Annotated in this window: 69 protein-coding genes (1 of these 69 only partly in view); 30 read left to right on the forward strand and 39 right to left on the reverse strand. The window is 57.9% G+C overall.

The features are described 5' to 3' along the window. On the reverse strand, positions 1–111 hold a 111-nt coding region (locus AC53L6_RS00005), incomplete at its 3' end, for a GTP-binding protein (protein WP_170744588.1). A gap of 189 nt (positions 112–300) precedes the next feature. Then, positions 301–909 carry a hypothetical protein gene (locus AC53L6_RS00010; protein ID WP_496906360.1) on the reverse strand — a complete coding sequence of 203 codons (609 nt, stop codon included), beginning with the start codon at positions 907–909 and terminating at the stop codon, positions 301–303. Positions 910–1019: 110 nt separating this feature from the next. On the opposite strand from AC53L6_RS00010, the gene AC53L6_RS00015 reads away from it, so the two are divergent. After that, a complete protein-coding gene (locus AC53L6_RS00015; RefSeq protein ID WP_496906361.1) occupies positions 1020–2384 on the forward strand; it encodes a cytochrome P450 in 1365 nt (454 codons plus the stop codon). On the opposite strand, the gene AC53L6_RS00020 is transcribed toward AC53L6_RS00015, so the two are convergent. From AC53L6_RS00020 to AC53L6_RS00030, 3 genes are read right to left on the reverse strand one after another with little or no spacing between them, the layout of a single operon-like run. After that, positions 2381–3463, reverse strand: coding sequence for a M48 family metallopeptidase (locus tag AC53L6_RS00020; RefSeq protein WP_496906362.1), 1083 nt, complete (start codon positions 3461–3463; stop codon positions 2381–2383). The two genes, AC53L6_RS00015 and AC53L6_RS00020, sit on opposite strands and share 4 nt — an antisense overlap. Continuing rightward, entirely contained in the window at positions 3460–4815 is a 1356-nt protein-coding gene (locus AC53L6_RS00025) for a YjgN family protein (protein WP_496906363.1), read from the reverse strand. The genes AC53L6_RS00020 and AC53L6_RS00025 overlap by 4 nt, the downstream gene beginning before the upstream one ends. Next, complete coding sequence (locus AC53L6_RS00030) at positions 4736–7030, reverse strand: DNA topoisomerase IV subunit A (RefSeq protein ID WP_496906364.1); 2295 nt, start codon at positions 7028–7030, stop codon at positions 4736–4738. Before AC53L6_RS00030 ends, AC53L6_RS00025 begins: the two co-directional genes overlap by 80 nt. A 228-nt stretch (positions 7031–7258) precedes the next feature. Between AC53L6_RS00030 and AC53L6_RS00035 the strand changes: the two genes are divergently transcribed. The 4 genes from AC53L6_RS00035 to AC53L6_RS00050 all read left to right on the forward strand — a co-directional run bounded on the left by AC53L6_RS00035 (position 7259) and on the right by AC53L6_RS00050 (position 9607). Then, positions 7259–7864, forward strand: a complete 606-nt coding sequence (locus AC53L6_RS00035; protein ID WP_299599720.1) for an SH3 domain-containing protein — start codon at positions 7259–7261, stop codon at positions 7862–7864. A 55-nt stretch (positions 7865–7919) separates the two neighbouring features. Next, the gene (locus AC53L6_RS00040) at positions 7920–8750 is read left to right on the forward strand and encodes an SDR family oxidoreductase (protein WP_496906365.1); all 831 of its coding nucleotides are present in this window, start codon (positions 7920–7922) and stop codon (positions 8748–8750) included. Positions 8751–8822: 72 nt separating this feature from the next. Beyond that, positions 8823–9029, forward strand: a complete 207-nt coding sequence (locus AC53L6_RS00045) for a twin transmembrane helix small protein (RefSeq protein WP_299749994.1) — start codon at positions 8823–8825, stop codon at positions 9027–9029. Positions 9030–9031: 2 nt separating this feature from the next. After that, entirely contained in the window at positions 9032–9607 is a 576-nt protein-coding gene (locus tag AC53L6_RS00050) for a cob(I)yrinic acid a,c-diamide adenosyltransferase (RefSeq protein WP_299749997.1), read from the forward strand. 65 nt (positions 9608–9672) lie between these two features. On the opposite strand, the gene AC53L6_RS00055 is transcribed toward AC53L6_RS00050, so the two are convergent. Further along, entirely contained in the window at positions 9673–10038 is a 366-nt protein-coding gene (locus AC53L6_RS00055) for a VOC family protein (protein WP_299208282.1), read from the reverse strand. A 186-nt stretch (positions 10039–10224) separates the two neighbouring features. On the opposite strand from AC53L6_RS00055, the gene AC53L6_RS00060 reads away from it, so the two are divergent. Further along, entirely contained in the window at positions 10225–10983 is a 759-nt protein-coding gene (locus tag AC53L6_RS00060) for an electron transfer flavoprotein subunit beta/FixA family protein (protein WP_299599726.1), read from the forward strand. Next, on the forward strand, positions 10983–11909 hold the full coding sequence (locus AC53L6_RS00065; protein WP_472728906.1) for an electron transfer flavoprotein subunit alpha/FixB family protein: 927 nt from the start codon (positions 10983–10985) through the stop codon (positions 11907–11909). The genes AC53L6_RS00060 and AC53L6_RS00065 overlap by 1 nt, the downstream gene beginning before the upstream one ends. Positions 11910–11967: 58 nt before the next feature. Here AC53L6_RS00065 and AC53L6_RS00070 read toward each other — a convergent pair whose 3' ends face one another. After that, a complete protein-coding gene (locus AC53L6_RS00070; RefSeq protein ID WP_496906366.1) occupies positions 11968–12780 on the reverse strand; it encodes a DUF6473 family protein in 813 nt (270 codons plus the stop codon). 150 nt (positions 12781–12930) lie between these two features. Here AC53L6_RS00070 and AC53L6_RS00075 point away from each other — a divergent pair, with 150 nt between their 5' ends. Then, positions 12931–13806 carry a 3-hydroxybutyryl-CoA dehydrogenase gene (locus AC53L6_RS00075; RefSeq protein WP_299702320.1) on the forward strand — a complete coding sequence of 292 codons (876 nt, stop codon included), beginning with the start codon at positions 12931–12933 and terminating at the stop codon, positions 13804–13806. A gap of 50 nt (positions 13807–13856) precedes the next feature. On the opposite strand, the gene AC53L6_RS00080 is transcribed toward AC53L6_RS00075, so the two are convergent. The 7 genes from AC53L6_RS00080 to AC53L6_RS00110 form a co-directional block, all read right to left on the reverse strand. Beyond that, on the reverse strand, positions 13857–14720 hold the full coding sequence (locus AC53L6_RS00080) for a lysophospholipid acyltransferase family protein (protein WP_299702228.1): 864 nt from the start codon (positions 14718–14720) through the stop codon (positions 13857–13859). Between the two features lie 70 nt (positions 14721–14790). Continuing rightward, positions 14791–15060 (reverse strand): HPr family phosphocarrier protein, encoded by a 270-nt coding sequence (locus tag AC53L6_RS00085; protein WP_299208270.1) that lies wholly within the window; start codon positions 15058–15060, stop codon positions 14791–14793. Positions 15061–15062: 2 nt separating this feature from the next. Beyond that, a complete protein-coding gene (locus tag AC53L6_RS00090; protein WP_299208269.1) occupies positions 15063–15458 on the reverse strand; it encodes a PTS sugar transporter subunit IIA in 396 nt (131 codons plus the stop codon). Continuing rightward, on the reverse strand, positions 15455–16348 hold the full coding sequence (gene rapZ, locus AC53L6_RS00095) for an RNase adapter RapZ (protein WP_496906367.1): 894 nt from the start codon (positions 16346–16348) through the stop codon (positions 15455–15457). Before rapZ ends, AC53L6_RS00090 begins: the two co-directional genes overlap by 4 nt. Beyond that, on the reverse strand, positions 16345–16770 hold the full coding sequence (locus AC53L6_RS00100; protein WP_496906368.1) for an HPr kinase/phosphorylase: 426 nt from the start codon (positions 16768–16770) through the stop codon (positions 16345–16347). Before AC53L6_RS00100 ends, rapZ begins: the two co-directional genes overlap by 4 nt. 6 nt (positions 16771–16776) lie before the next feature. Further along, a complete protein-coding gene (locus AC53L6_RS00105) occupies positions 16777–18468 on the reverse strand; it encodes a sensor N-terminal transmembrane domain-containing protein (protein ID WP_496906369.1) in 1692 nt (563 codons plus the stop codon). Positions 18469–18515: 47 nt separating this feature from the next. Continuing rightward, entirely contained in the window at positions 18516–19217 is a 702-nt protein-coding gene (locus AC53L6_RS00110; RefSeq protein ID WP_299208263.1) for a response regulator transcription factor, read from the reverse strand. 347 nt (positions 19218–19564) lie between these two features. Here AC53L6_RS00110 and AC53L6_RS00115 point away from each other — a divergent pair, with 347 nt between their 5' ends. After that, positions 19565–21163, forward strand: coding sequence for a phosphoenolpyruvate carboxykinase (locus AC53L6_RS00115; RefSeq protein WP_496906370.1), 1599 nt, complete (start codon positions 19565–19567; stop codon positions 21161–21163). Between the two features lie 15 nt (positions 21164–21178). On the opposite strand, the gene AC53L6_RS00120 is transcribed toward AC53L6_RS00115, so the two are convergent. Further along, complete coding sequence (locus AC53L6_RS00120; RefSeq protein ID WP_299599733.1) at positions 21179–21895, reverse strand: hypothetical protein; 717 nt, start codon at positions 21893–21895, stop codon at positions 21179–21181. Between the two features lie 89 nt (positions 21896–21984). Beyond that, positions 21985–22887, reverse strand: a complete 903-nt coding sequence (locus AC53L6_RS00125) for a LysR family transcriptional regulator (RefSeq protein WP_299208257.1) — start codon at positions 22885–22887, stop codon at positions 21985–21987. A 175-nt stretch (positions 22888–23062) separates the two neighbouring features. Here AC53L6_RS00125 and AC53L6_RS00130 point away from each other — a divergent pair, with 175 nt between their 5' ends. The 5 genes from AC53L6_RS00130 (at position 23063) to AC53L6_RS00150 (ending at position 27230) form a co-directional block, all read left to right on the forward strand. Then, the gene (locus AC53L6_RS00130; protein WP_299208256.1) at positions 23063–23428 is read left to right on the forward strand and encodes a helix-turn-helix domain-containing protein; all 366 of its coding nucleotides are present in this window, start codon (positions 23063–23065) and stop codon (positions 23426–23428) included. A 388-nt stretch (positions 23429–23816) separates the two neighbouring features. Then, positions 23817–25505, forward strand: a complete 1689-nt coding sequence (locus AC53L6_RS00135; protein ID WP_496906371.1) for an acyl-CoA dehydrogenase family protein — start codon at positions 23817–23819, stop codon at positions 25503–25505. A gap of 89 nt (positions 25506–25594) precedes the next feature. After that, complete coding sequence (locus AC53L6_RS00140; protein WP_496906372.1) at positions 25595–26185, forward strand: LysE family translocator; 591 nt, start codon at positions 25595–25597, stop codon at positions 26183–26185. Between the two features lie 131 nt (positions 26186–26316). Further along, entirely contained in the window at positions 26317–26841 is a 525-nt protein-coding gene (locus AC53L6_RS00145) for a TetR/AcrR family transcriptional regulator (RefSeq protein WP_496906373.1), read from the forward strand. Beyond that, entirely contained in the window at positions 26838–27230 is a 393-nt protein-coding gene (locus AC53L6_RS00150) for an META domain-containing protein (RefSeq protein ID WP_496906374.1), read from the forward strand. The genes AC53L6_RS00145 and AC53L6_RS00150 overlap by 4 nt, the downstream gene beginning before the upstream one ends. On the opposite strand, the gene recO is transcribed toward AC53L6_RS00150, so the two are convergent. From recO to folK, 14 genes are all read right to left on the reverse strand, one after another. Beyond that, entirely contained in the window at positions 27214–27939 is a 726-nt protein-coding gene (recO, locus tag AC53L6_RS00155; RefSeq protein ID WP_496906375.1) for a DNA repair protein RecO, read from the reverse strand. The genes AC53L6_RS00150 and recO overlap by 17 nt on opposite strands. Before the next feature lies 1 nt (position 27940). Beyond that, entirely contained in the window at positions 27941–28273 is a 333-nt protein-coding gene (locus tag AC53L6_RS00160) for a DUF1491 family protein (protein WP_299208244.1), read from the reverse strand. A gap of 57 nt (positions 28274–28330) precedes the next feature. Then, positions 28331–29239 (reverse strand): GTPase Era, encoded by a 909-nt coding sequence (era, locus tag AC53L6_RS00165; RefSeq protein ID WP_299599739.1) that lies wholly within the window; start codon positions 29237–29239, stop codon positions 28331–28333. Further along, positions 29236–29922 carry a ribonuclease III gene (gene rnc / locus AC53L6_RS00170; protein WP_496906376.1) on the reverse strand — a complete coding sequence of 229 codons (687 nt, stop codon included), beginning with the start codon at positions 29920–29922 and terminating at the stop codon, positions 29236–29238. The genes era and rnc overlap by 4 nt, the downstream gene beginning before the upstream one ends. Continuing rightward, positions 29919–30737 carry a signal peptidase I gene (gene lepB, locus AC53L6_RS00175; RefSeq protein ID WP_299208237.1) on the reverse strand — a complete coding sequence of 273 codons (819 nt, stop codon included), beginning with the start codon at positions 30735–30737 and terminating at the stop codon, positions 29919–29921. Before lepB ends, rnc begins: the two co-directional genes overlap by 4 nt. A 56-nt stretch (positions 30738–30793) precedes the next feature. Next, the gene (gene acpS / locus AC53L6_RS00180; protein WP_299208235.1) at positions 30794–31210 is read right to left on the reverse strand and encodes a holo-ACP synthase; all 417 of its coding nucleotides are present in this window, start codon (positions 31208–31210) and stop codon (positions 30794–30796) included. Continuing rightward, on the reverse strand, positions 31207–31827 hold the full coding sequence (locus AC53L6_RS00185; protein ID WP_496906377.1) for a LysE family translocator: 621 nt from the start codon (positions 31825–31827) through the stop codon (positions 31207–31209). Before AC53L6_RS00185 ends, acpS begins: the two co-directional genes overlap by 4 nt. A 57-nt stretch (positions 31828–31884) precedes the next feature. Further along, positions 31885–32199 (reverse strand): Dabb family protein, encoded by a 315-nt coding sequence (locus tag AC53L6_RS00190; protein WP_299208231.1) that lies wholly within the window; start codon positions 32197–32199, stop codon positions 31885–31887. A 33-nt stretch (positions 32200–32232) separates the two neighbouring features. Next, a complete protein-coding gene (locus AC53L6_RS00195) occupies positions 32233–32685 on the reverse strand; it encodes a hypothetical protein (protein ID WP_299750056.1) in 453 nt (150 codons plus the stop codon). Next, positions 32682–33443: a pyridoxine 5'-phosphate synthase gene (locus AC53L6_RS00200; protein ID WP_496906378.1), complete on the reverse strand. Its 762-nt coding sequence runs from the start codon at positions 33441–33443 to the stop codon at positions 32682–32684. Before AC53L6_RS00200 ends, AC53L6_RS00195 begins: the two co-directional genes overlap by 4 nt. A 91-nt stretch (positions 33444–33534) precedes the next feature. Then, positions 33535–34194 carry a DUF2062 domain-containing protein gene (locus AC53L6_RS00205; RefSeq protein ID WP_299208225.1) on the reverse strand — a complete coding sequence of 220 codons (660 nt, stop codon included), beginning with the start codon at positions 34192–34194 and terminating at the stop codon, positions 33535–33537. 24 nt (positions 34195–34218) lie between these two features. Continuing rightward, positions 34219–36360, reverse strand: a complete 2142-nt coding sequence (locus tag AC53L6_RS00210; protein WP_299208223.1) for a RelA/SpoT family protein — start codon at positions 36358–36360, stop codon at positions 34219–34221. 21 nt (positions 36361–36381) lie between these two features. Then, complete coding sequence (gene rpoZ / locus AC53L6_RS00215) at positions 36382–36735, reverse strand: DNA-directed RNA polymerase subunit omega (protein ID WP_039682236.1); 354 nt, start codon at positions 36733–36735, stop codon at positions 36382–36384. A gap of 73 nt (positions 36736–36808) precedes the next feature. Next, positions 36809–37432, reverse strand: coding sequence for a 2-amino-4-hydroxy-6-hydroxymethyldihydropteridine diphosphokinase (gene folK / locus AC53L6_RS00220; protein ID WP_496906379.1), 624 nt, complete (start codon positions 37430–37432; stop codon positions 36809–36811). 86 nt (positions 37433–37518) lie between these two features. Between folK and AC53L6_RS00225 the strand changes: the two genes are divergently transcribed. From AC53L6_RS00225 to AC53L6_RS00270, 10 genes are all read left to right on the forward strand, one after another. Next, positions 37519–38091: a LabA-like NYN domain-containing protein gene (locus AC53L6_RS00225; protein WP_189368237.1), complete on the forward strand. Its 573-nt coding sequence runs from the start codon at positions 37519–37521 to the stop codon at positions 38089–38091. Positions 38092–38253: 162 nt separating this feature from the next. Further along, entirely contained in the window at positions 38254–38994 is a 741-nt protein-coding gene (locus tag AC53L6_RS00230; protein ID WP_496906380.1) for a helix-turn-helix transcriptional regulator, read from the forward strand. Positions 38995–39054: 60 nt separating this feature from the next. After that, positions 39055–40005: a 4-hydroxy-3-methylbut-2-enyl diphosphate reductase gene (gene ispH, locus AC53L6_RS00235; RefSeq protein WP_496906381.1), complete on the forward strand. Its 951-nt coding sequence runs from the start codon at positions 39055–39057 to the stop codon at positions 40003–40005. Between the two features lie 108 nt (positions 40006–40113). Beyond that, the gene (locus tag AC53L6_RS00240; RefSeq protein WP_496906382.1) at positions 40114–40632 is read left to right on the forward strand and encodes a hypothetical protein; all 519 of its coding nucleotides are present in this window, start codon (positions 40114–40116) and stop codon (positions 40630–40632) included. A 328-nt stretch (positions 40633–40960) separates the two neighbouring features. Further along, positions 40961–41575: a LysE family translocator gene (locus AC53L6_RS00245; RefSeq protein ID WP_496906383.1), complete on the forward strand. Its 615-nt coding sequence runs from the start codon at positions 40961–40963 to the stop codon at positions 41573–41575. Then, on the forward strand, positions 41572–42024 hold the full coding sequence (locus AC53L6_RS00250) for a YdeI/OmpD-associated family protein (protein ID WP_496906384.1): 453 nt from the start codon (positions 41572–41574) through the stop codon (positions 42022–42024). Before AC53L6_RS00245 ends, AC53L6_RS00250 begins: the two co-directional genes overlap by 4 nt. Next, complete coding sequence (locus AC53L6_RS00255) at positions 42021–42470, forward strand: DUF3429 domain-containing protein (RefSeq protein WP_496906385.1); 450 nt, start codon at positions 42021–42023, stop codon at positions 42468–42470. The genes AC53L6_RS00250 and AC53L6_RS00255 overlap by 4 nt, the downstream gene beginning before the upstream one ends. Beyond that, entirely contained in the window at positions 42470–43063 is a 594-nt protein-coding gene (locus AC53L6_RS00260) for a class I SAM-dependent methyltransferase (protein ID WP_496906386.1), read from the forward strand. Before AC53L6_RS00255 ends, AC53L6_RS00260 begins: the two co-directional genes overlap by 1 nt. Beyond that, on the forward strand, positions 43056–43511 hold the full coding sequence (rnhA, locus tag AC53L6_RS00265) for a ribonuclease HI (RefSeq protein WP_299773512.1): 456 nt from the start codon (positions 43056–43058) through the stop codon (positions 43509–43511). The genes AC53L6_RS00260 and rnhA overlap by 8 nt, the downstream gene beginning before the upstream one ends. A gap of 257 nt (positions 43512–43768) precedes the next feature. Next, entirely contained in the window at positions 43769–44080 is a 312-nt protein-coding gene (locus tag AC53L6_RS00270) for a hypothetical protein (protein ID WP_496906387.1), read from the forward strand. Between the two features lie 198 nt (positions 44081–44278). Here AC53L6_RS00270 and AC53L6_RS00275 read toward each other — a convergent pair whose 3' ends face one another. From AC53L6_RS00275 to def (AC53L6_RS00300), 6 genes are all read right to left on the reverse strand, one after another. Continuing rightward, entirely contained in the window at positions 44279–44407 is a 129-nt protein-coding gene (locus tag AC53L6_RS00275; protein WP_496906388.1) for a hypothetical protein, read from the reverse strand. Positions 44408–44561: 154 nt separating this feature from the next. Then, a complete protein-coding gene (locus AC53L6_RS00280) occupies positions 44562–44798 on the reverse strand; it encodes a hypothetical protein (RefSeq protein ID WP_189368226.1) in 237 nt (78 codons plus the stop codon). 11 nt (positions 44799–44809) lie between these two features. Continuing rightward, positions 44810–45715, reverse strand: a complete 906-nt coding sequence (gene fmt, locus AC53L6_RS00285) for a methionyl-tRNA formyltransferase (RefSeq protein ID WP_496906389.1) — start codon at positions 45713–45715, stop codon at positions 44810–44812. A gap of 1 nt (position 45716) precedes the next feature. Then, positions 45717–46211, reverse strand: coding sequence for a peptide deformylase (def, locus tag AC53L6_RS00290; RefSeq protein ID WP_496906390.1), 495 nt, complete (start codon positions 46209–46211; stop codon positions 45717–45719). Further along, positions 46208–46708 carry a peptide deformylase gene (gene def, locus AC53L6_RS00295; RefSeq protein ID WP_299599754.1) on the reverse strand — a complete coding sequence of 167 codons (501 nt, stop codon included), beginning with the start codon at positions 46706–46708 and terminating at the stop codon, positions 46208–46210. Before def (AC53L6_RS00295) ends, def (AC53L6_RS00290) begins: the two co-directional genes overlap by 4 nt. Beyond that, the gene (gene def, locus AC53L6_RS00300) at positions 46705–47223 is read right to left on the reverse strand and encodes a peptide deformylase (protein WP_299208188.1); all 519 of its coding nucleotides are present in this window, start codon (positions 47221–47223) and stop codon (positions 46705–46707) included. The genes def (AC53L6_RS00295) and def (AC53L6_RS00300) overlap by 4 nt, the downstream gene beginning before the upstream one ends. Positions 47224–47322: 99 nt before the next feature. Between def (AC53L6_RS00300) and AC53L6_RS00305 the strand changes: the two genes are divergently transcribed. Then, entirely contained in the window at positions 47323–48492 is a 1170-nt protein-coding gene (locus AC53L6_RS00305; RefSeq protein WP_496906391.1) for a MalY/PatB family protein, read from the forward strand. A 259-nt stretch (positions 48493–48751) separates the two neighbouring features. Further along, a complete protein-coding gene (locus AC53L6_RS00310; RefSeq protein ID WP_496906392.1) occupies positions 48752–49639 on the forward strand; it encodes a sulfotransferase domain-containing protein in 888 nt (295 codons plus the stop codon). A gap of 74 nt (positions 49640–49713) precedes the next feature. Here the strand turns inward: AC53L6_RS00310 and AC53L6_RS00315 are convergent, their stop codons facing one another. After that, positions 49714–50070: a hypothetical protein gene (locus tag AC53L6_RS00315; RefSeq protein WP_299208182.1), complete on the reverse strand. Its 357-nt coding sequence runs from the start codon at positions 50068–50070 to the stop codon at positions 49714–49716. Between the two features lie 225 nt (positions 50071–50295). Here AC53L6_RS00315 and AC53L6_RS00320 point away from each other — a divergent pair, with 225 nt between their 5' ends. After that, a complete protein-coding gene (locus AC53L6_RS00320; RefSeq protein ID WP_496906393.1) occupies positions 50296–51279 on the forward strand; it encodes a glutathione S-transferase family protein in 984 nt (327 codons plus the stop codon). Here AC53L6_RS00320 and AC53L6_RS00325 read toward each other — a convergent pair. Then, positions 51272–51631, reverse strand: coding sequence for a response regulator transcription factor (locus AC53L6_RS00325; RefSeq protein ID WP_299208178.1), 360 nt, complete (start codon positions 51629–51631; stop codon positions 51272–51274). The genes AC53L6_RS00320 and AC53L6_RS00325 overlap by 8 nt on opposite strands. A gap of 186 nt (positions 51632–51817) precedes the next feature. Between AC53L6_RS00325 and AC53L6_RS00330 the strand changes: the two genes are divergently transcribed. The 3 genes from AC53L6_RS00330 to AC53L6_RS00340 are packed head-to-tail and all read left to right on the forward strand — an operon-like array spanning position 51818 to position 54833. Further along, positions 51818–52756 carry a threonine-phosphate decarboxylase gene (locus AC53L6_RS00330; RefSeq protein ID WP_496906394.1) on the forward strand — a complete coding sequence of 313 codons (939 nt, stop codon included), beginning with the start codon at positions 51818–51820 and terminating at the stop codon, positions 52754–52756. Further along, the gene (gene cbiB, locus AC53L6_RS00335) at positions 52753–53673 is read left to right on the forward strand and encodes an adenosylcobinamide-phosphate synthase CbiB (protein WP_496906395.1); all 921 of its coding nucleotides are present in this window, start codon (positions 52753–52755) and stop codon (positions 53671–53673) included. The genes AC53L6_RS00330 and cbiB overlap by 4 nt, the downstream gene beginning before the upstream one ends. Beyond that, positions 53661–54833 carry a lytic murein transglycosylase gene (locus AC53L6_RS00340; protein ID WP_496906396.1) on the forward strand — a complete coding sequence of 391 codons (1173 nt, stop codon included), beginning with the start codon at positions 53661–53663 and terminating at the stop codon, positions 54831–54833. The genes cbiB and AC53L6_RS00340 overlap by 13 nt, the downstream gene beginning before the upstream one ends. 68 nt (positions 54834–54901) lie before the next feature. Here the strand turns inward: AC53L6_RS00340 and smc are convergent, their stop codons facing one another. Next, positions 54902–55320, reverse strand: the 3' end of a protein-coding gene (smc, locus tag AC53L6_RS00345) for a chromosome segregation protein SMC (RefSeq protein WP_496906397.1). Its footprint extends 3037 nt past the window's final position; the window shows 419 of its 3456 coding nt (coding positions 3038–3456); its start codon lies beyond the right edge, outside the window; its stop codon occupies positions 54902–54904.

Here is a 55320-nt window from a genome sequence, read left to right on the forward strand (position 1 = left end):
ACCAAAATACTTCGTGATCGCCGCCGTCAGCGTCGTCTTGCCGTGGTCAACGTGGCCAATCGTGCCAATGTTAACGTGCGGCTTCGTACGTTCAAACTTTTCCTTTGCCATCTTGTCAGACGCCCTTTGTTCAGTTGTGGGTCGGAACCCCGTTGTTCACTCCGCGCGGCATTTATTGTGATTGGGCGGGAAAATCAAGTCAGGTTCGCGGTGGTATGCGGACCGATTTATTGTCGTGCTGCAGGCGGATAGGACAGCAGCCCGTGACGCGGCAGCTGCCTTACTCCTGTGTATAGGATTTCACCCCGCTGCTGCCGCCTCGGTCTCCAATGACGATGGCTGTGCCTCGGATGCGTCCGGCGCTGCCGAATCCGGCGCGAACCAACCCTGCTCATTCCTTTGCTTCACAAGAAAACGCTCTACTGCCTTGGCCGCATTCTGGCTCAACTCCTTGAGCTGCTCCTCGGCTGTCATCGTGTAGCCTGTCCCGATGATTGGCGCGGTTCCAAATGTTTCCAGAACGGTAATCTGCTCGGGTTCGTTATTCAATTTGCCCCCTGCGGCGTCATCCCAGACCGTGACATTCAGGATCAGGGCCGATTTGGGCGCAAGCACAAGCGGGATCCCAGGTTGGGCCAGAACGTAACCTTCAACGGAAATACCGAAGTGGTAGCGGCTGGCGCCCGAGTAGCGCCCAAACCGTTCGGCCATCGCGTCCTTGACCGCGGCCGTTAGCTGTTCCTCGCTGGCCAGGCGGCTCAGAGGTCCGCGCTGCGCATTTTCCGCGATGACGATGTTATGTTCGAGCCGGAAGTCACCCAGTGGGACCGGCGCGTCTCCAAGGTCGCGATTGCTGGCGCATGCCGAAACCGTCACCAGCATCAAAAGGCCCAAAACCCAACGCATCATTCCTGTATTCTCCCCGTTTTTATTGCGTATCGGATAGCGCAGCTGCGACGTTGGCGCAATTGCCCGGTCCTGCGCACCACATATATCGTTACGTATCAACGGAGGGTGACATGTCCGACACGGCTCTGCCTCATGCGCTGCCAGTGCGCGTGCCGCTGGTGAAAGAAGAGACCGGCATCTGGAAAAGCCTTCAGATGGCGCGCAAGAACGTGCTAGGCATCATCCCCGAAGCAGCGACGCGCCTGCCCATCGTGTCCGGCAAGACCGGCAAGCGTTGGCATATGGTCATGGACCCCGGCGGCATTCGCCAGATGCTGCTGGACCGCTTGGACACATACCCCAAGTCCGTCGTCACCAAGAACCTGTTGCAGCCCGCCATCGGCGAGTCCTTGTTCATCGCGGAAGGCGCGAACTGGCGGTGGCAACGTCGTACGGCCGCCCCGGTGTTCACCCACCGCAACATGATGAACCTTGCCCCGATCATGACCGCCGCCGCCGAACGTTGCGCAGACCGGATTGCAGCAGCCGGACCCAGAGCCGTGAACCTGCTGGACGAAATGGTGACCACAACATTTGACGTTATTGCTGACGTCACCTTTTCGGGCGATGGGACATTCGACCGATCATCCATCCACCGCGCGATCGAGGACTACATCTCGAATGCCGGCAAAATTTCACTCTTCGATATCATGGGCGCACCGGATTGGGTGCCTCGCCCCGGGCGCATGGTGCAGGGCACAGCAATGCGCGACACCAAAGCCATTGCCGACCGGGCAATCGAAACCCGAGCCGCGCGGCCCCATGATGGCGTGCCCGATCTGTTGGACCTGTTGATGGCTGGCGAAGATCCGGAGTCCGGGCGCAAGATGACCACGGCGGAGTTGCGGGACAACCTGCTGACTTTCATTGTCGCAGGACACGAAACCACGGCTCTGACCCTGGCGTGGTCCATGTACCTTGTTGCGTTCGACCCTGCCGCGCAGGATCGTGCGCGGGCCGAAGCGCAATCGGTCCTGCAAGGGCGTCCCGCCCGCGGCGGCGACATCCAGCATCTACCCTTTATCCGCCAGATCATCGATGAGGCACTACGTCTGTACCCGCCTGCAGGGATGGTGTCGCGCACGGCCATGGCAAATGACGTTCTGTGTGGGTGCGAAATCCGGAAAGGCGACACCTGCATCATTCCGATTTATGCCGTGCACCGATCCAAGCTTTTGTGGGACAACCCGGATGCGTTCCGACCGGAGCGGTTTGCCGACCGCAAGTTGGTGGATCGCTATGCCTACCTGCCCTTTGGAGACGGCCCTCGCATCTGCATTGGCGCTTCCTTCGCCCTGCAAGAAGCTGTGATCATCCTGGCAACGGTGCTGAGCCGTTTCAAATTTGTACCTGTTGCGGGCAAGAACCCCGACCCTGTTATGATCCTGACCCTGCGACCAGATGGCGGTGTGTGGCTAACCGCCGAGCTGGCCTAGCCACAAATTCCCTGAAGGTCTGCCCATTGCTGTTCGGTCAGGATCGGGGACCAGTCTCCATCTTCCGGGGCCGCATCACGCGCTTTGTCGATGCGATCGGACAAGGTCGGGTGGGACAGGAAATGCGAAAGAGTACCATCACTGTCTCCATGCTTCTTACGCAACCGTTCGAACATGTCCCCGAGGGCAGCGGGAGAAATCTCGGCGTCCTCAAGCACCGTGTGCGCAAAGGTGTCCGCAGCCTCTTCGGCGGCTTGGGTGTAGTTTGCATCAATGAGCCGTTCCGTCAGGAACAGCACAACAGCACCGCCTGCAAAGTCACCAAAGAGCAGACCCAGAACGCCGATGCTGCCAGCTGACCGCAGGGCGTGCCGCGTGGGGTCGCGGCTAACGACGTGGCCGAGTTCATGGGCGAAGACGGCAGCCACTTCCTCGGGCGTTTCGGCTGCGTCGATTAAGCCGCGGAAGAACACGACGTATCCACCCGGCAAGGCAAAGGCGTTGATCATCGGGTGGTTCAAAACGAACACAGATATTTCGCCGTTGTCAGGTATCGACGGGGCAAAGGTCGCGGCCATTTCATTCAGTGCCGCCCGCCCCTCCGGTTTTTCGCAGACCCGCAGCGGGCCCAGAGTATCACTGCCCAGCGCACCACGGATCTGTTCAAATGTTGCCTCGCCCAGCGCGCGTTCAGCGCGGGGTGGAATGAAGTTGGCCAACTGGTCAGCCATGAGCGGGATCAGGATGCCGATCTGTAAGGCGACCGCAGCCACCGCACCTGCGGCCCACATAGCAAGGCGTCCGCGGCCTTTAGGCGGTGCGCGCCGATTGAGGTGCGGCAATCTTGGCAACGTTCCGGCGTCGTGAACGTAAAGCCGCGCAACCGGATCGCTGGTCAACCGCAAGACCGCATCAATCCCACTGGGCAGGTCCGATACCGTTCGAATATCAGATGCGGGCCATATCACGTCGTCGGCATTCGGGCGTGAAAGAATTATTTGCGCGCCGTCGTCACTGGGCGTGACATAGACCGGAACCGGATTTGGCGTGTCGCCATTGAAGTAAGAGGCGTGGGTCATATCGCGGCCCCCAAATCAAGAGCCTCGGCAAAGCCTTCGGCTTCGGCGAATTCATCGCGCGCGGCCTGGCTGACGGATTGCAAACCATGATGTTCGGGCAGTACGGTTGTTGTTGCCATGTGCCGCATCAGCGGGAATGTCACGAAAGTATTGTAGACCACGGACCAAAGAAGAAAGATGCCGAAATAGACGATAACCGATGCCGTGATGGCAACCCAGCGCGGCGCATCGAAAGTAAGGTCGGCGTCGGTGCCTGTGATCTGCGCAAGAATCTCGAACCCGAAGATCGGCAGAACAATCAGCGATAACAGTATGATCCCAAGGGTAAGCACCAGATAAGCCAAAAAGGTACCACCGGCATAAATCCACGCGATCCGCCCTGTGCGCAGGTTTGACCGGACCGCAATGCCCGGTGCCGACTTGTGGTTGGCCATGATGCGCCGCGCACCGAACATGTAGTGCACAACACCCGTGTAGAGAGCGACAGCTAGCGGGATCAAAAGCCATAACCGCCATACGTTCTTTGGCTTGGCTGTCCCTTTGGAAAAGAATGCCTCGTACCCCAATAGTTCGATCAACAACTCATCGAGGAAGGCTGCCCAAATCTCTCCGATCGGGTCGATGAAGGTGATCCAGACCACCCACAAAACCCATGCAACAATCGCCCCGATCAACGGTAAGGCTGCCCGGTAAAGCATCGTCCAGCGCCCACCTTGAGTCAGCTTGGACGAGCCGAAAAAGGTGCGGTCGGTGCGGTATTTCTCGAGATAGAACGTCATGCGCGGCCAGAGGATGCCGAGCGTGCAAATCGTGACAAGCCAGTGAACACAGGCACGCCACGCATAACCCCAAGCACCGGGCTCTAACCCGAAGCGCACGCCGCGCCAGCGCGTGCGCCCAAGGACGTAGCGGCGCGCGCGATACCGGGCATAGAACCACAGGGGGATCACGCCCAGAAAGCTGAGGAAGTAACCCGCGACATTGCCGTCAAACAGGGTGAAGCTGGCGAACATCAACAGCAGGTTCACCACGCCGATATAGAAGGTAAGGATCACGACCGCGATGAAGAAGCCCAGCAGCTTTTCCCACGGGTCGCCGACATACTCCATCGGATGACCACCGGGCCGGATCGATCCCCAGAAGTAACGGCGCAGCCGTGTCTTCATCCAGAAACGGTAAAAGCCCAACGTCAGAATGGACCAGAATCCTGTGGTCAGAGCGAGCCAAAAGACCGCACCACGACGACCGACAAAGCCGACCGTGAGCGCGCCGTCAGGTGAACTTGTTGTCTCTTGGGAAGCCGCGGGGGGCCATCCGCCCTGCCCCTGCGCGCTTTCCGCGCCACTCGGCAAGGTCGGTTTCCGTTCTTGTCCGTCCTGCGGGGTCGAGCCAGCTGAGCCCGTCTGCCAGGGTGAAGGTGGTTGCATCGCTGAGGCCCCCGTCCTTGTACTTTTGGAGACGCACACCCTTGCCGCGCGCCATCTCCGGTAACTCTTCGAGACCAAAGACCAGAACCTTCCGGTTTTCACCGACAACGGCAACGCAATCCCCTTCGGCGGGTCTACAGACGGCCATCGCGACGCCGCCACGCACGTTAAGCACTTGTTTGCCCGTCCGGGTCTGCGCGATCACTTCGTCCTCGGGTACGATGAACCCATCGCCGGCGGATGATGCGACCAATAGCTTACGGCCCGGTTTATGAGTCAGCAGGGAATGAATTTGCACCTCGTTCGGCAGATCGACCATCAGGCGCAACGGCTCGCCCATGCCGCGCCCGCCCGGCAGGTTCGACGCGGACAGCGTGTAGAACCGCCCGTTTGACCCGACCACGACCAGACGATCCGTGGTTTCCGCGTGGAAGATAAAACGCGGACCATCACCGTCCTTGAATTTCAGCTCGCGGTTCAGATCAATATGGCCAGTCATAGCGCGGATCCAGCCCATTTGACTGCACACGACGGTGATCGGTTCGCGGTCGATCATCGCCTCAAGCGGCACATCCTCGATCTGACCTGCTTCGGCGAACGTAGTGCGGCGGGCGCCGCCCTCGTAGTCCTTGCCGAATTTCTTTCTGGTCTCGCGCATCTGGTCGGAGATGGCCTGCCATTGCAGGTTTTCGCTTTCGAGCAGGTCTTCGAGCCCGGCACGCTCTTCCATCAGTTCGGATTGCTCGCGCAGCAGTTCCATCTCTTCGAGACGGCGCAGGGACCGCAGGCGCATGTTCAGGATCGCTTCGACCTGAACTTCGCTCAGTTCACCATCACCCGCGGGCGGCGAGACATAGTCGGCCTCGGTCATGGCGCGAGGATGATCCTTGCCCCAGTCCTCGCGCATCAGCGCGGCCTTGGGATCGTCATCATAGCGGATGATGTCTATCACACGATCAAGGTTGAGGAAGGCAACGATCAGACCCTCGAGCACCTCGAGCCGGTGGTCGATCTTTTCCATACGGTGCTGGCTGCGGCGGATCAGCACCTCGCGCCGGAAATCAAGGAAGGCGCGCAGCACTTCCTTCATCGAGCAAACCTTGGGCGTGACCCCGTCGATCAGCACGTTCATGTTGAGCGAGAACCGCACTTCGAGATCGGAATTGCGGTAAAGCATCCCCATCAGTACGTCCGGGTCCACATTCTTGGACCGGGGTTCGAGGATCAGGCGGATATCATCCGCAGACTCGTCCCGTACATCAGCGAGGATCGGCACCTTCTTGGTCTGGATGACTTCGGCCAGTTTCTCAATCAGCTTGGATTTCTGGACCTGATACGGAATCTCGGTCACGACGATCTGCCACTGGCCACGGCCCAGATCCTCGACCTCGTAACGGCAGCGCAAGCGGAACCCACCCTTGCCCGTGCGGTAGGCTTGCGCGATAGCCTCGAGCGGTTCGACAATGATACCGCCTGTCGGGAAGTCAGGGCCGGGCACGTAGTTCAGAAGCGTATCGTCGCGGGCATCCGGCGTCTTGATCAGGTGCAGGCAGGCGTCGCACAGCTCGGCAATATTATGGGGCGGGATGTTCGTTGCCATGCCCACGGCGATCCCAGAAGATCCGTTGGCCAGCAAGTTCGGGAACTGGGCGGGCAGCACCACCGGTTCCGTCAGCGTGCCGTCATAATTCTCGCGATAATCAACGGCGTTTTCGTTCAACCCCTCAAGCAGCGCCTCGGCCACGGCTGTCATCCGTGCCTCTGTATAGCGCGAGGCCGCAGGGTTATCGCCATCGATATTGCCAAAGTTCCCCTGCCCATCGACCAACGGGTAGCGCACGTTGAAATCCTGCGCGAGGCGGGCCATGGCATCGTAAATCGCGGCATCCCCGTGGGGGTGATAGTTGCCCATCACGTCGCCCGAAATCTTGGCCGACTTGCGGAATCCACCAGAGGACGACAACCGCAATTCCCGCATGGCGAATAAAATTCGTCTGTGTACCGGCTTCAGTCCATCCCGCGCATCCGGAAGCGCACGGTGCATGATGGTGGACAACGCATAGGTCAGGTACCGCTCACCCAGCGCGCGACGCAGCGGTTCGGACAGGTCCATGTTGGGGGTATCGGTCTGATCGGACATAGATGATGTGTAGCGGCCCGCCTTGCCGGGAACAAGCGGTCAGATGGACGATCTTCCGTTCGGGAAGCTTTGGCGCGAACACTCCGTTGCTTGGACACCACAACGCATGCTGCGGGGAAAACTGACCGGTTTTTACCAGTGTTTGGAATCACTCGGTTTGTTAAGGTTTGTCATGTGTCATCAAGCTGCTGATGTGACACACAAAGTATGTTGGGGGAGACGCATAGTATGATGCGGTTCATTATCATCACATTTGGGTTTCTGGCCTTTGCCTTTTACGAGATGAGCGGAGGCGCCGACTTTGACGCCGAGCAAACCCGCCTGTCGCGTATTGAATTGCCCGTAGAGGTCAAACAGGAAACGCTGACGCAGGTCGCCGTGGCACCTGCCGCCCCCGCCGTGCCGGAAAACGTGACACGCGTTTCGCTGAACCTGAACAGCGTAAGCGATGTCCTGCGCCCGCAGCGGACTGTCCAGACAACTGCAGCGCGTCCGCGCGCCGTCGAGGCAGAGAGTGAAACGGATATCGCCCTGAGCGAAGAAGAACCGACGATCATTCTGCCAAGTCTGATTGTCGACACCGCAATCATTACCCCCGTTGACTTCAACGCACCCGAAGCGGCCGCAGACCCATCGAAAGATGTGCGCGCCGTGTCTGCCCGCAGCGTGAATGTGCGCGGTGGCCCCGGCACGGACTATTCGGTCGTCAATCGCCTGACGCGCGGCGCTAAGGTCGAAGTCCTGCAAGACCCCGGAAACGGCTGGGTCGAACTGCGCCCGTTAAACGGTGGAACCATCGGTTGGATGGCTGACTACCTGTTAAGCGAAGGCTGATTGCGCGCCCAGCGGAACGCACTATTGTCCCACCCAAGTTCGAGCGGGACAAAACATGACACAGAAATCCATTCTCATCACAGGCTGTTCGTCTGGCATCGGGTACGCATCGGCACACGGACTGCGTGACGCAGGCTGGCGTGTGTTTGCAGCTTGCCGAAAGTCAGAAGACTGCACGCGTCTGCAAGACGAAGGGTTCGAAAGCCCGCTGATCGACTATGCAAACACGGCGACCATCACCAATGGTCTGCAAGAGGTATTCGAGGCCACCGGGGGCACCCTTGATGCGCTTTTCAACAATGGCGCGTTCGGCACACCGGGCGCGGTCGAAGATTTGCCAACGGATGCACTGCGCGCCATCTTCGAAGCCAACTTCTTTGGCTGGCATGACCTGACGCGACAAGTCATCCCCGCAATGCGCAAACAGGGACATGGACGGATCGTGCAGTGTTCATCCGTGCTGGGATTTGTGACCATGCCTTGGCGCGGTGCCTACAATTCGACCAAGTTTGCGCTTGAGGGGCTGACCCATACGCTGCGGATCGAAATGCGCGACACTCCCATAGACGTGATCCTGATCGAACCCGGCCCGATCACCAGCAAGATCCGCGCCAACTCGATCCCGCATTTCGAAAAGTGGATCGATTGGGAAAACTCTCCGCGTGTCGAGCATTACCGCACAAAGCTGCGCAAGAGGCTGTATCAGGACAGTGGACCCGACACGTTTGAGCTGCCTGCAGAGGCGGTGGTCAAGAAACTGAAGCATGCGCTGGACGCCCGCAAGCCGCGTCCCGTCTACATGGTCACGACCCCCACATTTCTGATGGCCGCGCTCCGAAGGATCCTGACTACACGCGGTTTGGACCGGATTCTATCCGTCGGGTGACCGAACGACGCGTTCGCTTTTGCGCGTGCGTCGCCTACATGGTCCAAGCGTAAGGAAAAGGGACAAAAGAACATGGGCTTTGACCCGCTATTCATCTTGATCATGCTGGCTTGTCTGGCAGTTGTCGTGGTGCTGATGCTTGGCCTTGGCGGCTTTGCCAAGGGCTCTGGGTGGGCCAAGAACAACTCGAACCGCCTGATGCGCTACCGGATCGGTGCGCAGTTCGTGGCTGTCCTTTTAATACTTGTCTATGTCGCATTGCGTGGAACGGGGAACTGAACATGGTTGTTCTGAACAAGATTTATACAAAGACGGGTGATGCGGGCGAAACGGCCCTTGGCAATGGTGCGCGGGTGGCCAAACACGCGATGCGTGTCACCGCCTATGGCACAGCCGACGAGTTGAATGCGTTTCTGGGTGTGGCCCGGTTGGAAGCGACCGGCGACGCCGATACTGCCCTGAGCCGCATCCAGAACGATCTTTTTGATCTGGGCGCAGACCTGTGTCGGCCGGATATGGAAAAGGATGCCGAATCCGAATATCCACCGCTGCGCATGACCGATGCTCAGGTGACGCGACTGGAAGCAGAGATCGATGCCATGAACGGCAATCTTGAACCCTTGCGCAGCTTCATTCTGCCCGGCGGTTCAACCTTGTCTGCGCATCTGCACGTCTGCCGAACCGTGGCGCGACGTGCCGAGCGCTTGGCGGTAGAACTGGCAACCATGGAGGCGGTGAACCCGGCGGCTGTCAAATACCTGAACCGTCTCAGCGACTGGTTCTTTGTCGCGGCGCGCATTGCCAACAATGGCGGCAAGGATGACGTGCTATGGATTCCGGGGGCGAACCGCGACTAGCGGCAAAACCTCTGGTGGAAGGTTTGGCTATCGGAAGGGCGGAGCCACGGGTTGTCCACTCGCACTCAGACCGGCTCGGGTTCCCACAACTCGATCGGTGTCCCCTCGGGATCGGAAAGATGCGCGAAGCGCCCGATCCCGGGCATGTCCCCAACCATCTTCACTGAGACGCCGGCATCCTCAAGCTGTGCCACCATCGCATCGAGATTACTGACGCGGAAGTTCAGCATAAAGCTCTTGTCAGCGGCAAAATAGTCGGTATCGGCGGCAAAGGGGGCGAAAACGGTTGCACCCCCGTCGGCCATCCACGGTGTTTGATCGGCAGCGGTCGGCACCAGATCGATCCCAAGCCTGTCACGATACCATGCGGACAGTGCAGCCGGATCCTTAGACCGGAAGAAAAACCCGCCGAAGCCTTGAACACGTTCCATGGCAATCCCCCTTTCCCACAGTGTATCAAAGTTTCCGTTCAACGGCATCACACTGAAAACGCGGCGTTCATTTGCCGTGACGTGACGATTTTGTCCTGTTTCCGTGGCGGCGTCTTGGGTAAACCACACGAGATTGACTATCTCCGCTGTCAAAGCTGAGTCGTTATTTTAAGGAGAGGAACGCTCATGAAGGTGCTTGTGCCCGTCAAACGCGTGATCGACTACAACGTGAAGGTACGCGTGAAAGCGGACGGATCGGGTGTGGATCTCGCCAATGTGAAAATGTCGATGAACCCGTTTGACGAGATTGCCGTCGAACAGGCCATCCGCCTGAAAGAAGCGGGCCAGGCCGAGGAAGTCGTTGCCGTCTCCATCGGCGTCAAGCAAGCTCAGGAAACACTGCGTACAGCGCTGGCGATGGGCGCGGATCGCGCAATCCTCGTCATTGCAGCTGATGACGTCCACACGGACATCGAGCCGCTGACGGTTGCCAAAATCCTCGCCAAAGTGGTCGAGGAAGAGCAACCAGGTCTGGTTCTCTGTGGCAAGCAAGCCATCGACAATGACATGAACGCTACTGGCCAAATGCTGTCGGCCCTGATGGGCTGGAGCCAGGCGACCTTCGCATCAGAAGTCGAGATTGCCGGTGACAAAGCCAAGGTCACACGCGAAGTCGATGGTGGTCTGCAGACCATCGAAGTGAGCATGCCGACCGTCATCTCGGTCGACCTGCGCCTGAACGAGCCGCGCTATGCGTCGCTGCCCAACATCATGAAAGCCAAGAAGAAGCCGCTGGATGAAAAGACAGCCGCTGACTACGGCGTCGACACCGCACCGCGGCTCGAGATCGTGCAGACGGCAGAGCCCGAAGCGCGTGCTGCAGGCATTAAGGTGAGCTCGGTAGAAGAGCTTGTGGCGAAACTCAAAGAAGCGGGGGCTGTGTAATGGCTGTTCTTCTTCTCGCAGAGATCAATGATGGTGAACTGGCGATGGACGCCACGGCCAAGGCCGTGACCGCCGCCAAGGCGCTGGGTGACGTCACCGTTCTGGCAACCGGCGCAACCTGCGCCGACGCTGCTGCCACCGCGGCGACCATCGACGGTGTGGCCAAGGTGCTTTGCGCCGAGGATGCGCTGTACGGCAAACGTCTGGCCGAGCCTGTATCAGACCTGATCGTGTCGCTTTCCGGTGACTATGAGCACATCGTTGCCCCGGCCACCACGGATGCAAAGAACATCATGCCCCGTGTCGCGGCGCTGCTGGACGCCATGGTGATCTCGGACGCAACAGCTGTGGTAGACGGGAGCACGTTCGAGCGCCCGATCTACGCAGGCAACGCGATCCAGACCGTGAAAGCGGGAGGCGGTAAGAAAGTTATCACCTTCCGTACATCGACCTTTGATGCAGCGGGCACAGGTGGTTCAGCCTCGGTTGAAAACATCGGTGCGGCAGCTGATCCCGCACTGTCGAGCTGGGTCGAGGACAAGGTTGCCGCAAGCGACCGTCCCGAGCTGACATCCGCTGGAGTGGTTGTATCCGGTGGCCGTGGCGTAGGCTCCGAAGACGATTTCGCACTGATCGAGAAATTGGCCGACAAGCTGGGCGCCGCCGTTGGCGCATCGCGGGCTGCTGTCGACTCGGGCTACGCACCGAACGACTGGCAGGTCGGTCAAACCGGTAAAGTCGTGGCCCCTGACCTTTATGTTGCCGTTGGCATCTCAGGTGCGATCCAGCACTTGGCTGGCATGAAAGACTCCAAGGTCATCGTAGCCATCAACAAGGACGAAGAAGCACCTATCTTCCAGGTTGCAGACTACGGTCTGGTCGCCGACCTGTTTGATGCTGTACCCGAGATGATCGAAAAATTGTAAACAGGCACTTCCTGCAAAAAATTAAGCCCGCCGCACCCATGCGGCGGGCTTTTTTGTGTCACTTCAACACTGGAACAAGGGCTTGAGCGATTTCGTGGTGTGCCACGGGACCCGGCATGGTGCGGGCCGCGGGTGCGTCCATTTCACTGAACACCATACCTTCCGTTCCTGCTTGCACCGCTTCGTCCGAAATAACTGTTTCCACATATTTGGTCGCTAGTTCGGACACTTTTTCAATCATCTCTCGGGAAACCAAGGCAAGATCTGCATCAAGATCATTTGCAGACCCCTCGGGCGTTTGACGTCCCGCCCACAACAACACGGTCCTGCCCGGTATCTGGCTGAGTACCAGTCGCATCCGTGCAACCCACGCAGTCTGCAACTCTTCCACCACTGCCTCGAAACGTTCCGGAGATAGAAGGTATAGCCGGTTCAACATGTGGTTGGTGAAATTGAACTCGGCAAAATCAACCTCGCGGTAGATCGCACGCAGCAACGATGAGGCTTCGACAAACCGATCGTTGCGACGGGGATGCACCCGATAAAACCGGTTCGACATATTCCGTGGACTGGTGATCTGAATCACTGTCGTTTGCGCCAAGCCAGACACCTTACGCAGATAGGGATCGGTCGCAAAAACATCGACCCCACCGTTCAGTGATCCAAAATTCACGCATGTCGTGCCCATAGACTGTTCGACCAGATCCGGAAACGGCGTAGGTACGAATTTACCGTATGTGATCGACCCCCCAAAAAAGGCAATAAATGGCCCATCCAGAGACCGCCTTGGCCCGCGAAACAATACTTTGGAATTGCCGTATCTACACGGCAAGTAATCGAGCCCACCCGGACCCAACGATTCAATACTCATGAGACCCACTCTCACTATTTACCCATGGCCACTGTGACAGCAGTTTGTTTAAGAACCCCTAACAAGGATGGTCATCATTGATGCATCGCGTCCCCTTGCCCCCAACAGGTGCGTGACCATATGGTGCGGGAACGTGGCATGAGGTCGAAAATGGACATCAAGACGGTTGGAATTGTTGGCGCGGGCCAGATGGGGAATGGCATCGCGCATGTGATGTCTCTCGCCGGGTACAATGTCATGCTGACCGATATTTCGGGCGACACATTGGCTGCGGCCATGGCGACCATCGATCGGAACCTCGAACGGCAGGTGAGCCGCGAGAAAATCAGCGCAGACGACAAGTTGTCAGCGATTGGACGCATTCAAACGACGCAAACGCTGACCGATCTTGGGCAAACCGATCTGGTGATCGAAGCGGCGACAGAACGCGAAACCATCAAGCAGGCAATATTCGAAGATCTGGTACCGCATTTGCAACCACACACCATCCTCACCTCGAACACGTCATCCATCTCAATCACGCGTCTGGCCAGTCGCACGGATCGGCCTGAGAAATTCATGGGCTTCCATTTCATGAACCCGGTTCCGGTGATGCAGCTCGTCGAACTGATCCGGGGAATTGCAACGGATGTCGAAACGTTCGAAGCCTGCGCCGCAGTTGTGGAGAAGCTTGGGAAGACGGCAGCTACTGCAGAGGATTTCCCTGCCTTTATCGTCAATCGAATCCTGATGCCGATGATCAACGAGGCGGTCTACACGCTTTATGAAGGGGTTGGATCCGTCAAATCCATCGACTCGTCGATGAAATTGGGGGCAAATCACCCAATGGGACCTTTGGAACTGGCGGATTTTATCGGGCTCGATACGTGTCTGGCCATCATGAACGTCCTGCATGACGGGCTTGCGGACACCAAGTACCGCCCCTGCCCGCTTTTGACCAAATACGTGGAAGCCGGATGGCTGGGCCGCAAGTCACAGCGCGGGTTTTATGATTATCGCGGAGAGACGCCTGTTCCGACGCGATAGCGTCTTCACACAAAGGGAATGCGCCCAACTTCTACGAAGCCTTAAGTTCGTCAGTCTTTCAACGCCATTGTATGCTCGCGCAGCCAAGCCATGAAACCGCGCGGATCATCCTTGAAGCCGGTCACAACTTCCGGATCCAGCGGATGCCCGACAACGGGGCCTTGCGGCTTATTGCACGAGCGGACGATCTCGTGCAGCAGCAGACCTTGTCGCAGCATAGGCGATACCTTGTCCGCAATGTGGTATGCGCGACTGTTAGAACCCGGAAAGCGCATCGGAACCACAGTCGCACCAGACCGGCGGATCAGCTGGGCCGTAAACACGTTCCACTCCGCCTCTACAGCTGGCCCCCACCACGTTTCCGATGTAGCAACAACGCCAGACGGAAATAGGGCAACAACGCCACCGTCCTTCAGATGGGCCATCGCCTTGGCCCGCATCTCAACCCCCTTGCGTTGCGCATCAGGGTCATGTGGGAAAGGCACTGGTATCATGTAGCTGCCCGCAACTTCATCAATGACGGTCAGCAGGGATCTGGTGAGAATGCGATAGTCGGGACGCACGCGTCCGATCAGGTCGGCAAAAATCATACCATCCACCATCCCGTGCGGGTGGTTGGAGACAACAATCACCGGCCCTTCTTTCGGGATACGGTCCAACTGGTCTTGCGGGGTTGTAAGATCGATGCCCATCACATCAAGGCAGGCGCGCCAAAAGGCTTGGCCAGATGGGGCACCTTGCCGTTCGAACTTTCGGATCAGGCGCAGGATTGTCAGCTTGCCAGTAAAGGCTTCCATCACTCGGATGAAGCTGGCTTTCCACGGATCATCGAAAGTCGAAGCATACGACAGGCTACGGCGGTCGTATGTATTGAAGCTAACCTTCTCGGCGTCAGGTTTTGTGACCTTCGTCATGTTATGTGTGCTATCGACCAAACGATCGTCACCTTCTATCGACGTATGGACCTCTCGAGCCTTCATCGGCTCAGGCCTCTTCTCCGAACTTGTCAGCAATCAGAGCACTCACGGCATCCGCCAATGGCTCAGCATCCGGTCCGGACGTTTCAACGTCAATAAAACTTCCCATTGGCGCTGCCAACATCAAAAGACCCATAATGCTATCGCCTGATGCAGACATGCCATCCTGGGTCACCGTTGCGCGGGCGTCGAATGCCTCAACCACTTCAACAAGTTTAGCAGACGCGCGAGCGTGCAAACCCTTTATATTCACAATTTCCAGCTTGCGGTGAGTCATCTTCAGGTATCTGCGCCTATATTCTGGCTGTCGATATACTTCTTGCCGGCACTCAGGGCGGCCTGCACGGCATCCGTTACGTGCATCTTACGGCTTTTCGCAAGTTTGATCAGCATGGGCAAGTTTGCGCCGTAAAGGATGCGGCGGTTTTGCGGCTTGCAGGCTAGTAAGCTGAGATTCGAGGGGGAGCCCCCAAACAGATCGGTTACAACAACCACACCATCGCCGGCATCGACCTCATCTGCAGCCACGCAGATTTCGTCTTCCTTCGCCTTGCGGTCATGGTCAGCTTCGATTGCGATGGCACGGACACCGGCCTGTTTGCCGACGACATGTTCTATCGCTCGCAGATACTCACCAGCGAGCCCGCCATGTGCGACAATCACTATCCCGATCAAGCTGATGCCTCTTCGCGTTTGCGGCGATCCAGTTCCCGATGCCGAATAGACACTTGCCAGCCAGCCTCTGCAAGGGCTGCAGCCAAGGTTTCCGCCATGGCAACAGACCGGTGTTGGCCGCCCGTGCAACCGAATGCAACCGAGAGGTGAGATTTCCCTTCGTCTAGCACACTTGGCAGTTGCCACAGCAAGAGATCGCGCAAACGTGCTTCGAACTCGGCCGCGCGCGGGTCGGCCCAAATGTGGCTTCTGACGTCCGAATCCAGGCCGGTTTTGCTGCGCAATCCTGGCTCCCAATACGGGTTTTTCAGAAAGCGGCAATCAAAGACCATGTCAACTGAGCGTGGCAGGCCGCGTTTATAGCTGAAACTCTGTACCGCAACAGCCAGTTGGGTTTGCTCCCCCGGCGAAAACCAGTGCTCTACCTCGGCACGCAATTGGTGCACGTTCAGGTCCGACGTATCGAGCAGCACGTCCGCCCGTTCGCGCACTGGTGCAAGCAGCTCTTTCTCCCTCAGTATCCCTGCTTCGACCCTATCTGCCTCTGCCAAGGGGTGCCTGCGCCGTGTTTCGGAAAACCGATTAAGAAGCACATCCATGCGGCAATCCAGATAGAGAAGCTCGGGCACCAACCCTGGCACACCGGCAACCTGGCCAAGCGCATCGGAAATTGCAGTGCTTGAAAAGTCCCGGTTGCGCGGATCAATGCCGAGCGCCACTGGCTTGTCCGGCATGGGATCGTTCAGCAAGGCCCGGATCAGACGTACGGGCATATTGTCGATCGCCTCATACCCCAGATCCTCCAACACACGAATCGCGCTGGATCGTCCGGCGCCAGAGGGACCAGTCACAAGTACAAGGCGGCGAGGCACGATCATGGCAACAGTCATTCCGGATATCTAAGCCCACCTTTGAGGTATTGCATGATCGCCGAAGGCCAAGCAGGGCTGTCCACTTTGTGAAGGCAAGGCAGTGTTTGGCCTAAGATCGTCTTGGTATGCGCATCGGGTAAGCGCTTAGTTTCAGCCCGGTCCATATCGACAACAAGATACAATCGGGCACTCGTGTTGTCTGTGCGTATTATTCCGATACCGCGTGCTTCAATAAGACCCGCAATGCTTTCGGGTGCACTCATGTGTACCACGTTATCGACTCCAGAAAGCATAGTCTGATCATCCGACACAAGCGTCGCACCTAATGCCATGAGTTGAAGCGCGAGGCCCGACTTACCGCTGCCAGATGCGCCAATGATCAAAACACCTCGCCCGTGCGCGGTTACGGCGCTCGCGTGCAGACGCATGGACTGGGACATCGGAGACTAGACCGGCAGACCGACGACGAAACGGGCCCCGAGCGGTTCCGAGGTGATGTCGGCATCTGTCGGGCGAATATTCTCCGCCCAGATCACGCCGCCATGCGCCTCAACAATCTGTTTCGAAATGGCGAGGCCAAGGCCAGAGTTGTTGCCAAAATGCTCTTCAGGGCGCTGGGAATAGAAGCGCTTAAAAATCTTAGTGAGCGCCTGATCTGGGATACCTGGACCGGTATCTTCGACGACAACAAGAACGCGATTTTCACGCTTGCGGGCCCAGACACGGATCGCATCACCGTCTTCACAGAACGAAATGGCGTTCGTTATCAGGTTGACGAAAACTTGTGCCAACCGCGCCTCCAGACCTTGTACTTCGATGGGATGCGCGGGCAGATCTGTAATGAACTCAATGCCTTTGCTCCGGGCGTCTTCACCCAGATATTGGCCCAGATTTCCAAGCATTTGCAGGAGGTTCAATGGTTCCTCCTCCTCCTTTACCAACTCGCTGTCAAGGCGGGACGCGTTCGAGATATCGCTTACAAGACGGTCAAGGCGCCGAACGTCATGGTCAATCACGTCCAGCAGCTTTTCGCGCTGATCGTCGCGCTTAATCATGCGGAGCGTGCCCACCGCCGACCTTAGAGAAGCAAGTGGGTTTTTGATTTCGTGGGCGACGTCCGCTGCAAACTGTTCGTTGCCATCGATCCGATTATAGAGTGCAGCGATCATACCACGCAACGCGCCCGACAGGCGGCCGATCTCATCCGGGCGTGCCGTGAGATCCGGAATACGAATGCGCCCAGGATTGACCTTACGGGCATTCTTGTCGCGCCCCAACTCTGCAGCCGTGGCGAGATCAGCCAGTGGATTGGCGATCGTCGATGCCAATACAAGGCTAAGGCCAATGGACACAAGCGTCGCGATTACAAACATCTGCAAAACACGTTCGCGTTCCCCACGCACCAGCGCGTCGATCTCACCAGATGCGCTGGTCAACGCGATCACGCCGACGGCAGCCCCGTCATGCTGAATTGGGGTAACAACGCTGAACACAGCGCCCCCGGCAACAGTCAGGTTTTCACTGATTTGCGTATCGCCCGTCATGCTACGCGCCACCAATGGACGCAATTGGTCTTCGATGGGTGCGGGTACGGCGGCTTCAGGTCCAGAAAACGGACGGGACACCTGACTCCAAAGCCAACTCAGCCCATCCGTCAGAACAGCAACATTTTCAGTTTCGGTTACCTGGTTAGCAAGCGGCGCCAGGGTGCCCTCGCTTTGCCCGACAAGGGCTTCTGACGCATCGAATACGTAAACCTCATGGCCCGTGCGCAGATCTAGCTTAGCCAACGTGTCTGGAACATTTGCCCCATCGCCGGTTGCAAGGTTTACCGGTGCGCCGACTGGAAGCTGCGCTTCAAGCACATCGGCGATCAACTCGGCTTGCGCAACAAGTGCGGACAGCCTTTGAACCGCCAAACTCTCACGCGTTGAGTTCAGATACAGAATGCCCGCAACAAGAACGTTGAGTGCGATCAGGTTAAAGGTAATGATTTTGCGGGCCAGGGGCGATGCCCGCAAAGACATCAAGCCGCGTCGTGCACGCCCATCCCGCAACTCGGTCGCGCCGGATGTTTCCGGTGCAACCCAGTCTTCGCCCAGAACAACGTCACCATCCCGGGAAGCAGGGGAGCTCATGTCTCGCACGATTATCCTCTTGGCCTGTTCTTTTCGAAACGCGCCTCTTATTCTTCGTTGTAACGATACCCGATGCCATACAACGTCTCAATCGCCGAGAATTCATTGTCTGCGCTGCGCATCTTCTTGCGCAAGCGTTTGATGTGACTGTCGATCGTGCGGTCGTCTACATAGACCTGATCGTCATATGCTACATCCATCAACTGGTCGCGCGATTTCACAAATCCAGGCCGCTGCGCCAAGGCTTGCAGCAGAAGGAACTCGGTCACGGTCAATGATACATCCTTGCCCTTCCAGGCTACGGCGTGACGCAGAGGGTCCATCCGAAGATCACCGCGCTCCATCACCTTCGTTTCTTCCGTGTCGCCGACGATGTCACCGGCAACTGCATCCTGCCGACGCAATAGCGCGCGGATACGTTCGACCAGCAGGCGTTGCGAAAACGGTTTCTTGACGTAGTCATCTGCCCCCATACGCAGACCCAGCACTTCGTCAATCTCGTCATCCTTAGACGTTAGGAAGATGACGGGCATGGTCGTTTTCTGCCGCAGCCGTTGCAACAGATCCATGCCGTCCATGCGCGGCATCTTGATGTCCAGCACCGCCATGTCTGGCAGACGCTTGTTAAAGGCGTCAAGCGCAGCCTGACCATCGTTATACGTTTCGACCTCGAACCCTTCAGCTTCGAGCGTCATGGATACGGACGTCAGAATATTCCGGTCGTCATCCACCAATGCAATCTTGGACATTGCCTGTTTCCTTATACTGCTCGTACTTATTGATTTTTCGGGCATTCTCTCGACTTTAACCCTCCGAATCAATCCATAAGTGCGAATCACGCCCTGAATGGGCCTCAGACTGGTCAGAAAGTGGTTAGGAATGGCTAAATTGCCGCACATTCCCGTATCGGGTGCATGTCGCCCAGTCACTGTTTGCGCAACCGGTCGTCATGGTGGCGCTAACCTTTGCCGCAGGCCTATTCATCAAGTAAATCCACGTGTTAAGACGCCGGAACAGGCTGGCAAGACGTCGGTTCTGGGCCTTTTGGCTACCCTCTGACCCAACAAAGCCGCCCAGCGGCATCAGGAGAGTTCATATGACATTTGGACGGGTAAACCCGCAGTTCCGCCTCGAAGATCAAGGGATCAAAGGGCTGGGCGATGTCTATTACAACCTGATCGAACCAGACCTCATCGAACACGCGCTTGAACGCAACGAGGGTACTTTGGGCAAGGGGGGTGCGTTCCTTGTCACCACCGGCAAGTTCACGGGCCGGTCGCCCAAAGACAAACACGTGGTCAAGACAGACAGCGTGGCTGAAAGCATCTGGTGGGAAAACAATGCCGCGATGTCGCCGGAAGGCTTCGACACCCTCCATGACGACATGCTCGAGCACATGAAAGGGCGCGAGTATTTTGTTCAGGACCTGACGGGCGGTGCAGATCCAAGCTATTCGATCAACGTACGCATGGTCACCGAACTGGCGTGGCATGGGCTGTTCATCCGTCACATGCTGCGCCGTCCTGACGCAGAGGACTTGAAGGATTTCATCGCTGATTTCACGGTCATCAACTGCCCGTCTTTCAAGGCAAACCCCGAGCGTCACAATTGCCGGTCCGAAACCGTCATCGCGATGAACTTTGACCGCAAGATGATCCTTATCGGCGGAACAGAATACGCTGGCGAAAACAAGAAATCAGTTTTCACGCTGCTGAACTACCTGCTGCCAGATCGAGGTGTGATGCCCATGCACTGTTCGGCGAACCATGCACAAGGCAACCCGGTTGATACCGCAATCTTCTTTGGACTGTCGGGCACCGGCAAGACGACTTTGTCCGCTGACCCCGGCCGGGTATTGATCGGCGACGATGAACACGGCTGGTCAGATCGTGGTACGTTCAACTTTGAGGGTGGCTGCTATGCCAAGACCATCAACTTGAGTGCAGAGGCCGAACCCGAGATTTATGCGACAACCGAAAAGTTCGGCACAGTGATCGAGAACATGGTATTCGATCCCGAAACCAAGGAGTTGGATTTCGAGGACGATAGCCTGACAGCCAATATGCGCTGTGCATATCCGCTGCACTACATCTCTAACGCATCATCCAGCGCCCTTGGCGGCCATCCCAAGAACATCATCATGCTCACATGCGACGCATTCGGTGTACTGCCTCCCATCGCGCGTTTGACACCGGCACAGGCCATGTACCACTTCCTGTCTGGCTTTACGTCGAAGGTGGCGGGGACAGAACGCGGGGTGACTGAGCCCGAGCCAACATTCTCAACCTGCTTTGGCGCTCCGTTCATGCCACGCCGCCCAGAGGCGTATGGCAAACTGTTGCAAGAGAAGATCGCCAAGCACGGCGCAACATGCTGGCTGGTTAACACAGGCTGGACAGGTGGAGCCTACGGAACCGGCAGCCGAATGCCGATTCGCGCAACGCGCGCCTTGCTCACCGCTGCTCTGGACGGCACATTGGCCAACGGCGAATTCCGTAAGGATCCTAACTTCGGATTTGATGTTCCGATCTCTGTTCCAGGTGTTGCCGATATTCTGCTTGATCCACGTCGGACGTGGGATGATGCCGAAGCATATGATGCACAGGCAACAAAGCTGGTCGACATGTTCTCGAACAACTTCGAACAATACCTGCCTTACATCGATGACGACGTGAAAGCAGCCGCCATCAGCTAATGCGTTACCCGGGGCCTAAGCGGCCTCGGGCACGACATCCGACAATGGAATATCGAGCAGATATTCCAAATCTTCTCTGCTGTTGTAGGCAAGAAAAGTGTCGATGGGGGCGTCACGCCCATCAACGACCCATTTGAGCACGCTGGGTTCGAGGTGCAGGTAACCAATTCGCGCCCCGAATCCCTTGTAAGCGACTACGTTAAGGATGAAGCCATAAATCCAGTCTGGATCCCAGCGCTGCATCATCTCCAACATACCCGTGCGTCCGAGTACGGGCGCCAGACCAACACCACGATACTTGCCGCGTTCTGGCGCGACCCAAAACTCTCCGTGATAGGCGGCCATACCGCCAATCCGGTGGGTGCCTGGCGTCGCGCGAAAACGCGACCGGGCCAGGTCCACGCCTTTCAAAGGCGGAGGAAACGCACGGAACTGGCGCAGCAGGTAGCTGCTGAGCGGTTTCCCGGACAGGCGAACACGTTTAGCGGCTTGGGTATGAATCAGTTCCCCATCTTCGTTTCGGCCAGTCAGCCAGAATGCGTTTGACCGGTTCAAGCCATGCAGTTCAGGATCGAATGGTGCGCCAAGTTTCTGCATCGGCCGCTCTTCAGCAACGATGTCCTTGTACTCGTCAAAGTCTGTGCCGATCGTCAGAGTGATCCCCTGTGAGATCAAGATATTGCGGCTTGTTGCAATGAACGGCGCCGCGTTTCCAGGGAATTGAATGGTCATAAAAGTCTCTCCTTTGACGCACTTACGCCAAAGCTAGGACAATTTATGTCAAAATACCCGAAAAACTCGCTGAAAAAGTGTAATTCGATTCAGGTGGTCATTGCGGCCATCCTTTCGAACTTCGCGTTCGCCGGGTCGAAGTCAGGTTGCGTAATATCGGTCATGGCAGCGCGCTGCACCTCGTCCAGCGCAGCTATCTTGACGTTGATGGTCGGGACCACCAGCGTCATGACAGCCGAGGACCGATCCGGAAAAAATCCAGCCATCATAAGGCGTTGGTAAGCCATCGTCACTTGGCTTTCATCGTTTCCCTTTGGCATCCGGGTATAAACATGATCCAGCCGAGCCATCTGTGTCGTTTGAATATCCAGAAAAGACTGATCCAGCATACGGCCGAATTCTTCGCCAGCTGGAAGCCGGGCGATCGGACGGCCAATGCTGGAACGAGCATAATCCAGCCCAAACCAATTCACGTATGCCGAGAGATTTCCGAACTCCACACAAATCCAGCCCGAATCAGAATTGCGATAAACCATGAGATATGGACGCACATGAGACAGATTTGGGCTCTCAATCTCTCCCGAGGCCATGACCCACGCACGATAGGTTTCACGCAGAAGGACCGACTCGTCTGTCCATATGTCCCCAATCGGTCGCTGCTGCTGGTAAAAAACCCAGTCACCTTGATGGGCTTGAAGATACTGCAGTGCACCGCGCATGCCAGTCTGACCTCGCGACCACACCTTGGCATGCATAAGCAGCTCTCGTGCTTCCGGCAGCGCGGCTTCCCCCGCCTCGGTCAGCTCGTAGCGCCGGTCTTTTGTCCGAAAAAGCTCCTCACCACGCATCTCCTCAAGCTGCGAAATATGGCGACGAACCGTTTGACGCGTGCTGTTTAGTCTTGTCACAGCATGGGACAAGTTCAGCGTTTCCGCCAATGTTGTGAACGAGCGGATCATCTCGAACAGCAGGGGCTGGTTCAACTCACTCAAGTTTGGCGTTGGCGCGTTCACATGCTTACTCGATGTATGATCAACAATACATCCACGTTAAACAAATCATACATTAATGCAACATTTACGTGTGGTCTTGGGTGTAAATCTACTCAATTGAACCGATGCGTGTACTGGGCGATCACTCTCCCAGAACAACCGGAGGTAATCAGTCATGTCGCATCCTGTCGACGTACACGTTGGTAAACGCTTGAAACAGATCCGCACCTTGCGTCGGATGTCCCAAACAGATGTTGCAAAGCGCTTGGAGCTGTCTTTTCAACAAATCCAGAAATACGAGATCGGTTCGAACCGAATCGCCGCGAGCCGTCTGTTTGAGCTGTCGCGCATCCTCGACGTACCCACATCCTACTTCTTTGAAGGTTTGGCGGACGCAGGCAACATGGCTGCACCACGCAGCGATCGCGGGCTTGATATCGTGAATGCGCTCGCTGCGATTGAAGACGACAAGATCAAATCACGCATCGTCACCTTCATCGAAGATGTGTCCGGGCTGACTGTCGCACGCCGCGCTTCATAAACGCATAGTACGACGGTATTTCATCAAGCCATTTAATAATACATTTTCAGCACTCGATTCGGACCGGCTTGCCCATCGGCAGTCGGTCCGAATTTTTTTGGGATGCGCAAAACTCTAAACCGGCCCCAGAGTCACAAAGCGAAAATCCATGTGATTCGACTTACCGACATTGATCAAGGAGATGGTACTTTGGCGGTATCACCATCAATGGTAGTGATTCTTACCAACCATCGCGTCGGTCTCGGTTGTATCTCTCCAGGCTCGTTGCTGCACTGCAGTATAGTGCCACGCAATATTTGAACAAATAGCCGCATCAAAATGAATATTTGTTGCGCTGCACCTGCAAACTAGTTAAGCGGTGACGACGCGGAAAATGAGGAGCTATGCGATGGCACATGACGGACAGGATATTGGAGTGATGACGTCAGTTTTGCTCGATGATTTGCTCGCGCTGACCAGCGCTGCGCTAAAACCGGTTGAAGAGATAACGGAGCTCGCGCGGACACGCCTGCGCGACCAACTCAGTGTTGATGGGCGGGTGTCTGGCGCCCTTGTCGAAAAGCATCAGACTGCCGCCCATGGTCTCGCATGGCTCGCAACATACTGCGAAGCGCTCCGACAGATGCAGAAATGGGCGGAAGCAATCAGCGTCCAGTCCAAATTCGGCGAAGTCGAGGCACTGATCCACCAAATCGCCTTTGGCGAATACCTGTGGCAGATTTACGGCGGCATTCAAATGAACCAGGGCGAGGTTCTGCGCTTGCAAGACCTTGGTTTGTCCCAAGACGACATGCGCGGGATGATGGAACCCGCCATTCAAACGCTCACCCAACGCGGCAATACTCAAGCGGCGCGCGTTCGTCTTGTTGAATTGATGCAGGAACGCAGCGCTGAGATCACAGTTGGTGCCTCTGGCCTCGATGAAGAACTTGAAATGATTCGAGAGCAATTTCGGCGCTATGCCGTGGAAAAGGTCGAACCCTTTGCCCACGATTGGCACCTCAAGGACGAGCTGATCCCAATGGAGGTTATCGAAGAGCTGGCCGAAATGGGCGTCTTCGGCCTGACCATCCCCGAAGAGTATGGTGGTTTCGGTTTGTCGAAAGCATCCATGTGCGTCGTCTCAGAAGAACTGAGCCGCGGCTATATCGGTGTCGGCTCGCTCGGCACCCGCTCCGAAATCGCGGCCGAATTGATCATCGCAGGCGGCACGGAGGAACAGAAACAGAAGTGGCTGCCACAACTTGCCAGTGCCGAAACGCTGCCCACGGCTGTGTTCACGGAACCCAACACCGGGTCCGACCTTGGCAGTTTGCGCACCCGCGCGGTCAAAAACGACAACGGCGACTACAAGATCACGGGCAACAAGACCTGGATCACCCATGCTACACGCACGCAAGTGATGACGCTTCTGGCCCGCACGAATCCGAACACCACGGACTACAAGGGGCTGTCGATGTTCTTGGCTGAAAAGACACCCGGCACAGATGAAAACCCCTTCCCAACCGACGGCATGACCGGCGGCGAGATCGAAGTGCTCGGCTACCGGGGCATGAAGGAATACGAACTGGGCTTCGACAACTTCCATGTGAAGGGCGAGAACCTGCTGGGCGGGGAAGAAGGCAAAGGCTTCAAGCAGCTAATGGAAACCTTCGAATCTGCCCGCATCCAGACAGCAGCCCGCGCCATCGGCGTAGCGCAATCAGCGCTGGATATCTCGATGCAGTACGCCCAAGACCGCAAACAGTTCGGCAAGGCCCTCATCAACTTCCCGCGTGTCGCCAACAAACTCGCGATGATGGCCGTCGAAATCATGGTCGCTCGACAACTGACCTACTTCTCTGCGTTCGAAAAGGACGAAGGGCGACGCTGCGACGTCGAGGCGGGCATGGCAAAACTGCTGGGTGCGCGTGTAGCATGGGCGGCGGCCGACAATGGTCTGCAAATCCATGGCGGCAACGGCTTTGCACTGGAATACAAGATTTCCCGCGTTCTTTGCGACGCACGCATCCTGAACATCTTTGAAGGTGCCGCGGAGATTCAGGCTCAGGTCATCGCGCGTAGGCTTCTGGGGTAAGCCATTTTCTGACCCGGAAAACGAACCGTAAGCTTTGTCGGCTGCCGCTCGTTGATTGACGATCCACACAGAACCTTCAAGGTGGCGGCATGCTTACATTTGCCGCTGCTGTCTTTTTTCTGATCATAACGCCCGGCCCAGGCGTCTTGTCGGCAGCAGGAGTCGGAGCCGCCTATGGCCTCAAATCCGGCATGCGATATGTGCTGGGCCTTTTTATCGGCAACAATCTGGTCATTCTTGCGGTCGTTACCGGCCTTGCCGCTCTGATACTGGCAAATCCTCTTGTACGGACCCTGCTCTTTGGGGTTTCAACACTCTACCTGCTCTACCTTGCAATGCGGATCGCCTTCGCCGGATCAAAGCTTGCCTTTGCGCCTGTCACCACCGAGCCAGGTGTTCTCAATGGGGTCTTGCTGCAGCCGATCAATCCCAAGGCATATGCCGTCAACACGGCTCTTTTCTCGGGTTTTTCCCTGATACCCGATGCCATTCTGGTCGAAGCAGTTTGGAAACTGGTGATCGTCAACGCGATCTGGGTGCCAATTCACATCATTTGGGTTGGTTTCGGGGTCCGGCTCAAGCAACTTGATCTGGCTGCACATCAGCAACGATGGATTAACTATATAATGGCCGCCTCCATGCTGCTGGTGGTCGCACTAGCTTTAATGGCCGAGATTTGACGCACATAGTTCGCATCTCCTTGCTCGCAAGATAGGCAAATTCTTTCGTGGCGTGTGCGGCAAAACGCTCATACCGCAAGTTGAAGCGTCTTTCGCTTGCACCCCCGCATACCCGGACGTATCGCAAGGCCATGGCTAAAGCTCCCCTCTCCCCCGCTGCCTGGATTGACGCCGGGCTGGAACAGCTCACAGCCCAAGGGCCATTGGCCCTGCGGGCAGAACCACTTTCACGCCACCTGAAGACGTCAAAGGGTTCATTCTACTGGCATTTCAAGGATGTACCGGCTTTTCAGAAGGCATTGCTTGCCGAATGGAAATCCCGTGCTCTGGACACCTTAAAGGAAGACAGCGCCCAGAACGGCACTGCCACCGACAAGATGATCCGCTTCGGACAAAGTGTTCAGGAAGACACCGCAGGTCCAGCGCTTCGTGCTTGGGCACAGCAGGACAAAGCGGTCGCAAAGGCACTGTCTGAGGTCGACAAGACACGTCTGGCACGTCTCACGGATTTGATGTCCGACATCGGTGTCACGAACGAAGAGTTTTCCAAGGCGGCCTACGGGTCTCTCGTTGGTCTGAAGCAAATGCATTCGGATGATGGCGACGCCTTGGTGGCCTTCGCAGCCCTTGTTGACCTGGTGATGGCCCTGAAATGATTCGAGCGGCCGCGCTGACGCTTTTGGCGTCCATCCCGGCATGCCAAGCTGATGAAACCGTTGCGCGCTATGGCGCTGCGGATCGCCTGTGGGAATTGCAAACCCTGAACGGTACCGCATTTCCGGCACGCGCGACGCTTGAGTTTGAGACGGGTGGCCCGGTCTCTGGTCATGCGCCGTGCAACCAGTTCACAACAACCAACACGGTTCCGTATCCATGGTTCGAACTCAAGCCCATTGCGGCTACGCGCATTGCCTGCCCCGAGCTGGAAGCTGAAACAGCTTACCTCGAGGCGCTCTCAAGGATGACCCAATCCGAGGTGCGCGAAGGAAGCCTGTTTCTGCGCAATGACGATGGCGAAGAGCTGATATTCACAACACGCGATTGAACGCGTCGACAAAGCGAGCGCGCGCCTCTGGCAAAGGTTTTGACCCTAGATCAGGAGCCAGATGATTAGCCAGGAAGTATCCCGTGGTCTCCAGCCCTTGCGCAATCTCTGCATTCGGCGCGTCACCTTCACGACGCAGCACAGCAGGAAGTGGCAATAACCGATCTGCCCACTCGCCCGCACCCTCCTTCGACACTGCCCGCCCAGATTTGGGCGAGACATAGGCGAGACCTCCGGTAGCCCCGGTCACCGCACAGGCGCTGAGATCAAGGCCAAAGCCCATCTCCTGCAAAAGAGCCAACTCCCATTGCAAGTATCCAAGCGGCCAAACATCATCCTGCCCCAACAGATCAAGCAGCGCCTCGGTTCGGCGATACAACGGGCCGTGTGCCTCGCGCTCTGGCAAGCAAAAGGCCAATAGGCCTGTAACCGCGTTCAACCCGGCCAAGGCCAACCGATTGCCCATGACCAGGGCCGCACGGCTGCGCACCGGCTCGACTGCGAATGTCCCGATGTGCTCTTCCAGACGCGCGCGCCACGCCACATCCAACTGCGCACCGGGTTGCAAGATTGGGGCAATCTTACGGCTCGTTCCGCCGCGGACCACACCGGCATGGCGACCACGATCTTCGGTGAAAACGTCAATGATCGAACTGGTTTCCCCGTGGCGGCGCACGCTTAGCAATATGCCCGTGCCGCGCCACTCCATCTCAGGCCAGCCCCTCCTGATCCAGCATATGCCGCCCCGCGCGGTCTTCCACCTCGATCACCCAAAGGTCCGGATCAAACCCGCGCTGCCGGGCAACCGCCGCATCCACATCACCCTCGGCACCAGAGGACAGCTCCGCCCAGACGCGCGTGTCAGACATCAGGTCAAAGGATCGCTGGTACAGCACTGCCTGACCATCCAACGTGTTCAGCTTCACCAGCACCGCCCCGCCCGTATCATCTCCGTGGGCAACAACAAAACCGGGAATGTCAGCAAAGCGCAACCGCGCCAGATAGGCATCCACCCAGAACCGCGATGTCAGCTTGGGCGCCACGTTCGCCCCTTCCCTGTTTCAAAAAAATCCTCCCCGAAGGGTCGGGTGGCATATGTCTCAGGCATTGCCATCTTTGAAATCCAAGCCCATCTGGTCGTAGCGTTCCGCTTCATCCAACCATTTCTCGCGCACTTTGACCTGCAGGAACAAATGCACCTTACGGCCCAGGAACTCGGTCAGTTCCTCCCGCGCAGCCTTGCTCACCGCCTTGATCGTCTCGCCGCGATGCCCCAGCACAATGCCCTTGTGACCGTCCCGGCTGACATAGATGATCTGGTCCACCTTGGCCGAGCCATCCTTGCGCTCTTCCCAGGCTTCGGTCTCAACGGTCAGTTGATACGGCAGCTCCTGATGCAAGCGCAGGGTCAGCTTCTCACGGGTCATCTCGGCCGCGATCATGCGCATGGGCAGATCGGCAATCTGATCCTCCGGGTACAGCCACGGCCCCTCCGGCACTTGTTTGGCCAACCACTGACGCAGCGCATCAACGCCATGGCCCTTCTCTGCCGAGATCATGAAGGTTTCCGCAAAATCAAACCGCTCATTCAGATCCTTGGTCAGACCCAGCAGCACAGGTGCCTCGACACGATCAATCTTGTTGATGGCAAGTGCCACAGTCCGGCCCTGTCCGATCTCGGCCATTCCTTCCAGAATGCGCTCGACCCCAGCAGTGACACCGCGGTGCGCCTCGACCATCAGCACCACTACATCAGCATCCGCAGCCCCACCCCAGGCGGCCGCCACCATCGCACGATCCAAACGGCGGCGCGGCTGAAACAGGCCCGGCGTATCGACAAAGACGATCTGACTATCGCCTTCCATTGCAACACCGCGAATGCGGGCACGGGTGGTTTGAACCTTGTGAGTGACAATGCTGACCTTCGCGCCCACCATTGTGTTTAGCAGGGTGGACTTGCCCGCATTGGGTTCTCCGATCAGGGCGACAAAGCCCGCGCGGGTGGTCATGCCTGCCCCTCCAGTTGTTGCAGCAACGCCTGCGCCGCTGCCTGCTGCGCTTCGCGCTTCGACCCGGCGGTGGCTGTGGCCTCGGCCCCCGTCGACAGACGGGCGGCGATGGTGAAAATTGGTTGATGGTCCGGCCCGGAACGACCGGTCTCAACATATTGCGGTGGGGTCAAACCGCGGGCCTGTGCCCATTCCTGCAAGGCGGTCTTGGCATCACGGGCATCCGCATCGACGCGAGCCACCCGATCGCCCCACAACCGCAGGATCAGCGCCTTGGCGGCATCAAATCCCGAGTCCAGATAAACAGCCGCAATCACCGCCTCGATGGCATCTCCCAAAAGCGCCTGCTTGCGTCTGCCGCCGGACAACATCTCGGACCGGCCCAATCGCAGCACGGCCCCCAGATCGACATCACGCGCCACGTCGGCACAGGTTTCCTTCCGCACCAAAGCATTGAAACGCGGGGCCAGCGTCCCTTCCGCGGCCCCTGGGTCGGCCTCAAGCAACGCCTGCGCCATCACCAGGCCCAAGACTCGGTCCCCCAGAAACTCCAAACGCTGATTGTCCGACCGGGTGGGCGAAGACATAGACGCATGTGTCACCGCCTCCACCAGTAAATCAGGCGCGACAAAGCGGTGCCCGATCCGGCCCTCAAAGGCCGTCAGATCTACCCCCAGCTTCACTCGATCCCCTTGAAGTAGCGATCACTACGCCACGTCCAGAAAAACAACATCGACCGACCAGCGGACGAGAACATAACGCGATCCGCGCGACCAATCAGATTTTCGAACGGAACATAACCGACGCCACCCGCGACCTGCGCCAACCGGCTGTCCGAGGAGTTGTCGCGGTTATCCCCCATAAAGAAGTAGTTGCCTTCCGGGACGCGGTAGACTGGCGTGTTGTCCGACTGCTGCACGCCAACGTTCAGCACGACGTGCTGCTCACCGTTGGGGAAGGTTTCGAGGAACCGGGACTTCGTGCAATCCGCGCCCTGCCCCACGGCGCCGCTTTCACAACGCGGCAACAAACCCTGCGGCCCCTGACGATCAAACACCTCAGTGAACGTGCCAGCCGGTTCCTGCGGCACGGGCTCGCCGTTCAGAATGATCTGACCATTCCGGACTTGCAAAGTGTCGCCGGGCAGACCCACAACACGTTTGATAAAGTCAGCCCCTGAAACGGGATGGCGAAAAACGACAACGTCACCGCGCTCGGGCTCACCGGCCCAGACGCGATCATCACCCATGAACCCGCACAGCTTCTGCGCATCCAGACCAATAGCCGGAATCGACGGGCAGGACGCATAGGAATAGCCATAGGCCATCTTGTTCACGAACAGGAAATCGCCAATCAGCAACGTCTCTTTCATCGAACCGGACGGAATCCAGAACGGCTGGAAGAAAAGCGTGCGGAACACCCCGGCAATCAACAGCGCATAAACAATGGTCTTGATCGTTTCGATCACGCCGTTCTGGGACTTTTCCTTGGCGGCCATTGCGCGCTCCTTCGGGGGGTAGGTTCAGGGCTACATGCGGGCGCGGCCCGAAGGTGTCAAGGCGCAGGATCAGATTGTATCGGGCGGGCTTCGATCACCACAAATGCCTGCGCCCACGGATGATCGTCGGTCAGGGTGACATGGATGATCGCCTCGTGCCCGGACGGGGTCATCTCGGCCAGTCGTTCGGCAGCCCAGCCCGTGACATGCATGACAGGTTGACCGGTTCTAAGGTTAGTCACCGCCATGTCTTTCCACGAAATACCCATGCGCAGGCCGGTGCCCAGAGCCTTTGAGCACGCCTCTTTCGCCGCCCAACGTTTGGCATAGGTACCAGGCGTATCGGCCCTTCGTTCGGCCTTGGCCTGTTCAATATCGGTAAACACCCGGTTGCGAAACCGGTCCCCGAACCGCTCCAACGTACCCGCGATCCGGTCAATATTCGCGAGATCGGTGCCAACACCAAGGATCATTGCAAACGTGCCGTCAAAATCTTGTAACTCGCAAACCCGAAAAAGCCTGCAAAGGCCAGCTCGAACCAGCGACGCGCCTTGCGATAAGCGGCCACAATCCGCGCGTTCGAAAACAGCAAGGCATAACCGATGAAAATCAGGATCGAGCCCGCGTAAAGGTAAGCAAAGCATTGGAAAATGGCAGCTGGCTTTGCGTCAGCAGGCAAGGCAATGGCATAGATTGATCCCCAGCTCAGGATCGCCTTGGGATTGGTGATGTGAATGGCCGCCCCCTTCAGAAACAGATTGCGCGCCGAGCCGGAAAACGGCGTACCCACAGGGGTGTCCCCGCCGTGCCAGGCACTTTTCAAAGCTTTGAACGCCAGCCACGCCAAGTATGCCACGCCCGCATAGCGGACGATTTCAAAAACCCAGACATGGGCCAGCATGATGGCCGACAGACCCACTGCTGCGGCAATACCCCAACTCGCCGACCCGGCAAGGATTCCCAGAGCAAAGGCAAGTGCAGAGGCGCGCCCGGCAGACATGGCGGTGCCTGCAATCCCCATGGTGGCGGGGCCCGGCGATCCGCCCGCAAGCAGCCATGCAATCCAGATAGCGGCGAATTCAGATCCCATCGAACACTCCCAGATTGGCGACCTGTTGCACGCTTCTACGACACAGGCCGGACAAGATCATGCAGGTGCCTCGATGTCATAGACAATGATGCCAGCTGCACCGCCCTCACAAAGCGCGACAAGCCGCGCACCCAAATCCTGATGCTCGGGGTCAACGGCATATGCTGCCAACGCCTTTGCATTCTCCGCATCAAGTGTGAAGCCATAAGGGTAATCGGGTGTCTTGCCTTCGTAGTCGCGATTCGGACCCGCCCGGAAATCGGAGCAGCCATCCAATCGCCGCACGAGGTCCTCAAGATCCAACATAATCTTGTCCAGTTCGGCCGTATCAGCCTTGGGTGACAAACGCAGAAACACACAGTGGCGGATCATCAACGGGTCCCCTCTTGTTCGACCGGATTTCGGTCAATTCAACCGCTGTGCCGTCCGAGATGCAAGACTGACCCGCCAGCGCACCGGCAATGTTGGGCAGCAGCGCGGTTCATTCGGCCCCAGCATGATTGTCGTGAGGTCCACGTGGCTTGGACCAAACGCAGCGTCGCGTGGCGATTGGCCAAACAAGCCCTCAACGGAACCGACAAACCCCCAACCAGCGGTCGTTCGCTGATACACGCCGACCGCGATCGACGTGTTACCGGCCGAACCGGGGATGTATTCATACACGATGCCCAAGGCCCGTGTGGCCGTGGCCGGATTCGCCTGATCCGGCAGCCAGAAAGAGGCCTCTGCCGTGCCCGACGCCGTCAATGTCGAGAACAGCAGCCGATCCAGATCGGGCCAAGCACTCTGTTGTGCCGTTGTCGGCCCGGCGTAGACGGCCAAGGTCAACGCAAGAATCGATGCCACCAAACGCATCATGCGACAGCCTCCCGCGCCTTATCCATGAGGTGGCGCATTTCTCGGATAGCCGGATCCAACCCTAGGAAAATGGCCTCACCAATCAGGAAATGCCCGATATTCAGCTCCATCACTTCGGGAAAGGCAGCAACCGGAGACACAGTTTCATAGGTCAAACCATGGCCCACATGCACCTCAAGGCCCAGCGAATGCGCAAAACTCGACATCTCGCGCATCGCCTCCAATTCACGGTCGCGATCTTCCATGCGCCCCTCGTGATGTGCGTCACAATAGGCACCCGAGTGCAGCTCGATCACCTGCGCACCAATGCGGTGGGCCGCTTCGATCTGGCGCTTGTCGGCTGCGATGAAGATGGACACCCGGCAGCCGGCCTCGCGCAGCGGAGCGATGAAATGGGCCAGCCGGTTTTCTTCCCGTGCGACCTCCAGCCCCCCTTCGGTTGTCCGTTCCTCGCGTTTCTCAGGAACGATGCACACCGCGTGGGGTTTGTGACGCAAAGCGATGGATTGCATTTCTGTTGTCGCGGCCATCTCGAAGTTCAACGGCACTGACAACACGTCCATCAGCCCTTCGATGTCAGCATCGGAAATATGTCTGCGATCTTCACGCAGATGAGCCGTAATGCCATCGGCCCCAGCCATCTCTGCCAACTTTGCCGCGCGCAGCGGGTCCGGCGTATCGCCGCCACGTGCATTTCGCACCGTGGCGACGTGATCGATATTCACACCAAGGCGGAGTTTTCCCAAAGGGGCTGTCATCGGCATCGTCCTTCCAATGTCTTCACGTCCAACCTAGTGCGGATGCAAATGTCTGGAAATACGGACAAAGCCGCAAAATTGTACCAAGCGCCTAGTCAGTTTTTGGCTTGGCAGCGGCTGCCTTGTTCGCGGCTTTGGCCTTCAATGCTTCGAACTTGGCCTTGATCGCACCCTTGCGCCGCTTCTGGTAGGCGCGAATGACGGGCACCGAGAGGTAATAGCAGACAGTCGCCGCGATGATGCCGGGGATGATTCCACCAATAAGATAGGGAAAGAAAATCTCGTCATAAAAGATGCTCAGCTTGGTCCAATCGCGTGGCTCTCCCATCAGCACATGCTTCAGGTTCAGCCACAGGTCGGACCCCGCATCGACGAACTTGCCACCAAAGGATCGTTCCGTTTCTTCCTTCATTTCGGCCCCAAGCAGCCAGTGACCCGTTTGCAATGACACCACACCAATCGGAACATAGGTCAGCGGGTTGCCAAAGAAGGTCGCCATCAGCGACGCAACAATATTCCCGCGCATGGCCGTCGCAATGATGGCAGCGACAAAGAAATGTAAACCGTAGAATGGAGTGAATGTCGTGAACACGCCCGCCCAGATACCACGCGCGATCTTTTCTGGTCGGTCAGGCAGTCGACGGACGCGGTGTTTGACATACAGAAACGCACGACTCCACCCGCCGCGCGGCCAGAGAAATTCCAGCACTGCGCGCAGAAACGGTTTGGGGTCGCGGCGCTTGAACACCAATATCTTGTCGCCCTTCGTTGCGCCTTATCCCGCGATCATCGTTTGCCCGGCTGATGGCTCGGGGCGACGGAAGCGGTCGATGGCAGCCACATCACTCTCTGCTTGAAGCGCCCCCATCAACGTATGCAGATGCTGGGCGTCCCGAAGCTCTACGTAGACCATCAATCTAAAGAAGTCAGGTTTACGATCCACGAATTCGAGATTTGAAATATTGGCCCTACTCTCGCCGATCAATGTGCAAATGCGTCCCAGGACACCGGCGTCATTGCCAATGGTCAGATCAAGCGTCACGCCGTACACAGCCGGATGGCTGCCGTCGTGCCAATGCAGGTCCAGCCATCGGTCGGGTTGATTTTCGTATTCGACAAGGCGCGCGCAATCTATGGCGTGTACAACCACGCCTTCACCCCGAAAGGTGATCCCGACAATGCGCTCGCCTGGCAACGGTTCGCAGCACGTTGCGCGCTGGAATGACTGTCCCGGCAAAAGCCCAATGACCGCGCGGCGCGCGTCGACCTGTTTGCCAGACTTAGGTGTCAAATCAGGATAGATGGCCTGCACCACTTCGCGGCCGGTCAACTCGGCTGACCCCAGACGCGCCAGTACTTCGTCCGCATCCTTCAAGCGCAATCGTTTGGCGGCGGCATCCAATGCCTTGTCCGTGGCCTTCTTGCGCACATGGGCGAAGGCGGACCGAGCCAATTCGCGCCCCAATGTAATGAAACGGTCGCGATCCGCCTCGCGCAGAGAACGACGGATGGCTGTCTTGGCCTTGCCGGTCGTGGCAATCTCAAGCCATGTGGCCTGCGGTGTCTGGCCCTCGGCGGTGATGATGTCGACCGACTGGCCATTCTTGACCCGCGTCCACAAAGGCACACGCATCCCGTCCACCTTGGCCCCGACACAGGCGTTCCCGATCCTTGTGTGGATCGCATAGGCAAAATCGATGGGTGTGGCGCCTTTCGGCAATTTCACCACCTCACCCTTGGGGGTAAAGCAGAACACCTGGTCCGAATACATCTCTAGCTTCACGGCCTCGAGGAAATCTTCGTGGTCTTCTTCGCTGTCGAACTGCTCGGTCAGTTGAGAAATCCACTTGGCCGGATCCACGGCAAACGGGTTCTGTGACCGCACGCCATCGCGATAGGACCAGTGCGCAGCCACGCCGGTTTCCGCCACATCGTGCATCTGCCGGGTGCGGATCTGCACTTCGACCCGCTTGCCATCACGGCCCGACACAGTGGTGTGGATAGACCGATACCCGTTGGTCTTGGGTTGGCTGATATAGTCCTTGAACCGGCCTGGCACTGCGCGCCACCGCTGATGAATGGCCCCAAGCGCGCGATAGCAATCTTCTTCGGATCCAGTGATGACACGGAAGCCATAAATGTCGGACAGACGGGAAAAGGACTGATCCTTTTCCTGCATCTTGCGCCAGATGGAATACGGTTTCTTGGCGCGGCCAAATACTTCGGCCTCAATGTGCACCTTTTCCAATTCAAACCGCATATCGCCGGTAATGCGCTGAATGACGTCGCCAGTTTCGCGCTGCATCGTTATAAAGCGGCGAATGATAGATGATCTGGCGTCCGGATTTAGAACTTTGAACGCAAGATCTTCCAGCTCTTCCCGCATCCATTGCATCCCCATGCGGCCCGACAGAGGGGCAAAGATATCCATGGTTTCGCGGGCCTTCTGAACCTGTTTGTCCGGGCGCATGGACTTGATGGTGCGCATGTTGTGCAAGCGGTCGCTCAGTTTGACCAGGATCACGCGCATGTCCTTTGACATGGCCATGAACAGCTTGCGGAAGTTTTCGGCCTGCTTGGTCTCAACACTCGAGAGCTGCAGGTTGGTCAGCTTGGTGACGCCGTCCACCAGCTTGGCAACCTCGTCTCCGAACTGTTCAGACACCATGGCATAGCTTGCCTTGGTGTCCTCGATCGTGTCGTGCAGAAGGGCGGTAACGATGGTGGCATCGTCCAGCTGCTGCTCGGTCAGGATAGCAGCAACGGCAACGGGGTGCGTGAAGTACGGCTCGCCCGAATGGCGAAACTGCCCATCGTGCATCTGTCCGCCAAAGGCATAAGCCCGGCGGATCAGGTCCTCGTTTGTCTTTGGATTATAGTTGCGGACCAGCGCGATCAGATCGTCGTCAGAGATCATCCGGTCCGCACCCGACTGGGATCAGCCCTGGCCTTGCGCGGCCATCAGCTGACGCAGAAGCATCTCTTCGGACATGCTGTCTTCTTCCGGCTTGTCCTGCTCGGCACCCATAAGAAGCGCCATTGCGTCTTCTTCTGCCTCGTCCACTTCGATCTGGCTCTGGTTCGATTCGATCAGACGCTCACGCAGTTCTTCTGAACTTTGGGTCTCTTCAGCGATCTCGCGCAGGGACACGACGGGGTTCTTGTCATTGTCGCGGTCCACTGTAATGGGCGCGCCGGACGAAATCTCGCGGGCGCGATGCGCGGCCAGCATCACCAGCTCGAAACGGTTCGGAACCTTGTCAACGCAGTCTTCAACGGTCACGCGGGCCATGGGTGTGCTCCAGATCAGGCGAGTTTAGATAGAAGGCTGTTATTTAGGGCCGATTGCACAGAATGACAAGCGCCTATTCGATGGGCACGATCGCTTCAATATCTGCGCTCGGAAGCGCATCCCGCATCTCCGTAACTGACTTCCGTGTAATTGGGTGCACCCAATCAGGCGCGACATCCGACAAGGGAACAAGAACGAATGCGCGTTCGTGCATGCGGGGGTGCGGCAACAGCAATTGACCTGGGGCCATTTCCTTCTGTTTTTCCAATGGTAGTTCCATCCAGGTGCGCAAGACCCGAACACTCGGTCGGATCATGTCGTCATGTGCTAGCAAATCCAAATCTATGATACGCTGCTCCCATCGGGCCTTTCGACGGCGTCCAAGACGCGCTTCGACCTCATGCAAACGGGCAATTGCTTCGGAAGATGACCAATGTGCCTCAACTAAAAGCGCCGCGTTCACAAAGTCGGGACCACTGTCGACGGGGACTGCTGGAGTTCGAAAAAAGCGACTACGACCCCGAATCACTGCTCCCATCTCTTCGATCGAATCAATGGCGTGGTGAAGCGTTTCGATGGGTGTTCCGACGCCAGAATGCATGTTTGACCCAAGGGCAACTAGCAATTTTGAACCGTTACATGGCGTAGTTTTGCCTATTTGGGTATCATCAGTGACTTGCGACATATTAAAAATCACCTATTTTTCAATCACCGTCTTTCGCGTTTTTACGCACTCACTCACGGAAATCACAGGCGGTACCCGAATTTTCGGAAGGACATTTTATGTTTTACAAAGACGAACGGCTGGCGCTGTTCATCGACGGTTCGAACTTATACGCCGCAGCCAAAGCGCTTGGGTTCGATATCGACTACAAGTTACTGCGACAGGAGTTCATGCGTCGAGGCAAGTTACTCCGCGCTTTTTACTACACCGCACTGTTGGAAAATGACGAGTATTCGCCGATCCGACCTTTGGTCGATTGGTTGAACTACAACGGCTTTACCATGGTGACCAAGCCAGCCAAGGAATACACCGACTCGATGGGTCGTCGTAAGGTAAAAGGAAACATGGACATCGAATTAGCGGTGGATGCCATGGAACTTGCGCCGCGTGTCGACCACATTGTCCTATTTTCGGGCGACGGGGATTTTCGTCCGCTTGTGGAAAGCCTGCAACGTCAAGGCGTTCGAGTTTCTGTTGTATCGACGATCCGCAGCCAACCCCCGATGATTTCGGACGATCTGCGGCGTCAGGCAGATAACTTCATTGAGCTGGACGAACTGAAGGACGTCATAGGGCGGCCGCCGCGCGAGCCAATGCCAGAACGCGAAGAGCGGGTTCAGGCTCAGGGCTAAGCCAATAGTGAAACTGCCAGCGGCATTGCACTGCCGCTGGCTGTCCGTTCACAAAGTGTTTGGTCATAGAAATAATCTGGCGCGCCGTTGGATAGAATGCACCACAGTGTTTTAAAACGAAAATCACTGTGCCAGTATCCCCCTGATTGGGGGGATACGCACGTGTATCGTGACGCCGAAGCACTTGAGCAACTGACGACCATCGACGAGTTGTGGGATGGCGCTGTCCAAAGGCTGCGCGCGCGCGGCATTCATCACGTCATCTACATCACGGCTCATGGTTCCCCGCCGGAAGCCAGCAGGCTTCTGACAACTTGCCCAGACCTGTATGTGAACGCTTCACCGGACAGGGATCCTTTCTTGAGCCATTGTTGCGACAGCTACGAGATCACCCCAACTGGCCCCGAGTTTCTGTCACAACATTCCTATCTACCTGATGAGGCGAAAGCGTTCATCAAGACAGCGCGAGCCGAAGGATTCCTGACAGGCTTTGGGATTCCGACCCGCCTGCGCGGGGCAGACCGCTACGGTGGCTTCAATCTCGGAACAAAACTCGATCGCGCAACCTTCATGGAACGCATGTGGCCGCAAGCTGAACAGTTCCGCCTATTCTGCCTGCTTGTACATCGCAGGATCGAAGAGCTTTCCGGGGCTAAGACAGATCATGAACCAGCTTTGATTGCACCCAACATGCCAACCGCTCTCAACGCACTCAGCCCGCGCGAGGCCGAAATCATATACATGCTGGCACGCGGTCTCAGTCGCAAGGAAGCCGCGCGCCTATGTGGGATCAGTATGAATACCGTCGCGGAATACGCCAAGACAGCCTATCGCAAGCTTGGAATCCACAATAGGGCAGAAGCCGCCCGCTTGGTTTTTGGGAACACAGACCACGCAGTCTAGCCGAAACTCTTTACCACAACGACACTAGAGCTTACGTCTGAGACAACGACAGGAGCGGCCATGACCAAGCCAGCATTGACCCTTTATCTTGCCGCCCCGCGCGGGTTCTGCGCAGGCGTGGACCGCGCCATCAAGATCGTTGAAATGGCCCTGAACAAATGGGGTGCACCCGTTTTTGTCCGGCACGAAATCGTGCACAACAAGTTCGTCGTCGACAGCCTGCGTGACAAGGGTGCCGTCTTTGTCGAGGAACTGACGGAATGCCCGGATGACCGGCCCGTCATCTTCTCGGCCCACGGCGTGCCAAAATCCGTCCCGCAAGCGGCGCAAGCGCGCGAGATGATCTATGTCGATGCCACCTGCCCGCTGGTCAGCAAGGTCCATATCGAGGCGCAGCGGCACGCCGACAACGGCTTGCAGATGATCATGATCGGCCATGAGGGCCACCCCGAAACGATAGGCACCATGGGCCAACTGCCCGAGGGCGAAGTGCTGCTGGTCGAAACGGTCGAAGACGTGGCAACGGTGAATGTACGGGACCCCGACAAACTGGCTTTCGTTACGCAGACTACCCTTTCGGTGGACGACACGGCGGACATCGTGGCTGCCCTGCAATCGCGCTTCCCGAATATCGTCGGCCCGCACAAGGAAGACATCTGCTACGCCACGACCAACCGGCAGGAAGCGGTCAAGGCGATGGCCCCCAAATGCGACGCGATGCTCGTGGTTGGTGCTCCCAACTCGTCAAACTCCAAACGGCTCGTCGAGGTGGGCGCACGCGCGGGCTGCACCTATGCGCAATTAGTGCAACGGGGGACGGATATCGATTGGCGCGCGCTGGACGGGATCAAAAGCATGGGCATCACGGCTGGCGCATCCGCGCCGGAAGTGCTGATCAACGAAGTCATCGACGCCTTCCGCGACAGATATGACGTGACGGTCGAGATGGTCGAAACAGCGGTCGAGAATGTGGAATTCAAAGTGCCACGGGTTTTGCGAGAGCCTGCATAACACGCGAATGGCCGCTACGAGCCCAAGATGTCGTCTTGCTGTAGAGCAGCTAAGGTCCGGTTTAGGTGACCTGTTGCGTGAGATCAGACTATTTGACAATTGTTGGCTATGACTCGTGACCCCAAACTCAGCTACCCAGTGTTAGTGATCGAAAGTGACCGCTCCAATGAGTTCACGGGGTTCAAAGTGGTCAGAAATCGCTTTGACTTCACCGTCTTCGGGAGAGTTCCAAATTCCGTCAAATACACAAACGGATATCTCTTCGATTGCGATGGTCGCCGTTACACCTATGAAGGTGCAGCAGGATGGCCACGGTTCAATCCCGCGCTCTGCAAAGTCCTCGATAACATACTTTTTCCAGGCCTTGTTTCTAAGGTTCTGGAGGCAGCTGTGTATTTTGGACCAAAACCGGTTTTGTTGAGCGAGCCTAGTCTGGAAGTTTTCAAATCAATGGTGGTGTCTTCCATTGAGGAATATCAAGGTAAACCTCAGCACCAACTCAGAAAGGTAGTCACGAGCAAAGGCAGCTTTCGTGAGGTGATAGAGGGGGTCGAGTGGTGGGTTTTTTACGGAGGCATCCGTGACCCTGACGGTCATCCTGATGATAGTCCCGAATACAGTCCGTAAGGAGAGATCCGTCACTAGCCTGTTTTGATCAAAAGCAGCCATCGGCGCAGCCGCAGCAAATGTCCGCTTCGTCCGCAAAGCTGTCGCACACATTGACATTAAAAATGGTCCAGCGCCAAAGACCCGGCCGCCTTCGGCAAGCAGCATGGCTTTCGCATGGTTAAAATCGCGTATCCCCACCGCGCGATAACCAACCCTTTGTGACCAAACACAAATCACAAACTGCTAAACATCCCGTAACCCCGCCGAAGGGCCTGTCCCCGCGGGGACAGATTGCCAAATCCGCCCCTTCGCCCTAGCCTTCGCTTGTCCCAACCCGAAGGTTTCCATGCTCTCTCTCCAGTTTTTCCTGACCGCCCTCGTCGTCGTCATCGCCCCGGGCACTGGCGTGATCTACACCCTCGCCCTGGGCCTTGGCCAAGGCCGCCGCGCCGCGCTCTGGGCCGCAATTGGCTGCACTGTCGGGATCATCCCGCACCTTCTGGCCGCGACGCTCGGACTGGCGGCGATCCTTCACACCTCTGCTCTCCTGTTCAATATCGTTAAGTTTGCCGGCGTCGCGTATCTGCTTTGGCTCGCATGGGGCAGTCTGCGCAGCGGTGGCGCACTGAACATTTCGTCCCAACGCAGTGCCGATGCCGGGTGGCGCATTGCAAGGCGGGGTGCGTTGATCAACATCCTGAACCCGAAGCTGTCGATTTTCTTCCTCGCGCTTCTGCCTCCGTTCCTGTCGGGCAACGCGACAACGGCAACGTTCGAGATGACGACCCTTGGGCTGGTGTTTATGGCGATGACCTTCGCCGTGTTTGTTCTGTACGGCACGTTCGCCGCTGCGGCGCGCCAGTGGATCCTCGGATCAGAAATCGTCATGCGCTGGCTCTCGCGCAGCTTTGCCGCGATCTTTGCGGCGTTGGCGGGCCGCCTCGCGCTTGAACGCGCGTGAGCAGCGACTGGATTTACTTCGACGGTGTTATCGAACCTATGGAGTGGGGGAAAAACACCTATACCGTTCTGCGTTTGCCGGACGCGGTTGCAGCGGCGCTGTCGCCCCATACCAAACGGATCGAGGGCGAGTTTGGCGATTTCCCGATCAATCTCGCGTTGACGAAAGCCCCAGTGATCGACGGCCTGTTTGTTTACACCGGCAAGACATTTCTCCGCGACAGCTGGCTTGAGGTTGGAGAACCTTTTGATGCGCGCGTACGCCCCGTCGACCCAAGGGTGGTTGAGGCGCCGGAGGATGTATTGCTGGCCATCCGAAGCTCCGGGCAGATCAACGCGTGGAACGCTTTGACACCTGGTCAGCAGCGCTCCAGATTGCATCTTGTCAACACGGCCAAAAGGGCCGACACCCGCACCAAGCGCATTCAGAAACTGATCAGCGAACTATGACCAGAATACCCATCGTCCCCCTTGCCCTTGGCCTGGCCGGTCTGATCCCGTTTGTCTGGGGGGCAGCGACACTCTTGAACGATGGGCTTGGAGCGTGGGGGGCGCAGGCATTCGGGCCACGTTTCGTCGGACCATATGTTCAACTGTTTTATGGTTCGGTCATCCTATCGTTCATGTCTGGCGTTTTGTGGGGGTTTGCGACCAAGACCAAAGGTACACAGGCGGCCATGGGTTACACCCTATCCGTCGTGCCTGCACTATGGGCGTTCTTCATGACGGGGGGTGGTCCAACCAGCGCTGGAATGAACCTCATCTTCGGATTTGTTGGCCTGCTCATGCTGGACTTCGCCTTTTTCCGCTGGGGTCTGACACCCTCATGGTGGATGAGATTGCGACTGCTATTGACGGCCATCGTCGTGACCTGCCTTGCGGTTACGGTGGCGTGATGAGCGACCGCAAAACCCTGCAGGTCTATGCAGACAAGGCCGCCGACTATGCCAAGCTGGTGAGCAAGGCCAACGCCGATCGCAGCCTGCAACGGTTCATAGCAGCGATGCCCGAGGCCGGAACGGTACTCGACATCGGCTGCGGCCCCGGATTTGCCGCCGCCGCGATGGCACAGGCCGGTCTGACCGCACACGCCTGGGATCCGGTGCCCGAGATGCTGGAAATCGCCCGAGCGCATACCGGTGTCACAACACGGCAGGCAGGCTATGGCGATCTGGCCGAAACCGCAGCCTATGACGGCATCTGGGCCAACTTCTCGATGCTGCACACGCCGCTGGGAAAATGGCCCGACCAGTTCACGGCGATCCGCGCCGCCCTGAAACCGGGTGGCCTGTTCCATTTCGGCACCAAGCTGGGCACCGGCGAAAGCCGCGACCGCATCGGACGGCTCTATTCCTACATGCCAGAAGAAGCATTGACCGACCTGCTGACATCCACTGGGTTCAAGATCGAATACAGCCGCACCGGCGAGGAAGCAGGCCTGTCCGGTGAGGTTGCCCCATTCATCGTGCTGCAGGCCGCCCGTGCCTGAGCTGTTTGCCTATACAGACGGTGCCTGCTCCGGAAATCCCGGCCCGGGTGGCTGGGGTGCTTTGTTGCGGGCCATGGACGGCGACCGGATCGTCAAGGAACGTGAACTCAAGGGCGGAGAGGCCCAGACCACCAACAACAAGATGGAGCTGATGGCCGCAATCTCGGCTCTTGAGGCGTTGGACAAACCGTCTACCATCACCGTCGTCACCGACAGCAACTACGTCAAGAACGGGATCACAAGCTGGATCCACGGCTGGAAGCGGAACGGGTGGAAGAACGCTGCCAAGAAACCCGTCGCCAATGCCGACCTGTGGCAACGGCTGGACGCTGCGCAAGCCCGACACAACGTGACCTGGGAATGGGTCAAGGGACATGCCGGTCACCCTGAAAACGAACGGGCTGACGAATTGGCACGGGCGGGCATGGCCCCCTTCAAGGGCAAGTGACGCAGGGGCATTTCCGCCAAACCAGCCTCAAACCGGTGTCGACCGCGTGATTGTCACATCGAATGTTACAGGTAGTTGATCACCCAACTTGCTGTAAAAATTACATTATTCTGCGCTCATCCAAGCAAATCCTCACACCACCCTGCCATATCCATGACAGTTTGTGACCGAACGGTCCCTTATTGTTACAGCCGTACTTCTCTATCTCTTTCTCAAGACGAACGGCCCAGACGCCGAAACGCAAAGGAGAAGAGAGAATGAAACTGAAAGCCACCAAGACCCCGCTTCTGATCGCCGCAATCGCGACCGCCGTCACCGTGACCAGCCTTGCACCGGCAAATGCGCAAGCCGTCTGGGCCAGCGCCCCCACCAACGTCGAAACAGCGCAGGTGATTGACGCCAATTTTAAAGTGAAGGTGAAGAAACACAAATTTCACCATGGCTACAAATACCACCACGGGCACAAACATCACCATGGTCACAAGTTTCATCACGGTGTGAAGAAAAAGAAATACGTTAGCCCAAAAACCAAGTTCAAGAAGAAGGTCCTGATCAAGAAATTCTTCTGATCGCTCCACTCTTGAATGTCAGCATATTGCGCGGCCCGCCTCTTCCCTCACGGCGGGCCACGTTCCGCTTCAGGGAATACCGATCAAGGTGCAAACGCCGGACCAGCTTGGGTGACCCACCCTGCAACACTATATTGGGTCAAGCAATCGCGGCGATCCCGTCAGAAGGCACCACATGTTTCACCGAAAGCACTATCTTCAAACGATCATTGGCGTGACATTCATATGCACGACGCTGCCTGCCATCGCGGAGAACGCAACGCGCAACGCGAACAGCAACGTCACGCAAGCAAAGGTCATCCAGCGCCCGGCCCCAAATCGGTTCACCAGCGGGGTGCGCGCCGCAAAACCATCCAGTCATTTGGGCCCAAATTTCCGCTTGGCCGACCCGTCCAGTCACCTTGGTCCGAATTTCAGGACAACCGGACACGGCGCCGACAATCGCAAGCGCTGATCTTTCAGGCCAAAGCCCAAGGTCGCTTCACTTCCGCCAATGCGTTGGAACGATGATCAGCGCACCAATGGATGATACGATTGCGTTTAACCCGGGACTGGAAAAGCCAAAGCCGAACATGAGCCGCACGAAGTAAAATAGAAACGCGCCGCCGATGCAGATGATGATCGACTGCACGATCCCATTATGGGTAAACCGCGATTTTTCGGAGATGTAGCCGACAATGCCCGCAATCACGACGGTGCCGATCAAGGTGGGAAACATGGGCGGCGCTCCTACAATTGGGTTCCCTTGGGCAAGGGCATGCCGCGCAGGAACATTTCCGCATCCTGCGCGCCTTTGCCTGCCCGTTGCAAGCGGGTCAGACGTACGGCGCCCTGACCGCAGGCGATGGTCAGGGCATCGTCAAGGATCGTGCCCGCAAGGCCAGAGCCTTCAGCCAGTTCCGAACCCAGCACTTTGATCCGCATGCCATCATGCTCAAACCAAGCGCCGGGAAAGGGGGATAGCCCGCGAATTTTCCGGTCCACCTCAACCGCATCCTGTGTCCAGTCGATGGCCGCCTCAGCCTTTTCGATCTTCGCAGCATAGGTTACGCCATGCTCCGGCTGCGGTTCAGCCGTCAGCGCTGGCAACTGCTCCAGCGTTTTCAAGATCAATGCGGCCCCCAGATCGGCAAGCCTGTCATGCAGCTCAGCCGTGGTTTCAGTTGCGCCAATGGTCGTCGCCTCGCGCATCAGGACAGGCCCGGTGTCCAACCCCGCCTCCATCTGCATGATGCACACACCCGTCTCTGCATCGCCCGCCATGATCGCCCGGTGAATGGGCGCGGCCCCCCGCCAGCGCGGTAACAGGCTTGCATGGATATTCAGACACCCATGGGTCGGCGCATCAAGGACGGGTTGCGGCAGGATCAGGCCATAAGCCACGACAACAGCTATATCTGCATTCAGCGCGGCGAAGTCTGCCTGCGCCTCGGCGTCGCGCAGCGAAACGGGATGACGCACCCCTAGCCCCAAGGCCTCGGCACGCGCCTGCACCGGGCTGGGCCGATCCTTTTTCCCCCGCCCCGCCGGTCGTGGCGGCTGAGTGTAGACGCACGCAATCTCGTGCCCCGCTGTGTGGAGAGCATCAAGGGCAGAGACAGAGAAGTCTGGCGTTCCCATGAAGATCACGCGCATGTCACTTGGCCTTTCTTGCCTTGCGGATCAGCATGTCCCGCTTCACCCGCCCCAGATTGTCGAAATACATCCGCCCGGCCAGATGGTCGATCTGGTGCTGCACACTGCGCGCTTCCAAGCCTTCGAACGTGCGGCGGTCAATGACGCCATCAGCATTCAGAAAACGCACGGTGACAGTCTTTGGTCGCGGAATCTCGGCCGAAACACCGGGCAGGTTCGGGCTTGCTTCCATACCCTTCTCGATCTCCGCATCGGCCTCCAGCACCTCGGGATTGGCCAACAGGATGCGGCGGCTGCGGTCCGGGGTGGCGTCAACCACGGCAAGACGGAGCATCACCCCGATCTGCGGCGCTGCAAGGCCAACGCCGGGCATCGCGTCCATCGTCTCGACCATGTCTGCCCAAATCCCGCGCACATCATCTGTGATCTCTGACACGTCCGCAGCCGCCGTGCGCAGCCGCACGTCAGGCCATGGGACAAAAGGGCGAACCGTCATACTTGCGCCTCGTAAGCGCTCAGAATTGCCGCACGTTGCGCCTCATCAACCTGATCGAGCGTGACAATACCATCTAGATGGTCGAGTTCATGCTGGGCGCAAAGCGCGTGAAACCCGCTCAGCCATTGATCATGTACCATGCCTTCAAGATCGGTCCACACCATCCGAACCGAGGTTGGGCGTTCGACATGGGCCATGACGCCGGGGATCGACAGACAGCCCTCGTCAGCGCCGACAATTTCCGTGCCGCGGTCCAGAATATCCGGGTTGATGCAGATAACGGGGCTGGGGTCGCCCTCTTTCCACGTCGCGTCCATCACAAAGAGGCGCAGCAACTCCCCCACCTGCGGGGCTGCCAAACCACGGCCCGGGGCTGCATACATGGTGTCGAGCATATCCGCGGCCAAACTCCGGATGGCCGGGGTGATGACCTCAACCGGTTCACAGATCGCCTGCAAACACGAATGCGGCCAGGTCAGGATCTCGCGCAGGCTCATACGCGGGCGCGTTCCCGTTTCAGCTTCTGCATCTTGCGCGTGATCAACTGGCGCTTGAGCGGTTTGAGGTAGTCAATGAACAGCTTGCCATCGAGGTGGTCGATCTCGTGCTGAACGCATGTGGCCCATAGGCCATCCATGCCCTCGATCCGCTCCTTGCCGTCACGGTCGATCCAACGCACTTCAACCTCGGCGGGGCGGGTCACATCTGCAAATTGCTCGGGGATGGACAGACACCCTTCTTCGTATGTGTTCAGCTCATCCGAAGATGCAAGGACCTCGGGGTTGAACATGATTAGGGGACGGGGCGCCTCTCCCTCTTCCTTGACGCAATCCAGTACGATCAGCCGGTTGAGCACACCCACTTGCGGGGCGGCCAGCCCAATCCCCGGCGCGTCATACATGGTTTCCAACATGTCATCGGCCAGACGACGCAGTTCATCCGACAGATCGGACACAGCATCCGCCGTCTTCTTCAGGCGTGGATCGGGGTGCAAGATTATGGGTCGTTTCATGCCCTTGCATGTAAGCCAACACCCCGGTCATCGCAATGTCCCCTTGCACCTGCCAGCACGCACGCTAGCCTGCGCGCAAATCAGAACCGGAGACCCCCCATGAGCTTTGACACCATCATCGACCGCCGCGGCAGCCATTGCGTGAAATGGGACATGATGGAAGCGATCTATGGCGTGGACCGGGACAAGGGGCTCGCCATGTGGGTGGCCGACATGGACTTCCGTCCGCCGCAATGCGTTCTGGACGCTGTGCAGGCGCAAGTCGATCACGGGATCATGGGGTATTTCGGGGACGACAGCCAGTACCGGGCGGCCATTCAGTGGTGGATGAAGGAACGGCACAACTGGACGGTACACGCCGATCAGATCTTTACCACGCACGGCCTCGTCAACGGCACAGCCATGTGCGTGGACACCTTCACTCAGCCCGGCGATGGGGTCGTGCTCATGACGCCTGTGTACCACGCCTTTGCCCGGGTCATCACGGCCAACAATCGGCGCGTGGTTGAGTGCGAGATGCCCATGACCGACGGTCGCTACACTATGGATTTCGACGCGTGGGACGCGCAAATGGACGGGTCCGAAACCATGCTGATCCTCTGCTCGCCCCATAACCCCGGCGGACGGGTCTGGACACGCGAAGAACTGGAAGGCATCGCAGCCTTTGCCAAGCGCCACAACCTGATCCTCGTGTCGGACGAAATTCACCACGACCTCGTCATGCCCGGGCACAAGCACATCCCGATGTCCCATATCCCCGGGGTCGAGGATCGGCTGATCATGATGACGGCCACAACCAAGACGTTCAACATCGCAGGGAGCCACTCTGGCAACGTGATCATCGCGGACCCGGACCTGCGCGCCAAGTTTGCCCAGCGCATGGCGGGGTTGGGCCTGTCGCCAAATTCTTTCGGACTGTTCATGGCGACGGCTGCCTACTCGCCAGAAGGGGCTGCGTGGACAGACGAACTGGTCACGTATCTCGATGGCAACCGGAAGCTCTTTGACGACGCCGTGAACGCGATCCCGGGTCTCTATTCGATGCCGCTTGAATCGACTTACTTGTCCTGGGTTGATTTCGATGGCACTGGCATGACGCGCGAGGAATTCACCAAACGGGTCGAGAAAGACGCCTGCATCGCGGTCAACCACGGCCCCACCTTCGGCAAGGGCGGCGACAGCTGGCTGCGGTTCAACATCGCTACGCCCCGCGCACGGGTGCAGGAAGCGGTCGAACGGTTGGCGCGGGCATTTGGTGACTTGCAATAGGACGCGACACACGCGCCCTCTAGTGTGACACTGTCAGATTGTTGATCAGCCAAACGCGAACGTGCGTTTATCAGGATGCCTGCGACAAGGTCGGATGCAGACAATAGGTCCTTGAGACCTTGCTGATACCGAATGCCAATCAGACCGCACTAGAAACCGTCTGTCATACGCACCTTTGGAAACGCTTCAGTCTTTTTTGTTGCGTTCTGCCGCCGCGCAACTCTTCCTGATCACGTCCGCAGTCAGGAGGAGCTGAGACATGACGAACCGAAAGCTCTACCTTGGCCCCCTGACCGACAACAGGCGTTGGGACATGGTCAGCATCCGGCCCGACGACGTGTTCGTCGTAACGCCTCCAAAGTGCGGGACCACGTGGATGCAGACAATCGTGGCGCTACTGCTGTCCGGCGACCCCGAGGTCGAGACGGAATTGTCCATAAAGATGCCATGGGTCGACATCCGCATCCGCGAAATGGCGGAAGTGGCGGAACGGCTCGACGCCATGACCCAACGCCGCAGCATGAAAAGCCACACGCCAATGGATGGTCTGCCTTTGGACGATCAGGCGCAGTATATTTGCGTGTTCCGCCATCCTCTTGATGCGCATTTCTCGATGCGACAACACATGCGCAACATCCCAATGCCTTGGTTCAATCATTGGTATCCAGAGGAAGACGAGGAAGGTATTGCATTTCGCCGTTTTCTGGATGGTGGGGCCGAGGGGTTCGATGCTGATGCCATGCCCCTCGCACATATCCTTCGACACTACCAAGCCGCCAAGGCGCTTGCCGACCGACCGAACGTATCGCTCTTCCACTACGCGGATATGAAGCAGGACCTGGCCGGCGTCTTCGCCAAACTGTCGGCGTTGTTGGACACACCGCATTCAGAGGCTGTCATGCAACAGCTTCTTGCGGCGGCAACATTCGATAACATGCGACAGAACGCAGAGCGCTATGCGCCGTCAGGAGGAAAGGGATTTTTCAAGTCGGATACCGCGTTCTTTCACAGCGGCACCAGCGGAAAATGGCGGGGTCATCTGACGGATGACGAACTCTCTGCCTATGACGCTATGATGAATGCCCATTTGAAGCCAGAAGACCGCGCATGGTTAGAGAATGGCTCTGCATTGAGGGACACCCCCTAGCAGATTGCCCCTCGCAATATCTGTATTGGTCTGTTTGCAACAGCGCCCTGACACCGACGATCCAGCAGCGTGGATCAGTCGACCTTGTTGGCCAGCAACGCCACCGGCGCATCTTCGGCCCGAACGAAATCAAGCGCAGGTTTTTCGGCCACTGCCGTCAGCCGCTTGAACTCGTACCGCATCTCACCCGCCTCTTCGTCGGACGCCACGATCAGGCATTGGAACAGATGAATCGCACCGTCATACAAATCAACGTACCCACGCAGATAAGGTGCCGCCTCTGCCTGCATGGAAAACCCGGTCTTCCACATACGTAGAACGGGGTACGTCACACCATCAACGGCAAGGCGCAAGCGCGATGCCTTTTTCAACGATTGCAGCCGCGCACTATCAAGACCGGCTTGCACTTCCTTCGGTACGAATGTGGACATGGCAGTCTTTCCTTTCAGTCCCCACGTCAAAAGATGACCAGCTAAGTGAGTCGTTTCAGTTAAATTCCAATGACATACTCCGAGTCTTTTCAGAATGTGGCTTTCCTGTGACTCTGTCATTTCTCATATGTGTGTGCGCAAACGCAGGCGCAATGCGCGCGCCCACAGCTTTGCGTGCCAAAGCGCGCCGTCTACATCGAACCCAGCACAAGCGGGAGAAGCGACATGGGTCTTTTGGTGGACGGTGTCTGGCACGACCAGTGGTACGATACGAAATCAAGCGGTGGAAAATTTCAGCGTAGCCAGGCCAAGTTCCGCAACTGGATCACCGCTGACGGCAGCGCAGGCCCATCGGGGGCGGATGGGTTTTCGGCCGAAAGCAGCCGCTATCACCTCTATGTTTCCTATGCCTGCCCATGGGCGCACCGGGCCCTGATCTTCCGCCAGCTCAAGGACCTGACCGACCACATCAGCATCTCGGCCGTGCACCCGGACATGCTGTCCGATGGCTGGACATTCCAAACAGATGACAAGGGCGCCACGGGGGACACACTCTTTGGCGCTCCCTTTGCCCGCGACATCTATACCAAGGCCGATCCGAAGTTCTCGGGCCGGGTCACGGTGCCGATCCTGTGGGACAAACAGCGCGAAACCATCGTGAGCAACGAAAGCTCCGAGATCATCCGCATGTTCAACTCGGCTTTTGACGGGATCACGGGCAACACCCGGGATTTCTGGCCACAGGAGCTGCGGGACGCCATCGCCCCCGTGAACGACCGTATCTACGATACGCTGAACAACGGCGTCTACAAATCCGGCTTCGCCACGACGCAAGAGGCTTATGACGACGCAGTCCACCCGCTCTTTGACACGCTCGACTGGCTGGAGGAGCGGTTGGCCGGGTCACGCTACCTAATGGGCGATCAGATCACTGAAGCCGACTGGCGGCTCTTTACCACGCTGGTGCGGTTCGATCCGGTCTATCATCTGCACTTCAAATGCAACCGCAAGCGGCTGATGGATTACCCCAACCTCTGGGCCTACACGCGTGAACTCTATCAGGTGCCAGGCGTGGCAGAGACGGTGAACATGGATCACATCGTGCGCCACTATCACTACAGCCACGAAAGCATCAATCCGCACCGGATCGTGCCGATCAACGCCGTGGTTGATTTTGCAGCCCCCCACGGGCGCGACGCGGTCAGCTGACCCCGTAATGCTCCACCATCGCCGCCAGATCCTCTGGCGGTGTCCCCGCGGGGACAAAAGCACAGGCATTGCTGGAATGGTTGAAGATCGACCCGTCCGAGAAAAAGGACGTGTCGGTCACAAAGATGACGCGCGCATTGGGATGCCGGTAGCTGGCGAAATCCGCAACGGCCAACGCGCTCCCCTCGCCAAGAACAAGGTCCATGACGATGATGTCTGCGGTATGTTCCGACAAGTATTCGACAGCTTCATTTTGTCCGTGAACAAGGGACACAACCGCACCCTGACGCTCTAGATGTCGCTGCCACAACACCCCTAACTCAGGTCGACTCTCTACAATCAATACATTCATATTAACTCCGAGCCACCCCAACGTGACCCTGCCTACAAAGTTCTGTTCAAGATTGTCTTAACAATCAGTTAACGTTTCCTAAAATTCGTTAACACCATCACATTCGCTTGAAAATTGCGCGACATTCCGCTTTTTGCAAGCCGGATGCCGCCGAGGCTGGCGTGAAAGACACAGGAGGCTTGCATCTTGCAGCAGAAGAGAGACCACGGAGGTGGGCTTGACGACGCGGTTACTCGCCACGGTGGGAACCGCGCGGATTGGATTGATCTGTCGACCGGTATCAATCCGCAAGCCTATCCCGTTCTTTCTATCGCATCGGATGCATGGACAGCGTTGCCCGACACCGGGGCAGCCATCCGATTGACTGACGCGGCGCGCCGTTTATGGTCGATCCCGGATGACGCAGGCGTGCTGGCGGCACCGGGGGCATCCTCTCTCATCGCACAAATCCCCCGTCTTGCATCCGCGGGTGTCGTCCGCATCAAAACGCCAACCTATAATGAACATGCGGCCAGCTTTGCCGGTCATGGTTGGACGGTCTGCAACGATGCACAGGCCAGTGCATGCGTCCTGGTGCATCCAAACAATCCCGATGGGCAGCTTTGGACCGCAAAGGATGCCAACGCCAAGTTGACGGTGATCGACGAAAGCTTCTGTGACGTGACCCCGCAGGCCAGCCTGATCAACCAGGCCACACAACCCGGCACGCTTGTCCTCAAAAGCTTTGGAAAGTTCTGGGGGCTCGCTGGCTTGCGATTGGGCTTTGCAATCGGAGATCCTGCGCTCATCAAACGGCTCACGGAAATGCTGGGGCCCTGGCCCGTGTCTGGCATCGCGCTCGACATCGGGGCGACTGCACTCGAAGATGCGGACTGGGCCACCACAACCCGCGCCAGACTGTCCGCCGACGCGCAACGGCTCGACACACTGATGGCCGCGCGTGGCGCCGACCTTGTCGGCGGGACATCCCTGTTCCGGCTCTACGATGTGGGTGACGCGGCAGCCTTCCAACAGCGCTTGGCGCAGGCCCATATCTGGAGCCGCATCTTTCCCTACAGCACCAGCTGGCTGCGTCTTGGACTGCCTGCAGCACAAGATTGGGCACGGGTCGAGGCCGCGCTTTGAACAGCCTGCTCATCCTTGCGCTGGCAATGTGCCTTGACGCCGTCGCGGGTGAGCCGCGCTGGCTTTGGTCGCGTGTGCCGCACCCGGCGGTCCTCATGGGACAGGCGATCGGCGCTTTGGACGCAAGATGGAACCGCGAGCCCAGCGCACGCGCCAAGGGCGTGTTTGTCATCGCCCTGCTTGTCATTGCCGCCGCTGCTTTTGGGTGGATGATCACCCAACTTGGATGGGTCGCCGAAATGATCGTGGCCGCCATCCTACTCGCTCATCGATCCCTCGTCTCGCATGTGGCTGCCGTTGCGCACGGGCTCCGACAATCCGTTGCCGAAGGCCGCCGCGCCATAAGCATGATCGTCAGCCGCGATGTCAGCACCTCCTCATCTTCGCAAGTCACACGGGCCGGTATCGAAAGCCTGTCCGAGAATTTCAGCGATGGCGTGATCGCCCCGGCCTTCTGGTTCCTGATCGCGGGTGTTCCCGGCATCCTGATCTACAAGGTTGTCAACACGGCGGACAGCATGGTGGGCTACCTCACCCCGCGCCACGCAGAATTCGGTTGGGCAGCCGCACGTCTTGACGATGTGTTGAACTGGATACCCGCGCGCCTGACGGGCGCGCTGATCGCTCTTGTCGGTGGTGCCGTGTCGCAATGGCACATGATCAAATCGGACGCGCGCCTGCACCGGTCACCGAATGCGGGCTGGCCCGAGGCCGCCATGGCCCGCGCCCTGAACATCGCGCTGGCCGGACCGCGCAGCTACCACGGACAGGTCGAAGACCTGGCATGGGTCAATGGCCGCGGCAGACGCGACCTGAACCCGACCGACATTGACACCGCCGTATCTATGGTGTGGAAAACTTGGGGTCTGGTTGTCGGTATTCTTGGTCTTTTAGGGTTTTTCATATGCGTATTTTGAAACAGGTCTTGGCTGTGGCCACGGTGGCCGCCTTACCAGGGCTGGCATTGGCGAGTTGCGGCGGCAACTTCTCGGCCTTCAAGGACGACCTGAAATCCGAAGCAGTGTCGCGTGGCATATCAGCCGAAACAGCGGATCGTTTTCTCGCCTCTGTGCGTCAGGATCCGGCGGTCCTGCGCGCCGACCGTGCCCAAGGCGTATTCCAACGCCCATTCATTGACTTTTCCCGCCGTCTGATTTCGCAAAACCGCATCAACGCAGGCAAAGCCAAGGCGCGGCAATGGGATTCTGTGTTTGACCGGGTCGAGCGGGACTATGGCGTGGACCGAAACGTCCTGCTGGCCTTCTGGGCGTTCGAAACAGATTACGGTGCGTTTCAGGGTGACTTCAACACCGCCAACGCACTCGTCACACTGGCACATGACTGTCGCAGGCCAGAGCTGTTCCGCCCGCAGGTATTCGCAGGGATGGAGTTGTTTGCGCAGGGGGATTTTGACCCGCAGCGCACGACCGGTGCATGGGCAGGTGAGATTGGCATGGTGCAAATGCTGCCTGCCGACATCATCGAAAATGGTGTCGATGGCGATGGCGACGGGGCCGTGCGTCTGAAATCATCTGCTCCAGATGCCCTGCTCTCCGGCGGCAAGATGCTTAAGCATTTCGGCTGGCGCGCGGGTGAACCATGGCTACAGGAAGTCACCGTGCCCGCCGATATGGATTGGAGCCTGAGCGGGGCGGGCAAACCGCAATCCGTGGCACAATGGCAAGCCATGGGCGTGGAGGTGCGCAGCGGAACACTGGTAGACCTGCCTGGCTCTCTCATCCTCCCTCAGGGACGCAAGGGGCCGGCCTTCCTCGCCTATCCAAACTTTGATGTCTATTTCGAGTGGAACCAGTCGTTCACATATGTGCTGACCGCCGCCTATTTCGCAACCCGCTTGGGTGGCGCACAGGTCTACGACGCGGGCAACCCCGACCCCGGGCTTGGCGCCGATCAGATGAAACGCTTGCAAACCAAATTGCAGGGGCGTGGATACAATGTGGGCAAGATCGACGGCATCCTCGGCGCTGGAACGCGGGCGGCTGTTCAAGCCGAACAGACGCGCCTGGGCTTACCCGCCGACGCTTGGCCAACGCAGGCGTTGCTTGATCGCCTGTGACTGCGCACGTTTACGGTAAAAACGAAAGACCAGTTTGAGTTAAGCGGTTGCACGCACGACGCACCGCCTCACGCAACGAGCGTCTCCGCCTTCTTCAGGTCCACCGACACCAACTGGCTCACGCCCTGCTCGGCCATCGTTACCCCAAACAACCGATCCATCCGCGCCATCGTCACGGCATGGTGCGTGATGATCAGGAACCGCGTGTCGGTCCGGCGGCACATCTCGTCCAGCAGGTCACAGAAGCGCGTCACGTTCGCGTCGTCCAGCGGCGCGTCCACCTCGTCCAACACACAGATCGGCGCCGGGTTCGCCAAGAACACGGCAAAGATCAGCGCCATGGCCGTTAGCGTCTGTTCCCCACCCGACAGCAGGCTCAGCGTCGACAGTTTCTTGCCGGGCGGCTGACACATGATCTCAAGGCCAGCCTCCAGCGGGTCCTCGCTTTCGACCATGACCAAATTCGCCTCACCGCCACCAAACAGGT

This window comes from Tateyamaria sp. LSS28, assembly GCF_059611725.1.

Coding starts and splice junctions, on each gene's coding strand:
- AC53L6_RS00010 (WP_496906360.1), bottom strand. CDS start 909: ATGATGCGTTGGGTTTTGGGCCTTTTGATGCTGGTGACGGTTTCGGCA.
- AC53L6_RS00015 (WP_496906361.1), top strand. CDS start 1,020: ATGTCCGACACGGCTCTGCCTCATGCGCTGCCAGTGCGCGTGCCGCTG.
- AC53L6_RS00020 (WP_496906362.1), bottom strand. CDS start 3,463: ATGACCCACGCCTCTTACTTCAATGGCGACACGCCAAATCCGGTTCCG.
- AC53L6_RS00030 (WP_496906364.1), bottom strand. CDS start 7,030: ATGTCCGATCAGACCGATACCCCCAACATGGACCTGTCCGAACCGCTG.
- AC53L6_RS00035 (WP_299599720.1), top strand. CDS start 7,259: ATGATGCGGTTCATTATCATCACATTTGGGTTTCTGGCCTTTGCCTTT.
- AC53L6_RS00040 (WP_496906365.1), top strand. CDS start 7,920: ATGACACAGAAATCCATTCTCATCACAGGCTGTTCGTCTGGCATCGGG.
- AC53L6_RS00045 (WP_299749994.1), top strand. CDS start 8,823: ATGGGCTTTGACCCGCTATTCATCTTGATCATGCTGGCTTGTCTGGCA.
- AC53L6_RS00050 (WP_299749997.1), top strand. CDS start 9,032: ATGGTTGTTCTGAACAAGATTTATACAAAGACGGGTGATGCGGGCGAA.
- AC53L6_RS00055 (WP_299208282.1), bottom strand. CDS start 10,038: ATGGAACGTGTTCAAGGCTTCGGCGGGTTTTTCTTCCGGTCTAAGGAT.
- AC53L6_RS00060 (WP_299599726.1), top strand. CDS start 10,225: ATGAAGGTGCTTGTGCCCGTCAAACGCGTGATCGACTACAACGTGAAG.
- AC53L6_RS00065 (WP_472728906.1), top strand. CDS start 10,983: ATGGCTGTTCTTCTTCTCGCAGAGATCAATGATGGTGAACTGGCGATG.
- AC53L6_RS00070 (WP_496906366.1), bottom strand. CDS start 12,780: ATGAGTATTGAATCGTTGGGTCCGGGTGGGCTCGATTACTTGCCGTGT.
- AC53L6_RS00075 (WP_299702320.1), top strand. CDS start 12,931: ATGGACATCAAGACGGTTGGAATTGTTGGCGCGGGCCAGATGGGGAAT.
- AC53L6_RS00080 (WP_299702228.1), bottom strand. CDS start 14,720: ATGACGAAGGTCACAAAACCTGACGCCGAGAAGGTTAGCTTCAATACA.
- AC53L6_RS00085 (WP_299208270.1), bottom strand. CDS start 15,060: ATGACTCACCGCAAGCTGGAAATTGTGAATATAAAGGGTTTGCACGCT.
- rapZ (WP_496906367.1), bottom strand. CDS start 16,348: ATGACTGTTGCCATGATCGTGCCTCGCCGCCTTGTACTTGTGACTGGT.
- AC53L6_RS00100 (WP_496906368.1), bottom strand. CDS start 16,770: ATGTCCCAGTCCATGCGTCTGCACGCGAGCGCCGTAACCGCGCACGGG.
- AC53L6_RS00105 (WP_496906369.1), bottom strand. CDS start 18,468: ATGAGCTCCCCTGCTTCCCGGGATGGTGACGTTGTTCTGGGCGAAGAC.
- AC53L6_RS00110 (WP_299208263.1), bottom strand. CDS start 19,217: ATGTCCAAGATTGCATTGGTGGATGACGACCGGAATATTCTGACGTCC.
- AC53L6_RS00115 (WP_496906370.1), top strand. CDS start 19,565: ATGACATTTGGACGGGTAAACCCGCAGTTCCGCCTCGAAGATCAAGGG.
- AC53L6_RS00120 (WP_299599733.1), bottom strand. CDS start 21,895: ATGACCATTCAATTCCCTGGAAACGCGGCGCCGTTCATTGCAACAAGC.
- AC53L6_RS00130 (WP_299208256.1), top strand. CDS start 23,063: ATGTCGCATCCTGTCGACGTACACGTTGGTAAACGCTTGAAACAGATC.
- AC53L6_RS00135 (WP_496906371.1), top strand. CDS start 23,817: ATGGCACATGACGGACAGGATATTGGAGTGATGACGTCAGTTTTGCTC.
- AC53L6_RS00140 (WP_496906372.1), top strand. CDS start 25,595: ATGCTTACATTTGCCGCTGCTGTCTTTTTTCTGATCATAACGCCCGGC.
- AC53L6_RS00145 (WP_496906373.1), top strand. CDS start 26,317: ATGGCTAAAGCTCCCCTCTCCCCCGCTGCCTGGATTGACGCCGGGCTG.
- AC53L6_RS00150 (WP_496906374.1), top strand. CDS start 26,838: ATGATTCGAGCGGCCGCGCTGACGCTTTTGGCGTCCATCCCGGCATGC.
- recO (WP_496906375.1), bottom strand. CDS start 27,939: ATGGAGTGGCGCGGCACGGGCATATTGCTAAGCGTGCGCCGCCACGGG.
- era (WP_299599739.1), bottom strand. CDS start 29,239: ATGACCACCCGCGCGGGCTTTGTCGCCCTGATCGGAGAACCCAATGCG.
- lepB (WP_299208237.1), bottom strand. CDS start 30,737: ATGGCCGCCAAGGAAAAGTCCCAGAACGGCGTGATCGAAACGATCAAG.
- acpS (WP_299208235.1), bottom strand. CDS start 31,210: ATGATCCTTGGTGTTGGCACCGATCTCGCGAATATTGACCGGATCGCG.
- AC53L6_RS00185 (WP_496906377.1), bottom strand. CDS start 31,827: ATGGGATCTGAATTCGCCGCTATCTGGATTGCATGGCTGCTTGCGGGC.
- AC53L6_RS00190 (WP_299208231.1), bottom strand. CDS start 32,199: ATGATCCGCCACTGTGTGTTTCTGCGTTTGTCACCCAAGGCTGATACG.
- AC53L6_RS00195 (WP_299750056.1), bottom strand. CDS start 32,685: ATGATGCGTTTGGTGGCATCGATTCTTGCGTTGACCTTGGCCGTCTAC.
- AC53L6_RS00200 (WP_496906378.1), bottom strand. CDS start 33,443: ATGACAGCCCCTTTGGGAAAACTCCGCCTTGGTGTGAATATCGATCAC.
- AC53L6_RS00210 (WP_299208223.1), bottom strand. CDS start 36,360: ATGATCTCTGACGACGATCTGATCGCGCTGGTCCGCAACTATAATCCA.
- rpoZ (WP_039682236.1), bottom strand. CDS start 36,735: ATGGCCCGCGTGACCGTTGAAGACTGCGTTGACAAGGTTCCGAACCGT.
- AC53L6_RS00225 (WP_189368237.1), top strand. CDS start 37,519: ATGTTTTACAAAGACGAACGGCTGGCGCTGTTCATCGACGGTTCGAAC.
- ispH (WP_496906381.1), top strand. CDS start 39,055: ATGACCAAGCCAGCATTGACCCTTTATCTTGCCGCCCCGCGCGGGTTC.
- AC53L6_RS00240 (WP_496906382.1), top strand. CDS start 40,114: ATGACTCGTGACCCCAAACTCAGCTACCCAGTGTTAGTGATCGAAAGT.
- AC53L6_RS00245 (WP_496906383.1), top strand. CDS start 40,961: ATGCTCTCTCTCCAGTTTTTCCTGACCGCCCTCGTCGTCGTCATCGCC.
- AC53L6_RS00255 (WP_496906385.1), top strand. CDS start 42,021: ATGACCAGAATACCCATCGTCCCCCTTGCCCTTGGCCTGGCCGGTCTG.
- AC53L6_RS00260 (WP_496906386.1), top strand. CDS start 42,470: ATGAGCGACCGCAAAACCCTGCAGGTCTATGCAGACAAGGCCGCCGAC.
- AC53L6_RS00270 (WP_496906387.1), top strand. CDS start 43,769: ATGAAACTGAAAGCCACCAAGACCCCGCTTCTGATCGCCGCAATCGCG.
- AC53L6_RS00280 (WP_189368226.1), bottom strand. CDS start 44,798: ATGTTTCCCACCTTGATCGGCACCGTCGTGATTGCGGGCATTGTCGGC.
- fmt (WP_496906389.1), bottom strand. CDS start 45,715: ATGCGCGTGATCTTCATGGGAACGCCAGACTTCTCTGTCTCTGCCCTT.
- def (WP_496906390.1), bottom strand. CDS start 46,211: ATGACGGTTCGCCCTTTTGTCCCATGGCCTGACGTGCGGCTGCGCACG.
- def (WP_299599754.1), bottom strand. CDS start 46,708: ATGAGCCTGCGCGAGATCCTGACCTGGCCGCATTCGTGTTTGCAGGCG.
- def (WP_299208188.1), bottom strand. CDS start 47,223: ATGAAACGACCCATAATCTTGCACCCCGATCCACGCCTGAAGAAGACG.
- AC53L6_RS00305 (WP_496906391.1), top strand. CDS start 47,323: ATGAGCTTTGACACCATCATCGACCGCCGCGGCAGCCATTGCGTGAAA.
- AC53L6_RS00310 (WP_496906392.1), top strand. CDS start 48,752: ATGACGAACCGAAAGCTCTACCTTGGCCCCCTGACCGACAACAGGCGT.
- AC53L6_RS00315 (WP_299208182.1), bottom strand. CDS start 50,070: ATGTCCACATTCGTACCGAAGGAAGTGCAAGCCGGTCTTGATAGTGCG.
- AC53L6_RS00320 (WP_496906393.1), top strand. CDS start 50,296: ATGGGTCTTTTGGTGGACGGTGTCTGGCACGACCAGTGGTACGATACG.
- AC53L6_RS00325 (WP_299208178.1), bottom strand. CDS start 51,631: ATGAATGTATTGATTGTAGAGAGTCGACCTGAGTTAGGGGTGTTGTGG.
- AC53L6_RS00340 (WP_496906396.1), top strand. CDS start 53,661: ATGCGTATTTTGAAACAGGTCTTGGCTGTGGCCACGGTGGCCGCCTTA.